Raw genomic sequence first — 55,214 nt, 5'->3', positions numbered from 1 at the left:
CCGGCCGCGGCGGCAGCAGCATCCGGGAAGCCGAGGCAGACCAGGGGCTTGGTCAGCCTCCCACAGCGGCCGGCCGAACCAGTCCCGCACCTTCTCCAAGTGGCCCACGTCGCCCTGGATGGTCCCGTCGGTCAGACCAGCGGACGCACGGGCCAGCACGAACCCCGCCAGAACATCGGTCTCGAAGGCATCCAGCTCGTCCGGGCCTGGTATGGCACGAGCCTGACGGAGATCCTGCACGACTGCCAGACTCAACCCGCGACTCCCCACTTCGACCTCGCCGAACGGCGACGCATGAGGATGAAACAGGTTCAGGAATTCTGAAGGGCCTTCATTGGGCGGTAAGTCACTCGATCGGGTGAGGAAGGTCCTGGCCAGCAGAGAGAAGACCGCTCATCAGACCGACACCTCAGCGGGGAACAACGGGCTTATTGCATAGCTTGCTCGTGCATCACGATCGCATGCACCGTCACCGTGTGGGCCTGGAACACTGATCCGTCGAGGGGGACTGTTCGGGCAATGTGAGGGCCGTGTGGGCTGGGCGCCCGGTTTCTGTCGGCAAGGCGCTGAGGCCGCGTAGTTTGTTGTTGCGTTGTTCAAGGGCTTCGGCGGTGGTGGGGAAGAGCGTTGCGCCGCCTTCACCGACCTGTGCCTGGTTCAATTTGACGAATCCGCGAATGTCGCGTTCGTAGGCGGTGAAGGCCGCGGTGTGGTCGCGATGGGCGGCCAGCGAGCCGGCGAGCAGGTAGGCGCCGACCAGGGCGAGGCTGGACCCTTGCCCGGTGAGGAACGACGGGGCGTAGGCGGCATCGCCGACGAGCGCAACCCGGCCGCTGGACCAGCACGGCATGTGGACTTGGCTCACGGTGTCGAAGAACGGATCGTTCGCGTGGCGCATGGCGGCGACCATGGTCGGGATTTCCCATCCGTCGTCGGCGAAGGTGGTGGCGACAAGGTCATGTTGTGCCTCGGGGGCGCGGATAACCTCGTACGGTGGTTCGGGGCGAGCGAAGTTGAGAAATGCGTGCAGTTCGTTGCTGTCTTTCACCGCGTAGAGTGCCGCGGCTCTTCCGGGAGTGTTCCAGATCAGCGCTTCATGGGAGAGCCCAAAGGTGTTGGGCATGGTGAATATGGCGAAGCAGTACCCCAGGTAGCGGTGGAATTGCTGCTCGGGGCCGAATAGGAGCTCCCGGGTACGTGAGTGCAGCCCGTCCGCACCCAAGACCAGGTCGAAGCTGCGCTGGACACCGCTGCGGAAGGTGACGTTGACACCCTGCTCGTTTTCCGTGAGCGCATCGATGGAATCGTCGAACACGAACTCCACCTCGTCACGGACGGCCCCGTACAGGACTTCTCCCAAAACCCCGCGAGGCACCTCGACATCCCGTCCCTCGACCCCGCCGACCACCGCCTGTGGATGAACCACCGCCGCCTCGCTGCCATCGGCATTGAGGAAGGTCAACCGACGCGACTCGATATGCGCTTCCTGGAGCTGCGGCAGGATTCCCATCCGGCGAGCTACCTCCACCGCGGTGCCACGCACGTCGATCGGGTATCCACCACCCCGGGGTCCGGTGGACTTCTCCACCACCGTCACCGCGAATCCATGCCGGTGCAGCCAGAACGCCACGGCGGGGCCCGCGATGCTCGCGCCGGAAACCAGGACCGTACCTTTCGTTGCAGTTCTTATACCCATTCGTCAATCCCTAAATTCGTCACGAGACATTCGGAAACCGAATCGGATGACCTTGTACGCCAGGAAACCGTCGGTTTCTGTCAACCTCTGCAGAGGTCCCTCACACCGCGTCGTGCTGGAGGTCGAGCGACGGCGAGTTGCGGCTGAGGCGTGTGCTTCGCACGAGCCTGACGGCCAGCACCGCGGCGATCGCGAACGCGCCGGAAGCGATCGCGATATAGCTGAACACGCCCGTGGCCGAGTTCGTTGTTTCACCGTCGACGATCACGGCGGTGGACTTGAGTACGGCCGCGCCCACGAAGTCCAGCACCACAGCGCCGATCGAGACCATGACCATGACCAGGCTGGATACGATGCCCTGCCGTTCGGGGGACGCCAAGCCGGCCGCCATGTTGAAGCCGGATGTCCCGAGCGCTCCTACCGTGATACCCAGCAGGAATCCGCAGCAGAGCGCGACGGGAAGCTGGGAAGCCCCGAGGAACATCCCGAGGGTCACCACGGTTCCGAGCACGATCGCCCCGGCCAGCGTCGAGGCCGGTCCGATGCGTGCGGCAAGCCATCCGGCCGCCGGGCCTCCGATCGTGACGCCGACTCCCGGCGCCGCGAGCAACAGTGCCACTGATCCCTGGTCGGCCAGTCCGTACCCGAGTTGCTGATCCGCCGAGACGTCACCGATGAGAGAGACGAGCTGAAGCATGCTCTGGTACGAACCGGCTGCCAGGAAGACGACGAGGAGCGTGAGCACCAATGGCCTACTGATGTCCCTGACGTTGATGAGAGGGTCGGGCTTTCGGCCCGACGCCAGGAACCACCTGGCCAATGCGGCGACGCCACCGACGAGGAGAGCCAGCGGGCCGACGGCGAGCCAGCCGAGGTCCGAACCCAGGCTGACATAGCTGAGCACCCCGGCGAGACCTCCGCCGAGGAGCAGGGCACCGCCGACGTCGATCTTGCCTGGTGTTGTGATCGGGGATTCGGGAACGACCTTGCGCACACATATCGCCATCGCCCCCGCGACGAAGGCCGCTCCGAGGAACAAGAGCTGGAAGCCGAACTCCCTGGCCAGTCTCTCGATGAGGAAACGGGACGCGATGTTGAGCACCGCGGAGCCTGAGGTCACGATGCCCACGATGATCATCGCGATGCGGGGTGCGCAGACACCTCGAACGATCGCGATGGAGAGGAAGACGGTGGCCAGAGCCGCTCCCTGCAGCATGCGCCCTGGCACGAATATCCAGATGCTGGGGGCCACGGCGCATAAGAGAGCGCCCGCGCAGCTGAGGAGCAACGTCAGCACAAGCACCCTGCGCTTGCCGTAGATGTCGGCACTCTTTCCGAGCAGGGGTGCCCACAGCACACCGGCCAGCATCGCGGTGGCGTTGAGCCACGCCGCCTGGTCGGTACCGAAATGGTCGAGCATCTCCGGGAGGACGACCAGCGGCGCGGTGACGGCCGAGTCAACCACGAAGTTCACCAGGGCCAGGACAGCCACCAGGCCGATGAGTTGCCTGTTCCATCCCGTGTGCGGCCCGGCGTCTGTACTTCCGGTCCTGCTCTGCTGCATGAAGGACTCCTTGCTTCGGGCTCGCGCCGGTGCAGGCACTCCCCTGGGGTGTCGCTGCGGCACTCACTCATTTAAGATACGTACTAGTTTCTTATCTAGGAGAGTAGAGTGCGGCGATAAGAAACGTCAACGTTTCTAAGGAGTACTGTGGGACGACGGCGCGGCGAAGCGCTTGAGGCGGCGATCCTCGAAGCGGCCTGGGACGAGTTGCGCGAGCGGGGGTATGCGAACCTGACCTTCGACTCCGTCGCCCGGCGAGCCGGCACCAGCAAACCGGTGCTCTATCGGCGCTGGGCGGACAAACAGAAGCTGATCGAGGCGGCAGTCGTACGCCGCAATGTCACCCAACTGACTCCCCCGGCCGACACCGGGTCCCTGCGTGGGGACCTGATCGCCACCCTCACCGAGTTGAGCGAGAAACGGGGGCCGTTCCTCGCCCAACTCAGCCTGCTCCTCGCCGGCTACTTCGCCGAGACCGAAACCAGCTTCGCCGAGCTGCACGAGATGATCCTCGCCGGTCGCCGCTCTGGACGCGACGAGATCATGGAGCGCGCCATCGAGCGCGGCGAGCTCGACCCGGCCAAGCTCACGCCACGGATTACCTCACTCCCCTTCGACCTGGTTCGAGGCGAGACGATGATGACGCTACGGCCGGTCGCACCCGAGGTGATCGAGGAGATCGTCGACACGATCTTCCTCCCGCTGGTCCGCTAAGGGCTGTCCCGTAACTGCTGGTCACGGATGAGATGATCTTGCCGTCTCTGGTGTGATCACGGCGTCGGAGCCCTCCTGGATAGCCCCGTTCACCGGTCTGAGCCCGCGCCAGTTCGGCAAGCTGATCACCGCTCTTCGGCGTGAAGGTGCGGACCCGGTGCGCAAGGGCCGGCCCTGGAGCCTGCCGCTGGAGGACCGTGTGCTCCTGGTCGCCGCCTACTGGCGGACGAACCTGATCCTGCGCCAACTGGCCCCGCTGTTCGGGGTGTCCAAGTCAGCCGCCGACCGCATCATCGACCACCTCGGGCCCGCGCCCGCGCTCCAGCAGCGCAAGCGGTTCCGCAAGGACACGGTGCAGGGTTCCGGCGGCGCATCGTCCGGTATGGCGTACGGGCGATCGAATGGCGTGGTCCCGGCCTCGATGTGTGGAGCTGAGGCCGCGTGACCTGGGTGGTCCCCGGTTCGTTGGGGTGGGTGTTCACGTGCAGCAAGAAGCCCCGGACCGTGACGGAACCGGGGCTTTGCGCTGCTGCCAGACAGCCGGTGTGGGGCGAGCGGCTTTAGCCCGAGTCCCTTGGGGGCGGTGTCCTTCCACTTCTCTCCGTCGTCGACGCAGTCCCAGAACACCGAGCTCTTGGGGGACCAGCCGCCCTGCTTGCGCAGCTTGAATCGCGCGGCGTGCCCTTCTCCCCGGAAGCGTATTCATTCATGTATCCGCGGGCGCATACTCGAAGGTATGGCAGACACGACGGTAAAGGTTGATTCCGAAACCCGGGACCGGTTCGCCGCTCTCGCCGCGGCCCGCGGCCAGAGCGTGCGCGCTTACCTGGCGCAGCTGGCGATAGAGGAAGAGAACCAGCTGAAGCTGAACAAGGCGACGCAGGTGTTCCGTGAGGTCACCTCGAAGCCCGGCATCGCCGAAGCGTTCGATGCGGCCTTCCCCGACGATGCCCCCGCCCGCCGGACCAGGACCGGGCGGGCGGCCTGACGTTGGAGCTCCACATCGACATCCGGTGGCTCCTCGACCGCCAGGAGGAACTGCTCGGCAAGGACCTCGGCGTGCGCGACTACTCGGTCCTGGTGGCCGCCGTCGCCCGCCACAGAGTGAACACCCCCCAGCTTGACGTGGGGGAGCCCGACGCCTACTGGCGCGCCGCCGCGCTGCTGGAACAGCTCGTACTGCTGCGCCCGCTGCCGGCCCGAAACGCCTACTACGCCTACGGCGTCGCCGTCGCATACATCCGGGCCTCCGGAGACAGCGTCAACGATCACTTCGAGCCGTGGCGGGACCTCATAGAGGACATCCGCGCCTTGCGGCTGACGGTGTACGACATCGCCGACCGGCTACGGTCCCTGCGCCCAGCCAACTAACCGTGTCTTCGGTGGGCGCGGCCTGGGCGGCGGGCTGCTCCAGCGGACCGTGGAGGGCCCGGAACGGGGCACCTGCGGCGAGTGCGGGGTGTGGATCTTCATGATCGGCCGCGCCCTGGACGACAGCCTGTGCAAGCCCTGCCGTGAGGAACTCCATCTCGACAGCACCTCCGCGCCCCGGGCCGTCGCGGTCATTTCTGCGCCCGCTCAGCCTCACACCGCAACGCCGACACCGGTCGAGGAGACCACACCGAGGGCCTGCCAGGGCCGGGAGGGCGATGCGCCGTGCACGCGCGAAGCCCTGCCGCTGCGCAAGTTCTGCCGACGGCACATGGTCCAGCAGATTGCCGGGGTGGTGGCCTGATGACCGGCACCCCACAGCCTTCCGGCGTCGACCTCGCCCGCCAGGCGTTCCTGGCTGCCCGCGAGGCGGCGAGGAGGAACGGCGCCGCCCGGCAGGACAAGCCCCCGCACCGGACCCGGATCGTGCCGTGCGACGGCCGCGACTCGCTGGGCCTGGGCGCGGCGATCAGCCTGATGATGACCGAGCGCGGCCTGGTCACCCCGGCCACCGGCGGCAGCGTCCTGGCCCAGTGGGAGACCATCCTCGCCGCAGCCGCGCCCGAGCTCGTCGGTCACGTCTGAGCCGTCGCGTACGACGAGGAGTCCGGTCGCCTGGACGTCGTCCCCGACGCCCCCGCGTACGCCACGAAGATAAGTGCGGGGCACCACTATCCCACGCTCGGAGAGGCCGCCCGAGCCCTCGGCGCCACACAACCCGTCCTGACAGTCCAATCGCTCGCCTCGAACGCGACCTCGGAAAGCACCTCCTCGAATGCGCCGAACGTGGCCGCAGCATGCAGGCAACTCAGTTCGGTGTACGAGTTGCCACAGCAGCGCAGCAGCTGCGGAACTTTAGTTCTTGACTTCAAGGTCAAGAACGATGCTAGTGTTCTGATCGTGGGAAGACCCAAGCAGTTCGATCCGGATGCCGCTGTTGAACACGCCATGGACGTGTTCTGGCGGAAGGGGTATGCCGGGACCACACCGCAGGACCTCGTCGACGCGATCGGCATTGGCAAGGGCAGCCTCTACAACACCTTCGGCAGTAAACACGCCTTGTTCGAGCAGGCCCTTCGCCGCTATCGCGACAGCCAGGCCGTTGCTCTCATCGAGATGTTGGAGGGGTCCGGTCCGGTCAAGGTGCGTCTGCGCAAGACACTGGGGTTCCTTGCCGAAATGGACCTTGCCGACCCGGACCGTCGGGGTTGCATGGCCGTGAACACGGCGGCAGAACTCGCCGGCACGGACCAAGTGGCAATCGAACTCGTCCAGCGCATATTCGCCCGAACCGAGGACGCCTTCCGGATGCTGATCGAAGAAGGGCAACGCTCGGGAGAGATCGCACCGGAACGTGATCCCGCGGCTCTGGGAAGCCTGCTGCTGAGCACAGTCGTGGGCCTGCGGCTCATGGCCCGCGTTGCCGAAAGTCCTGATCGGCTTGTCCGAGTGATCGACGCGACGGTCGACTCTCTCTAACTCGAAACCGCAGCACTCGCTCCACATGGAGTGACTGTTGCCCATATTTTGTACTTCAAGTTCAAAAACTGGAGTGTCATGCACCTCAATCTCACCGCCAAGACGGCTGTCGTCACCGGGGCCAGCCGGGGCATCGGGCTCGCCACCGTCCGGACTCTCACAGCCGAAGGCGCCCGCGTCGTCGGTGCCGCCCGCACCATTACGCCCGAGTTGAAGGAAACCGGCGCCTGCACGGTGTCGGCCGACCTGAGCACCGCCGAAGGCGTTGCCACTCTCATGGACAGTGCCCTCACCGAGCTGGGCGGCATCGACTTGCTGGTGAACAACGTCGGAGCCGGGGACGATGTGGAGCCCGCAGGCTTCCTCGACACCGACGACTCCCAGTGGATCCGCGTTGTCGACCTCAATCTGCTCAGTGCTGTCCGTGCCGCCCGCGCGGCCTTGCCGAGCCTGATCGAGCGCCGTGGGGCGATCGTCAACGTCTCGTCCATCAACTCCCGGCTGCCCGCCGCTGGTCCGGTCGCCTACAGTGCGGCCAAGGCGGCCCTGGCCGCACTTGGCAAATCCCTGGCTGAGGAGTTCGGGCCCCAGGGGGTGCGCGTTAACACCGTCTCTCCCGGAGTGGTTCGTACTGCGATATGGGAGGACCCCGAAGGCTTCGGTGGCAAGGTGGCGGCTGGGGCCGGGGCGGAGCACGCCGCATTCCTCCAGCAGATCCCGGCAGCCTTCAACATCACCACCGGCCGCATCACTGAACCCGAGGAAGTGGCGGCCTTGATCGCGTTCCTTCTCTCCGACGTCGCCGGCAACATCACCGGCGCCGACCACATCATCGACGGCGGCACCGTCAAGACGCTCTGAACCACGGAGCCCTACAGGGGCGGGGCTGATTTGCACGGCTGCGGAACGAGAGGCGGGCCCGTCCCGCAGCCATAAGAAATGCCACGACTGTGAGACAGGGTCCTCCGGCCAAGCCGTGGAGCTGTCCGCCGCCCGCGCCGAGGGGCCCGCGTCGTAGACGGAGCCGGCTGCCGGGCCTCGCCGCGCGCCCGTTGGGCGGCGACGCCACCGGGGCGGTGATCGCGTGAGCACCGAGCTGAGCGGGGTCGACCTCGCGCGCCAGGCCCTGGTCGCGGCTCGGGAGGCGGCGAAGAAGAACGGCGCCGCCCAGACGAATAAGCCGAAGCGGCGCACCGGCGCGGCTCTGCGCCGTGACGGCCGTGAGCTGCTCGGGCTCGGTACGGCGATCGGCATGATGATGACCGGCGCGGCATGGTCGTCCCGGCCGCTGGCGGCAGCATCCTCGCCCGGTTCGACGACATTCTCACCGCGGCCGCGGCCGCGGCCGCGGCCGAGCTCGCCGGTCACGTCCAGGCCGTGGCCTTCGACGCGGACACCGGCCGCCTGGACGTTGCCCCCGATGCTCCCCCGTACGGCACGAAGCTGCGCTGGAGCGCACCGAAGCTGATCGCGCCGGCCAACGAGCGGGTGCAGGGTGTGAACGTCCGCACCGTTCACGTCCTGGCGCCCACGCCCGCGAAGACCGGCCCCGCCACGACGGCCGCCGCCCTAGCCCTCAGCCCACCTCGGCTTGCTGGTGGTGCGGAGCTTCAGCGCGCCCTTGGTGCCCTGGGTCATGTGCAGACCGTTCCACATCCGGCCTGTGGACGGCGGCCCAAGGGGCCACGCGGTGTTGACGCGGGGAGGGGGTGTCAGTGGCCGGTCGTACCGTGCAACACATGCACCCGCAAGGCGAGTTGGCGTATGCCACGAAGGTCATGAGTCCGGAGTTCGTACAGCGGGTGCTGTACGCCAAGAAACTCATAGACGGTGTTCAAGTGGCTGCGTGCCGTCGCGCGGTTCGGTGTCCTCGGTATGTGACGGCGAAGGTGCCAGCGTGCCACCGTCATCTGACGCCAGAGGAGCGGGAAGCCGCCGTGCTGCTGCGCCGGGGTGCCCAGCGTGTGGTCGACCGGTGGCTGGAGCGGCTGCCGCCGATGTGCAAAGGCCGTGGGTTCGAGTTTTCCGAAGGGGACTCATAGCCGAACCCGCGGGTGGTGCGCCCAGAACGGTACCGGAGCGGGCTCGGGTTCGTCCTGGCCTGCCGAACCGGGGGCCAGACCTCTACCTCGTAATCACCGGACCCTTTGGCCCGGCAAGTGACCGCGGCGTGACACTGACCGTGGCCAGGTCCGCGGCAGGAGAGGAGGAGGACCTTGCTGGCCGGGGCCCACAGGTGGCGGCCGTTGTGACCTGAGGGTGGAAGAGTCGTTGTCCGGTAATTGGGCGATCCACCAGGGAGAATTATGACCGTTTCATGCACTACCCGCCGGCTGGCCACGGTCACGGGCATCGCCTCGGTTGGCATCGCAGCGTCGGCCGCATCTGCCGTAGCGAGCGAGAACATCGTCGGTATCGGCAACGCGGCCTTTAACAACACAATGATCAATGCAAATAAGCAAGTCGCGGCCGTAGGCCACACCACACAACCAGCGGGGTGCTGAGTAATCACAGCCAACTCCCCCTCGACTTTCCCCACAACGGAGGAGGCGGCGGGGCCATCAGCGCCACCTCCATCCTCTAAGTAGGTGCTTTTCTTCCTCAACGCCGCAGGCCAGGGCCAACGTGGTACCCGTGGGGCATAAGTGGACGTTCCGCCAGGGCGTTGCGGTAACGGCGAAGCCGAACGACGTTACGTCCGTGAACGGGTGGCTATGCCGGAAGGGCGGATGATCACAAGCGCCCCTGTCTTGGCCCAGGCGCCACCAGCTGCCAGTACAGCCGACCGACGTGAGCCCCGGCAAGAGGCCCGTGATCGTCACAACAGAAGTTGAAAACACCCAGTAAGGGCTTGGACGTGTCGGTCAAGCAGCTATCCCCAGCCGAGATGCAAGGTGCCCCTCAAGGATGCCTGGGACGCGCACGGGGGCCGAGAGGCAGCAGTGCCGCCATCTTGTTCGGGGGCCGGCTGTGGCAACCGGCCTGGCGTGTTCTTCGCGCAGCCTCGATGCCTTCCAGCCACAACTATCCCGCCCTCTCATGCCAGCCAGCGCGAAGGGCACCCCATATTCCACAGCCCTACTGCACGTAGGCGCCGTCCCAAAGCAGCTACGAGAACGAAGGGAACCCTGATGGCTCTGCAGACGAAGACCGGGCAAGAGGAACTCCTGGTTCGGGAACCGGACAACAAATGGGTCGATGAGACACTGTGGTCGTACGGCGTCGACCCCGCCAAAGTCCAAGAACTGGACGAGATGGACCCCAAGGACGTCCCCTCGGACGGCTGGACATTCGGTGAGGGAGCACGCTGGTCCGGGGGTGTACTGGGGCGTCCGCGCAGGATGACCTATTACTACGGCCCGGGAAAGGCCCTGGGTAACGCGGTCAAGAACGACACACCCAAGACCATCAAACGCCATGTGGGAGGCAAGAAGACAGTCGGGGCCGAGACCACCATCGGAATCCAGGCGTCCCTCGAAGCGGAGTTCTACGGAGTCGTCAAGACCTCCGTGTCCACATCCTTCTCCCAAACCTGGAAGCAGGAGGAGGAGTTCGAGGACTACCTCGACGTCGACATCGACCCCGGCCACATGTCGTGGCTGGAACTCCAGCCCGTCATACGTGAAATCGAAGGCGACTTCATCTTTCTGTGCTGGTGGAACTTCGCCCACCAACTCGTTAAGGCTGCCCGGTTCTCCGGCACGGTGACGGCCCCTGGCCTGGAGGGAGACCTCCACAACGTGTTGACCGTCCGTGACACGCCGGTCTCGCAGGAGGAGGGGGAGGCTCTGCGAGGAGCAGCGTCCCAGCCGCCCACCTCGTCGCCGTTCGTCTACAGCGACGGCGCCGTCATCCTGCCCGCCTGGCTCGCTGACGCGCAGTGGGGCAAGGACGCATCCCGGGCCTCTGCCGACCGGTAGACCGCCCGTTGCCCACGACGCCTCCTCGCCCGCCGCAGGACGAGAGGAGTGGCCGGCCAACGTGTCGTCGTCTCCCGGTTCCACGTCCACTCGAACCCCCTGCGCTCGCTGGGTCCTGACCCCGACGCCACTGAAGCGGCCCCCGACAGGGATTGTCAGGGGGCCGCTTCGCTCACTTCGCCGCCCGGGTCTACGGCGTCGCCGCCCATTCCAGCCCGAGTGCTGCCAACTGTCCCCAACCGATGCAGGGCACCACTGCGCGCAGAACCACGCCCGGCTCGTGCGTGCCCTCTACGAGTGGTTGGACCGCCTCACAGAGCCCCTCCCGGCCGCCACGTAGCCCACAGGGGCAGCGGCCCGAGATCCCAGGGCCTACGCGCACTCCAGTGCGATGCCGCCAGCCCGTGACAGCAGAAGGCCCCCGGGCCGCATAGCGTGCCCGGGGGCCTGCCCACCGGCCTTGCGTCGGCGCCGCTTTCAGTGTGAGGACGGCGGCGCGACCCCTCCCTGCGGGTCGGCCCGCGTGAGCACCACCTCGGCATCGACTTCACCGGGCACGGCCCGTTCCTGCCGGTAAGGACGGTCGAGCACTACCCGACCCCCATGGACGATGAAGGCAACGCCCCTCAGTGGTGGGATCGGTCCGCAGAACCGTCAGCGAACGTCGTTCTGCACACCACCATGACGGACGACCCGGTCCTGCGCCGCAAGATGCTGGCGCGTTTCGCCGCGCCGGATTCCGGCTGGACGGGATTCTTCCCGCAGGGTACAGAGCTCGACCAGCTCTGGTGGGAGTTGCGTGATTCGCACGGCCACGCCGCTGAGTAGCCGGCCACCCTCTGCTCCGCCTGGGCGCGGCTGATGCCGAAACGGGTCGTCATCAGCCCGCGAGGGTTCGCAATGATCAGCCCCGGTTGGGACCGTTAGACCCAACGGGCCCAACCGGGAGTCCGTATGTTCAGCACAGGATGTGCCGCCGGTTCTTCGCCAGTAGCGGGTCCAGCGGACGGCGGCACACCTCGCACCGCAGACCACCCGCCGGCACCGGTGGCACAGGCGCAGGAGCCGCTGCCGTGACTGCTCGTTCCTGAGACTCGCGGACCGCCCGTGCATATCGGGCCTCGCTGTCCTTCCGCCGCTTCGCCTCCTCCCGCGACTCCCGCTGGGAGTCGAGCAACCGCTTTTGCAGGTCCTCCGGCAGCACCGCTCCGCCCGGCCCCAGGCCCAGCGCGCCGAGCGGCATCGTCACGCGCTCCAGCTCATCCAGCGCGCACGGCGGGTGATGCAGTCCGAACACCGCCAGGTCCGGCGCCTGCCACCACTGGTGCACACGCGCGTGTGGCCGCCCCAGCGACGTCGCCGCCTCCCGCTTGGAGACGGAGTAGAACCACACCGGCAGGCCCTCGTCGAGCACGATGTGCGGAAAGTGCACCCGCGGCCGCCAGAACCAGACGTCGACGACGCCTTGGCGTGCGTAGTCCCGGTGACGGGCCCGCCATCCGTCATCAGTCATGAGCTTGCGCTGCGCCTCCAGCGCGATCTTTGTGCCGTCCTGCAGCAGCACCTCGACATCGGCCCGCCGGTCTTGATCTTCCGTCCACTGTTCCAGCCGCACCCGTTCCGCCCCGGGCCGGGACCAGGCCCAAGCCGCCAAGAGGTGCTTGGACGTGATGTGCCAGACCGTTTCCGGTCCGTGGCCACCAGCCGGTGCCTGCCCGGGCGGGTGCGCGAAGTGTCGGCGGACCTTCCCACCTAACCGCCCCCGCGTCACCAGCGGCACCTGGGTGCCCGCCGGGGCCTCGAACCCGTGGAAGCAGTAGAAGCACACCAGCTGGCCCGTCCCGCCGTATCCGAGTCGCTTCCAGTGATCCGGCGGCCGCTCCGAGACGTGCACCTCCCGCCGGGTCTCCAGGTCGAACCCGACCACCAGTAAGTCGTCCTGCACGCCCGCCCCTCCCCTTTTCGGCTTCACTCCGGTTGCTGCCGTTGTCGCAGGCCGGGTAAACGCGCCGCCCCACAAGACGTGCCGCCTGCCGCCGCGCCCCGCCAACGCCCTGCGCCGCAAGGTCCTCCTCCCGCTCCTCCACGCGGAAGTGGACACGTTCCGCGCGCAGGCGTGGATCCGCGAACACAGGTGGGCGCAGGTCCGCGAGCAGCAGGCCGCCGCCAAGGCCCGCGCTGAAGCCGCGGCCGCGCAGCCGGTCGACGGCGACGTCCCGGCCGTTCCGATTCCACGTGCTGTTCCTCTATCTCGCCACCCTGCTCATCGCCGCCCCTTCGCCCTTATCGCAGCGAAGCCCCGGGAAGTCACGGTCCCGGGGCTTCGCTGCGATGAGGAGCGGAGTTCGCGAGGCGAAGCAGAGCTGGCACAGGGTGCGGGCGCGATATCGTGGAGTCCTGTTATCTGCGGTTTTTGTGATCTGGCAGGAGTGCCCGCGTGCCCGAGGACCCCATCGCCCACAGTGAGCTCGCTGCTCTGACCCGGCGTTTCGAAGAGGTCGCGGAGAAGCACGACCGCGAGTTCGGGATCATCAAGTCCGACCTCACCGCGGTACGCCTCCAGGTCGGCAACCTGGACCAGAAGGTCGAGGCACTCAGCAGCAAGATCGACCAGAACCAGGCTCAGATCATCGAGCTGCTCACCCAGCTCGTGGGCCAGCGTCCCGCCGACTGAATCTCCCGGACTCCGCTTCCGGGCCCTCGCTTGAATACGCCCTGGTCAGATGCCTGATCAGGGCCGCTGCCTGTCCAGGGGCAGCACCTGTGAACGACCTCGAAGCGCGTGCCCGGCGTGTCGGCGGCGCCCGCACCGGCTACCCGGCGATTGGTGGGTGGGCCTACTTCCAGGACGGCGGCCGCCGCGCCGGCTCCCTGGAGGAGGTCCGCTTCACGGACATCGAGCACCTCGAGTTCGACCTGTAGCAGCCGCTCCCCGAACAGTCCGGGAGCCCCGGCCCAATGCAGACCCGGGGCTCGCTCGCGTATAAGCGCGGGGCCGGATGTTCATGCATGCGATGCCATGTCCAACGACGCCGCCGGGTGTCGGTCACCCCGTGGCGGCCACACCGGTGCGGGGCCGCCTACGCGGTGTATGTAACGAACAGTCTCCGGGCGGGGCATCCTGAGCGGCATGGATTGCCTCGGAGGCGTTCCAGCAGTCACTGACCGCGGAGGAGATCGGGAAGGTCTGCCGACGGGCCTTCGGCGGCGACGCCACGCCCGTGTCCGCTGTCGAGCTGGGTACGGGGATGTACAACAACGTCTACCGCGTCACCCTGGCCGACCAGGCCCAGCCGGTGATCCTGCGGGTCGCGCCGGAAGAGGGCCGCCAATTCCGCAGTGAGCGCCACCTGATGCGCAACGAGTTCGCGAGCCTGCCGTGGCTGGCGGTGATCGCGCCGTTGATGCCGCAGATGCTTGCCGCGGACTGGTCGCATGCGGTGGTCGGCCGGGACTGGATGATCCAGACCCACCTGGACGGCATCCCGGCCCCGGAGCATTTGGGAGCGTATCCGCGGACCGCGTGGCCGGTGTTCTTCCGGCAGATGGGAGCCGTCACCCGCTCCGTGCACGACGTGCGGGGCCCGCACTTCGGGCCCGTCGGCGGCCCGGGGTACGGGACGTGGAGCGAGACGGTGATCGCGTCGTTGGAGGAGATCGCCGCCGACCTGGACAGTGCCGGCCTGGACGCAGCCGACGTACGGAAGGTCGCCGCAGTGGCCGCGCACGACCGTGCCCTGCTCGACGAGGTCACCGAACCGAGGCTGCTGACCGGAGACCTGTGGACCGTTCACTAGGCAAGTCGGTTGTCGAGAAACCTGTTGTCGGGTACCTCCAGGTGTTCATCCGCAGCCAAGTGAAGGGCCTGGATCTGACTGGGGTTACGTCCGATCTTCCTGGAGTTTGAGCATCTCAAAGAAGATCGAGGTGGCTCCCTGGTTGACGAGTTCGTCGAAGGTGCCCATCTCGGCGATGCGCCCTCGGTCGAGGACGATGATGCGGTCGGCGAGGCGGGTGTTGGCCAGCCGATGGGTGACGAACACGGTCGCCCGTCCCTCGGCGAGTGCCCTGAGCCGAGTGTAAATCCGGTGCTCGGCACGGGCGTCGAGCGCGGCGGTCGGCTCGTCCATCACGAGGACGGGAGCATCGCGATGGAACGCGCGAGCGACCGCGACGCGCTGCCACTGCCCGCCCGAGAGGTCGTGTCCTCCCCACCAGGATCGGGCCAGCGAGGTGTCCAGCCCGTGGGGCAGCGCGGCGATGACGCTGTCGGCGCCGGCCGCCTCGGCAGCGGCGTGCACGGCAGCGTCGCCGTCGGGGCGGGGCTGGCCGAGGGTGATGTTCTCACGGGCAGCCAACGGCCAGCGGGTGTAGTCCTGCGGCACGAGCGCAACCTTGGACAGCACCCCGGCCGGGTCGGCGTCCGCCAGGTCCACCCCGTCCCACCGCACCGAACCGCTGGTGGGCAGGAAGAGGCCGGTCAAGATGCGGGCGAGGGTGCTCTTGCCGGCGCCGTTCTCGCCGACCAGGGCTATGACCTCACCGCGCTTGAGGTCCAGGTTGATGCCGTCGAGCGCGGGGGTGTCGGCGCCAGGGTAGGTGAAGCAGACGCCCCGGGTGGTGATCAGCTGCGGTCCGGCCTCGGCGACCGGGGCCGAGCCACGGCGGGTCGTCCACGGCTTGGCCACGGCGAGGAACCGGGCCCAGTCGTCCAGGGACAGCGAGGTGCGGAACAGCCGGGCCCCGGCCCGCACCGTCGTCGCAAGAGCCGCCATAGAGGTCCGTACCGCCAAGGCTGCCGTCCCCGCGACCGCAAGCTCCATCTGGCCACTCGCCACCAGGAACACGAGCACGCCCCAGGTCGCAGCGGTGCCAACCACGGTGAGTGCGTCACCGATCCCCTGCACGACCAGGGCCTGCCGGGTGGCCTTGAGTTGTTCGGCCTCCAGGCGGCCGGAGACGATGCGGTACTGCCGAATAAGAAAGGCGGCCATGGTGCCCGCGCGGACCTCGTCGGCGGTGTTGCGCTCAGTGGTGTAGGAACGGAAGACGTTGCGGAGCCGGGAGTCGGCGAGGTTGCGGTGGTGTGCGGCGTGCTCGATCCGAGCGCCGCGTACGGTGGCCCACGCGCAGGGGACGACGGAGAGGACCAGCAAGGGGAGCATCAGCGGGTGCAGCACGGTGACGACCGTCGCTGCGGCGGCCATCTGCGCCGCCGCGGACGTGAGGAGCTGGGCGTCGAGGATGAGGTCGCCAGTCTTCTCCGCTCCGTCGGAGGCGGCGGCGTGGGCGTCCTCGAAGTCCGGGTCCTCGTACGCCACCAGCTCGGCGGCGGTCGCCGCGGTGATGACCGCAAGGTCCGCTTCGCGTACGGCCTTCGGCGCGAGCCGGGCGGCGGCTGCGCGGGCCGCGGCGTCCAGCAGGTAGCGGCCGGACGCGGCGAGGGTAAGAACCACCACGGCGGTCAGGTTGCCCCGGAGCCCGCTGGCGATGTCGCCTCCGGTGAAGACGGCGGCCAGCACGCGGGTGGTGGCTGCGAGTGCGGTCGCGGTAAGGGCGGCGGCGCCGATCTGGCAGCCGAGCAGGGCCAGGACGGCGGGGCGGTCGGTGCGCCAGCTGAGCCGGGCCGCCTCGGCGAGGGTGTGGGGCAGTCGGCGCGCTATCGCGGCGGTGGACAGGTTGACGCTCGCCTCGAAGTGCCGGTCGGAGGCCAGGCGCATGACCGGCGGCTGGCCCGCGGTGGCGACGGGCGGCGAGGATACAGAAGAACTCACGAGCGCTATCAGGGAGCTGAACGAGGCGGCCGGGCAACCGGATTGTTCCGGCAACTCCGCGTCGCCGCTGGTCGAGAGGCCCTTACCGTCAGTCATTCCGCCCGGTTTTCATCCGATCGAGTGAAGCCGTGGTCCGGGGCGGGGAGGCTCGGGCCAGCCCCGGGCCACGGCGGCCCAAGGCCCCTCTACGGCACGGTGAGGACTGGCATCCAGGGCCGGTCGACGGCGTCGCCGATGTCCCGGCCGACCGCGCCCTCGGGGACCTCCGCCCAGGCGTGTGCGGCGTGGGGCATGAAGCGGGCGCCGTGTACCCAGCGGGCCTGGCAGCCGGTCAGCGCGGTCGCGATAACGGTGGCGAGACTGATCTCGGCGCACGCGATCCGGCCCGGCCACCACGAGGGAATCACCGCTTGCACCGCGAGGTGGAGGGCTTCGAGCCGGGCCAGGCGCGCGTACGGCAGGCCGCGCAGCCGTCGCACGGCGGCGACCTTCCAGCGCAACGGCAACGGGCTCACGGCCAGGGAGAGGGCGAGCGCGACGGAGGCCACCAACCGGTCGCGCCGTGGAACGGTGGGCCGGGCGGTGGGGACCATGACCGTCATCGCCGCCACCACCTTTGCCGTACTCGACGGGGCCGGTCGGTGTCGACGAGCACGCCGGCGGCCACGAGCTCCTCGACGAACGCGGCGATCTGGCCGCCAACCTGCTGGGGGTCCTGGCCGGGGGGGATGGTGATCTCGTCGGCGAGCCCGGCGGTGCTGCCGCGGACGGTGATGGCATGCCAGATCCGGGAGGCGTCCTGATCAAGCATCAGCCATGTCTCCCGCCGAACGTCGATCACCGCTGTGCCGTCCGGGCCGGTGTTGTGGTGAATGTGGCGGGCGGGGATCAGCACGCTGCCACCTCCCTCCTGGTCGTCTGGCCGGTGAGCCACCAGCACGTCACGATCAACTGGTGCAGGTCGGCGATCACCGTGGCACTCTGCCCCCGGGCTGCCTGAGCCAGCGAGGTACGGACGGCCGCGGGGTCGATCAGCCCGCCGGCCGCGAGCGGACTGGAAGCGGTCAGCTCGTCGAGCCGGCCTTGATGCCGGGCGAATCCGGCGATGTGCTGGGCGGTGAACGAGCCCTTGGACCGGCGGGAGGTCAGCCAGTCCGGGAGCTGGGGCAGCGCGGCCCTTAGCAGCGGCTTGTAGGCCACCAGCCCGCGCCGGGCAAGGGCCGGGACGGCGAAGGCGGCGCGGACGACCTGGTTGTCCAGGTACGGATACACCGGCCGGATGCCGAGCGCCTGACCGTACGGGGCCCAGCCGCGGGCCGAGGCGCCCACCGACCGCAGGGCGGCCCACTGGTCGAACTCGTCCGTGTCTTCCGGCTGCTGGTCGCGGGCGGCCTGCCGCAGCAGGGCGGCGACCTGGTGGCGGCCGTAGCCGGTCAGCCACGACGCACCGGCCCCCAGCCGGCACCACGACCAGCCGGCCACAGCGGCCTGCGGGGTGATGGGCCCGCGCTCCAGGGCCTTGGCCGCGCGTTCCAGGGCACCGGCCCGGCCGAGGACGGCGGCCTCTTTCAGGGCCTTCCAGTACGGGCCCGGTGCGGTGTTGCGGAGCCGGGCGAACGCCACGACCTGGCGATGAGCCTGGCGGCGTCGGCCGTCCTGGAGAAGCCGCACCCAGCACGCTGAAGAGGAGTCGAGCACGATGTCCCCGCCGTGTCCGGTCAGGTGCAGCGGCAGCCCGCGCACCGGGTGCAGATACGAGGCGTCCATGGCGAACATCGCCGCCTCCAGCACCGGCTCCACCCCCGTCGGCTGCCCGGCCGGGAAGGAGAACGGCAACTGCTCGTCGGCGCCCATGTCGACCGTGTGCGCGATCCCGGTGTGCTCGGCCACGCGGGAGGCGAACGCCATGTCCTCGCCGCTGGTGTACCCGTCCGTGTACGCCACCGCGTGCACGGTCCCGGCGTCGGCGGCCGCACGACGGCCGCCGAGGAGTCCAGCCCGCCGGACAAGTCCGCCCCCACTACCCCACCGGCGGCGCGGACCCGGTGCTGGACAGCCTCAGTGAGCACCTGACCGAACCGGTCGGCGCCCTCGCGGAGCTCGTCCACCGGTGTGATGCCGGAGACGTCGATGAGCTGCGGCGGCGCTCCCGGCGCGAGCAGCAGCCCGAAACCGCCGGGCACCAGGCGGATGTCCTCGTACGGGCTGCGGTGCGGCCAGTGGTGCTCACCCGCTGTCAGCCGGGCCGCCAGCCACGGCAGATCCGGCACGAGCGGACGCCCCAGGAGGCGGGCCTCGGTCGCCCACGCCGTCCCTTCGTCGCCTCGCAAGGTGTAGTAGACGGCCCGGATACCGGCCAGGTCGCCGCACACGAACCGCTGCCGCCCGTCACTCGCGACCACCCAGTACGAGCCCGGCCACCGGGTCAGTTCGCCCCACTGCCCCGCCCGTACGGCCGCAAGCGCGGCGTGCAGCTCTTGCTCGGGGACCGGGCAGTCGCCCACCACAGCGAGGGCGACCGGCCCTTCGGCGACCGCCTGTACCCACGTTCCCGCAGCCCGGCGCACGTCGCCGAGCCCGTCGATCGTCAATCCGTCCACGGCGGCCATGCCGCCGGTCATCCACTCCCGTTCCATCCGTTCGCCTCCCCTTTCGATCAGCCCTGTGACGCGCCCGGGGGCCAGCCGTCGTACGGCCGGCCCCGGGGTGCTCGGTCAGGTCCTGCGGGCCTTTCAGCCCTCGAAGTAGTTCGACTTGTCCGAGTCGTTGAACATCTGGCGGCCCAGGGTGAGGGTCGCCACCGGGTGGGTGCTGATCTGCGGCGCGAAGCCGCCGGTGCTCGGCGCCGCGGCGGGCTTGTCCTCGACGGCGGGCTGGGTGGTGACGATGGTCTGCTCGGCCATGACCGGCCTCCCTTGTCATCGGTGGATGTGAGGTGGTGCTGCCTCTATGTCACCACGACCGAAGATCTGTTCCCAGAGACGGAGATGGGGACTTGCTGGGAGCGGATCTGGGAGAAAACTGGGACGTGCCTGGGACATCAGCCCCCAAGGAGATCGAGCACGGCCCGGTGGTAGACGGCGTACACCGTGGGGAGCTCGGCGAGGTGGGCGCGTTCGTCGATGCCGTGCAGCCCCTCGTACGGCACCCCGAATCCGGCCGTGGCCCGGATTTCCTCCCCGGCGAGCAGGTTGCCGATGTTCGACGGCCCCGCGGTCTTCGCCCTCACCATCAGCCCGGTCTCGGCGGCGGCGTTCAGCAGGGCGGCGGCGGGCTGCTCGCGCTCGGCCAGGCGGAACGGCGGCCACGTGGCGATGGGGGTGACCTCGGTCGGCTTCGGGGCGGGCAGCTCCGCATCCAGCTCGGCGACGGCCTTGCGGACGAGCGTCTCGGCGCCGTGGGCGTCGAAGGTCGGGGTGGTGCGGATGTCGACGTTGAGGTCGCACCGGTCGGGGGTGACCGAGAAGCCCTGGCCGCCGTGGAAGGACGTTACCGACAGCTTCGGCGGCAGCGGGAACGCCGAGGTCCCGTCGACGCCGGGCAGGTCGGCGGCGTCCAGCAGCCGCACGAGGTGGGCGGCGCGGGAGATGGCGCCGACCACGCTCTTGCTGGACCCGGAGTGCCCGGAGGGGGCGTGCACGGCAAGGGAGGCCCTCCACAGGCCACGGCCGCCGACCACGACCTCGTCCAGCCCCGGGTAGCCGATCAGCACCCCGGCAGGGCGGGCCGCAGTGGGGTCGGCGAGGTAGGCACGGGCGCCGCCGAAGCCGCCGGTGTGCTCGTCGACGTCCAACAGCACGGCGAGCCCGCCGTGCAGGTCAGCGGCGCGGGGCAGCAGGTCGGCGGCGATGTGGCAGAACATCGCGGCGGCGAGCTTGGAGTCGGACGAGCCACGGCCGAGCAGCCATCCGTCCACGATGTCGCCGGAAGCCGGCGGGAAGGACCAGGCGGTCTCGTCGCCGTATGGGGCGGTGTCCACGCACGCGTCGAGCGTCCACCAGGGCCCTGGGTGCCCGCCGGGGATCTCCACGAGCAGCCCCACCAGGGCGCCCCCGTCGTCGTGGAGACGTCGGTGCGGCAGATCACGGGCGGCGAGCCAGTCCTCCAGCACGGTAAGGACGGGCCCGTAGTCGTCGATCCCGGCCCGGCTCGGGCACCGGACCAGCTCCTGGGCCAGCTGGATCACAGACGCCGTACGGGCCTCGGCCGCCTGCTGAAGGTTATCGCTCACGTCTCTCCCCACCACGTCAGTTGTGCCGTACCGGCAGCGCACGGACGGCTTCGATCGTCTCCACCGGCCGTGCGGACGCGCACGCCTCCCGCCCATGGTGAACCAGACCCACCGCCGCCTCGCGACCGAGTAAGACACCGCAGTCGAACCCCTCCGCCCCGTGGAACGACGGCAGCGGCACCACCGCCGCGGTCTCCGAGGCGACGAAGAAGCGTTCCAGCGCCTCGGTGGGCTCCACCATCCCGATGTGCAGCGTCTTGACGCCGTTGCGGCGCGCGGACGGATCGCGTAGCTCCAGCAGCCGCAGAAGGTGGTCGGCCAGCACGCGGTGCCGCGGCGGCCCGTACAACACCCGGTAGTGGACCAGGTCCGGGCGCTGGGCCACGGCCGTCTCGATCGCCCCCAGATACGCCTTTTCTCGGCTGCGGGAGCCGGTGACGACCAGGTGCTCGCGCGCTCCGGCGGCGACGTCGACCATCGCCTCGACCAGGTCGGTCCAGCGGGTGAGCACGTTGACCACCACTGCGGTGCCGGAGGACTCCAGCACACTGGTGGCCGCCCCGTCCTGGTGGGCGAACAGCACCTCCGGGCGTTCGCGGTAGAGCTGACACAGCCCAGCCCGGTTCCGCTTGCCGGTCCGGCGCCGGCCGGACTCCCACGCGCTCAACAGGCTCGCGTCCGAGGCGCCTCCGGTGATCGCGTTCAGGGTGTCGGCTGCCTCCTCCAGCGTCATGTTCCGCGCCACCCTGGCCCGCTTGAGCGCCGAGTCCGTACTGCCGACCGCGGCCACGGACACCGCCCCCTCCCCATCCGCCGGCGTGTGTCCGCAGTCTTCCCCGCGCAGCGGCCATTCAGTGTCGGGCGTCAGGCTGCGGCTGTCAGAATGGCGGCCATTGACTCGTAGCTGTGCCGTACGCCTTCCCGGTTGCCGAGGCGGTGGCGCTCCAGACGGACGGCGCCGAGGTGCCGGGCTTCGTAGATCTTTGAGCGCCAGGTCGCGGCGTCGGACTGGTCCTGGGGGCCGTACGTCTCCCAGAACGCCTCTCGCTCGTCGGGCTTGGCCTTTGCCATGCGGATGGTCCAGTCAGCTGCTGGATCGCCCCACAGGGTGCGGTCGAAGTCGATCACTCCGCTGAGTGCGGGCACGGGGGCCGACGCATCCATAAGGCAGTTGATTGTCCAGAAATCGCCCGATAGGAGACGGGGCTCGGTGATCTCGTCGAAGGTGGCTCGGTGCTGGTCGACCAGGTCTGCGACCTTGCGCAGGTCAGTAACGTCCAGTCCGGCGGCGTCGAGGTCGGTGGCGATGTCGGTGAAGGAGGCGGCCAGCGCCTCGCTCCAAGTGGTGCAGCCGGGGCCGGCGACGGGGCCGAAGTTCGGGCCGCGTACCGCGTGCACGGTGCGTGCGACCTCACCGAGCTGTCGGAAGAAGCCCGGCCAGCTGGATCGTGGGTAGGTACCGAGCTGATCGGCGGCTGGAACGCCGTCCAGGAGCGTTTGGACCATGACGTCCCGCCCGATGACCTCGTGGGTGAAGTCGGCGGCGATGAGCCGGGGCATCAGCGGGGCGATCGGCGCGAGGTAGGGAAGGGTCGCGAACTCGTTGCGCATCAGGGCGCGTTCGCTGCGGAACTGCTTGTGCGGCTGTGGTGCGACGCGGAGGATGACCGGCCGGTCCTCACCGCTGACGTGCACACGCAGGGTCGTGTTGTACATGCCGCCGCCGAGCTCGACGGCGGCGGTGACCTGGGTGCCGCTGCCGAAGGTGCGGCGACAGATGGCCGCGATCTCCTCCGGCGCCACCGGCTGCTGGAAGGCGTCGGGCGTGCGCGGGATCGGCTGGTAGTCCATGAACGGATGCTCCTCGACGGGAGGGCCTGCCGGAGCACCGTACCGCGGGCGGCCGAGGTTCACCGGCGTCTGCGAGGGCGCGGCCGCGAAGTGCGCGGGGCAGGCAACTGCGACACCTGCTGCGCGGAGGCGAGCTCGGCGCGGGCCTGTTCCAGTTCGAGTGACAGTTCGGTCGCGATACGGACCAGGGCCGCGTTGCGTTCGCGTTCGGCGGCCAGTGACTCCTTCGCGGCGGCCAGCTCCTCTTTCAGGGCGGCGTTCTGCTCGGTGACCTTCTGCATGGCCTCTGGCGTGGAGGACTGGGCCTTGACCTGGGCCTGGAACTCTTCCACCAGGTGCCGGTGGTCGCCGGTCCGTGCGTGCCTTGTCGACGAGAGCGGCAGTGATCACGGGAATCTGGCGGCGGGCCCGCGCCTTGCCCACCTCGGCACGCAGTACATCGCCCACGACGGTGCGGCTCTCGCGCTGCACCTCGGGGCTGCGCTTGAGGTAGTAGTCGTTCATCGTGCGCCGGGTCTGCGCGACCGGCCGGCGGTTGTGCTCGATGCCGGTCTGCCGGATCCTCCGTGCCTCCACTGGCGGCGGCCCGCCCGGCGGCGCCTCCCCGGTGGGGAAGCCGTGCCGGACCGCCCACTTGCCGATGTACGACGCCCGCACGCCCTGCGGCCACGGAGGCTTCGAGCTGGTGGGCCGCGGGGTGAAACCGCTCAGCGCCAGGGTGTGACCGCCATGGCGTCGTGGGACGTCGGTCAGCTCCAGCAGGAGCTGGTAGACCCGGGTCGGCGAGCGGAACAGGGGAAGGTCGTCCGTCGACTGCAGGAGGTCGCTCAAACCAGGTGGCAGATCTTCCAGAGCTGTGACCATGTGCTCGCGGTCCGGGCCGCGCCGTGGCTTGACCGCCTCTACCAGCGCGACGCCGCCATCGGCGAACCCTCCGTCGGGCCGGTAGTGCACGGCGGGCCAGGCCGCCACCGTGCCGAAGTTCTCCGTTGTCAGAGCGGTCAGCAGCAAGGCGAATGCTGTCATCTCGGGCACGGTCAGACACAAGCGCGGGCCGATGCCTGTCGCCCCACCGCAGCGCGACGCGGCAAACGTCACCCTGCCGCTGGGGTAGCGCGGCAGATCTCCGATCCGATCAAAGTGATCCAGCAGTTCTCCGAGTTCGAAGTCACTGCTGTCCTCGGGGATTTCACCTGCACGGAAGCGCTCCAGCAGCGCCCGTCCTGCGCGGACCCGGTCCCGGGCACGGCGCACATCGCCGCGAACCCGGGTCATGATCGCCTGCATCTCCTCGTCCGTGTAGGCCAGCGTCGCCTGCCGGTCGTCGTACTCCGGGAGCTTTTGCGCGAAGAGCTCGGCGCGCGACGCTTCGGGCAGCTCTTGATCGTCACGTAGCAGCGCCCGCAGCGCTTCCAGGTACGTCCGCTGGGACCGGACCCGGCCGCAGAACTCCCACAGCCCCCGCATGTGCACCGGGGTGACCTCACCGGGATTCACGGGCGCGGGATCAAGGGTCGTGAAGTACCGGGCGATCAGCGTCGCCGCCGTGTATACGGCACTGGCTCCCGAGAGCCGGGTGACACCGGACCGTGGAGACGTCCGACGGGTGAAGGCCCTGGCCAGCCACTGCTGGATCCCGAGTGCGATCTCGACCAGGTCCCCGTTCTTGTCCTGGATATTGCCGAAGTCGAAGATCCGCTCGGTGTCCCCGGACTGTGCCAGGAACCGCACCACGGTGCCATCCCCCTCCGACAGCAGCCGCTCCGGGGGCTGCCACCCTGCGGGCGGCTGGGACGCCTTCCGGCCTCCCCGCGATCGTGTGCTCACGCCTGTCCCGCCTCTCCGCGAGCGCCCGCCGCGGCGCCGACCGGAAGCAGGGTCCGGCCTCCGGCGTGTGCGACCGTGCAGATGAGCGCGTCGACGGCCGGCTGCTCGTCCTCGTCCAGGAGCGCCATCAGATAGTCGACCTGCAGCGCGGTGAACGGCTCCAGGTAGATGTCCTTGGTGACCTCCGGGTCGTCGTGCCCTAGCAAAGTGGACAGTGCGTACCAGATGCCGCCGAACTGCTCGCGCAGGTCAGCCAACTCCTCGGCCGTGAACCCCTCCACGGACGGCTGCCACACCAGCGACAGCACCGAGAACCACTTCAGGGCGAAGGAGTGCCGGCACATATGGGGCCGGGCCCACAGCGGGCACTGCTCCTTACGGCGCTCCCGCTCCTCGCCCTGCAGGTGCGGCGCGGTCCACTGCACCCACCTCTCGGCGATCCGCGCGTTCGCCGCCTGGAAGGTGTCCTCCCAGCCGTCCGGCTTCTTCGGCATCCCGGACGGTGCGAGCCACAGCGCCAGCGGCTCCAGCCCGTGCTCCGTACGGCGGAACAGTAGCCGCCGCTCGTCAGGCGCGATCACGTCCAGCGACAGCAGGCTCTCCGGATCTCCCTCGGCTCCCTCGATACGCAGCGTGCGGGTACGGGCGTTGTAGCCGGTCACCACCCGCACGTACGGCAGCCGCTCGTACCGGCCGGTGCGCTGGGCCCGCCGGCTCGCCTCCGTCCGCGAGCCCTCCAGCGGGTCGCAGTAGCCCTCGATGTCCTTCAACACCCGGCGCGGGACCCGGTACGTCCGCCCCTCCTTCTTCGCCCCCTTGATGCACGCCGCCGCCAGCCACGCCTTCGGGAAGCGGCCCACCGCCCGCAGGGGCATCTCCACGTCCAAGATGCTCGCCCACTCCTGCAATCTGAGCCCTGTGCCGTATAGCCCGTCGACGAAGACCGCGTCGCGGTCCTCGTTCACCCCGCGCCAGCCCGGAATCCGCAGCCCGTCGAAGCCGTAGCCGCGCAGCCCGATGTCCCGCCACTGCTCGAAGGCCGCCCGCAGCATCCACTTGATCTGCCGCCGCCGCGCTCCCGTGGGCCGAAGCCCGTCGCGTGAGCGACGGCCGCCGTCCGGGCCGATCACCTCGTCCTGGCGCTCGTCCTCCTCGGCGGTCGGGACGCTCGGGACGGGGTTCGCCAACGCGTATGCGCCGGAGGCCCAGGTGTAGAAGGTGTTCAGCGCGGCGCGGTCGGTGTCGAAGCTCCCCGGCTTCACACGCTCGGCGTTCCGTACGTCCGTCAGGCGCCAGTCCTTGAATGCCTCCACGTCCCGCGGTGTTGCCACGGCCCAGTGGCGACCGATGGCGTCGAGGAAGTTGAGCCACACCACGAGGGCCATGGCGTAACGTCGCCAGGTCCTCGGCTTCCGTCCCATCATGGGACTGACGCGGAAGAACAGGTTCAGGCGAGGGTCAGGCAGCACCCCGGTCGGCGGGATGAGGATCGGCGTACCGTGCCGAGCCCCATTCCGGGCGGCCCGCTCATGAAGGTCACCGAAGGCCGCGAGTTCCTCGTCAGCCAGAGCCGGTGGAGGCTTGAGGAAGTCGTAGAACTCGACTCTCCACCCATCCTCGTACTTTTCCTCCAAGTCCCCTTCAAAGCCGTCGAATCCGACAACTCCAGGGAGCCTAGTGAAGGACCGTCAACGCTCTGATGGACCCGGCAGCCCCGGAGCCGGTGATCACTGGGGTGCTGGACTTCGACCGCACCTGGTTCGGTGACCCCGCCGCTGACTGGACCATCCGCATGGCGAGAGCCAAGGACGACGAACGGACCGCGTTCTGGGAGTCCTACGGAGTGCTGGACCGCTCGCCCGCCGCGGTGTGGCGGGCGCGGGTCTACGAGGCCAGACACCTGGGCGCGATCCGCCTTGAGCGCCACCGGCTGGCCAAGGCGGACGCGGTCCGTGAGAGCTACAGCGCGATGGCCGAAGTGCTCGCCGGCCTGACCTGACCGGTGTTCTCCGGAGCTGGTTCCACGTGGATACGGACCCGCCGCAGGAGAGCATCGGCCCGCTCCTCGACCTCGACGGCATCAAGGCCGGTGACCACGAACGACCCCAGCCGATGACCGTTGGCGCCCGGCTCGCGGACGAGGCCGCCGATTGCCGCCCGCCAGCGGACGAACGGCACGCCCGGCCCCCTCCTGGGGAAGCCGTAGAGCGACGTCAGCCGCCCGGTGTGCGGACTGGTCACGAACCGCACGGCCGCATATCCGCGGGCGGAAGGGGCGAGAGCGGCAGGCCGGCCGAGGGCGACATCGAGCAGCGCCGCCCAGACGTCGATGCCCAGGGCGTGCTGGATCAGGAACCCGATTTGCCCCGCGGCGAGGCGGGCGCCGATCTCAATGACCATGCACCGCCCATCCCCACTGACGATGACCTCCGTGTGCGAGGCCCCGTGCCTGATCCCAGCCGCGCAGATGGCCACCTCCACCTCCCCAGGGCGGGCGACCGCCGAAGCACGGCAAGGAGTTCCGCTTCGCCAAGCCGGAGACATGGGGCGAGCCGGATGCGGCAACGGTCCAGGTCACCGACCGGTACGGCGTCGCCCACGCAATGGCCTGAGACCGCCTCCACCCGAGGCTGACCACCCGCTCTGCGTGGATCGACCACACGGGCGAACTCCCCATCATCGAAGGCACGCTGATCCGCCTCCAGGTCGACCACCTGCCCGGCGGCGCAGACCCTCTGCCCCTCTGGCTGTGGTCGTCGGCCACCGGTCTGAGCGGCGAGTGTGTCGACGTCCGCTGGCAGGCGTTCCTGCGAAGGTTCGACATCGAGCACACCTTCCGGCTGATGAAGCAGACCCTCGGCTGGACCCGACCGAAACTCCGCACGCCCGAAGCCGGAGACCGCTGGACGTGGCTCGTGATCGCCGCCCACACCCAACTCCGGCTCACCCGTGATGCCGCGGCCGACCTCCGCCGCCCCTGGGAAAGGCCGGCCGAGCCTGCACGGATCACCCCGGCCCTTGTCCGCCGCGGGTTTCGGAACCTTCGCCCGCACCTGGCATGTCCGGCCCGTGCACCGAAACCCTCAACGCCCGGACCAGGAAAGCCCCGTGGGTCCAGGATCGTCGTCCCACGACCCGCTATGACGTCGGGAAGACGACCAGACGCCCCGAGACGATCATCGAGCGGGACGGCCTCAGAACCGGAATCTGAAGCCTTGCACGCGCAGGTGGATACGCTCTTGACATGAGTGATCAGGGCCTGGCAGACGAACGGATACAGACCGACCGCCTCTTACTGCAACGTCCGGCCGAGGCCGACATCGACACGATCCTCTCGGTCCACCGCGACCCGGAAACCTGCCGATACAACCCCTCCGATGCCCTCACCCGGCTCGATGAGGCAGCGGCGCTCTATCAACGCTGGGACGCTCAGTGGCAGCACCACGGATACGGCTACTGGGTCGTCCGCCGTCACAACTCTCCCCAGCAACTGGGATTTTGCGGAATCAAACCGATGGACCTGCACGGCACGAAGACACTCAATCTCTTCTACCGGTTCACCCCTGCAGCGTGGGGCCACGGCTTCGCCACCGAGGCAGCAACCGCGGTCTCTGCCTGGGCCGCCCAGAACGCTTCCCACCTACCGCTGATCGCCCGCATCCGACCGGCCAACATCGCATCCCAACGCGTGGCCATCAGAGTCGGCCTGACCCGTGCATCCCATCTCGACACGACTGGATACGACGGCCTCGACTGGATCTATGCAGCGAATCTGGCGGTCTAATCAGACCTCAGTACAGAGCCGAACCTGACCAGACGCCGACCCCATGTCATGCCAGCATCAGAAGCAAACACCCAGAGGTTAAAGAGCAAGCTGAACGCGGCCGAAGCGGCCCGAAGGCCCTCGGCAGGCGCCCGGTCTGATCGCCCACGATAGCGATCAGGTGCCTCTATGTGCCGTCGTCGCCGTCAATGCTGGCGTCACCCCCTGAACGGCGGCCTCCTAACAGCGGCTTCATGACCGCCATTGCCCCTCCTTCGACGTGCCCGCCGAGCTGCTCTCGGGCCGCTGCCTGCCGCGCTCTACGCCGCGCTGGCCCGTGCATGGCCCATGGCGACAGGGATGCCCACCAGATCAGCGGGCGCGAGAGGGGCGACCGCCCTGCGCAGCTCACCCAGCCTGCCGCCTGCGGGGCACCCGTGGCGAGACGCTTCGACACCTCATGCAGATGCGTGGAACGCTGCCCGGCTATCAGGTGGTTGCCCTGGTTCACCCGACCGTGGGTTGGTCCAGACCAGGGGGTAGAGTCCCATGCCTGGTGCCGGACATAAGTTCGACATCAGGACAACCGAACAGGAAAACAGCACAGTGAAGTACCGGGTATCGGGCGCCTTCACCATGAGGCGCACCTCCCTAGCCATGACCATAGCCATAGCAACGCTCCTCGGTACCGGAGCAGAGACGGCGATCGCCCTCGACACCGTCAGCGCGACCGCAGCCGACGAGAAGCCGTCGGCGACACCGCCCCACGTGTTCGGCGCTCCCGGCGCAACAGGGCGGGCCGCAAACGGGATACCGAACACCCCCAAGGGACCGCAGGTCGGGCCGCCGTTCACGCAGACCTCCGGCGTGTGGCAGACCAACACTGAAACGCCCACCCTGCGTAACACGGTCATCGACCCGGACGGCGACACCGCGACCTCCACGTTCGAAGTCTGGACCGCAGACGCCGCGTGGAAGCCGGTCTCCAAGGTCAACCTGAGCGACACCAACCAGTACGGCGTCCTCGTTTCCGAATACGTGGCATCCGGCAAGCCCACCTCGGTCAACGTCCCCAAGGGCAAGCTGAAGAACGGCGTCTCCTACCTCGTCCGCTCCTCCGCCTACGACGGCAAGGCGTACGAGTCCGACTGGTCACCGTGGTCCAAGTTCGAGGTCGCGGTGCCGGTCGTGGAGAAGCCGGCCAAGCCGACCAGTGTCGCCAACAACGGTAAACCGGGCGAGTTCACCGTCAACCTGCCCGCCGGCCACAAGGCGAAGTGGGTGGAATGGCAGCTCGACGGTGCGGCGTGGAAGCGCGTTGACGCCGTCGGCAAGACGTCGGTGACGTTCGACACCGGCCTGCGTTCCGCCGACACCGGCCTGCGTTCCGCGGTCGCCCGCGCCTCGCACACACTGAACGTCCGCACCGCCAACGATGGCGGAGCATCCGACGCCGTCAGCGTGGCGTTCCGCGGAAACGGCACCAACACCGGTGACGATTACTCCGTCGACCTCAAGCTCCCCGATCCGGATACGAACAGCCCGAACCCGGACCAGTCGGCACAGGTCCCCACCGGCCTGATCACCCGGCCCCTCGGAGCCCCCGTCTCCTACAGCCCGACGGCGAGGAAGACCCCGCTCAAGGAGCAGTGCGGCCCGGTCGACAAGAACGGCGCCCAGGCATGCTTCGGCCCGTCCCTCACGTTCGACGAACTGCCCCCCGAGGTCCAGCAGAAGCTGAAGGCACAGCAGAAGCGGGTCAAGGAGAAGGTCGCACGCGCGCCGGGGACCCGAGCCGCCAACGGCATGACCGACTGGTGCGCCACCAACCCATCGGGTGAGAGCAGGGCCGCCTTCGCGACCCGCACTGTCGAGTGCGAGAGCAAGACGTTCCCCGCCTACTACAAGATGGACGGCAAGCCGTACGCCACCGCGTACTTCAGCATGACGCGCGAAATCTCGCTGGACGGCACCACCACCTGGACGCAGCGCGTCAACATCAAGCCCGTCCTCATCTCGCCGCTGTTCCGGGCCATCGAGATGGTCATGAAGGACCAGTTCTGCACCGGCCATACGCAGTGCAAGGACCCCGGCAAGGCGCCGTACGAGGACTGGGACGGCAAGCCGTTGTGGACGTCGGCCGCCGACACCCACGAAGCCAACCTCAAGACCACGTTCACCTGGGACGACACGGAGAAGGAGCGGACCTTCGACTTCCGCACCGACTTCCGCATCGACGGAATCCTCCAGGCCGGTAACATGCCCGGCCTCCAGGACGTCGGCTACCAGTGGGGCATGGACGACCCGTCCGACCTCGAAATGATCCGCTGCGACACGAAGAAGACCTTCGGCAAGAGCGGCTGCATCTTCGTCAATGTCGCCCCCACGTACACGTTCAACGCGGCCAAGTTCCCGCAGGCCGCAGCACACGCCTGGCTGCTGCAGGAGAAGCTGCCGAACACCATGGGCGTCAAGACCCGTAACACGCCGCTCTACTACCTGCCAGGTGGCCGCAACGGCAAGAACCGTGCCGTGGTCTGCGACGAAGACGGCTGGGCCAACAAGTACGGCGACCCGGGCGCGATGCAGGATGCGACCGACAAGCCCAACTGTGACGAGTTCGCGTTCAACGCCTCGTACAACAGCGCCGGCCAGCCCAAGAGCGAGGACGGCCTCAACCCGGTGGCTTCCGGCTCCGAGTGCGTGCAGACCTTTGCGAAGAAGCAGACCGACGGCGTGCACCTGCTCAACATCGACGGGATGAAGCCGACCTGGAAGGAGGTCTGCGGACGCTCGGCGATCTCCGGAAAGCACAACTCCGGGTCCATGTCCGCGTTCTCCGCGGGCTTCGCGAAGAAGCTCCGTCTCGACGACCGCGACCCGTACTGGCTCGAGACCGGCATGAGCGGTGACTGCGAGGACAAGAACGGCGTCTTCAAGTGCACCATGAAGACGAGCTGACCCTGTAACAGCACAAGGGAGGGGCGGCACACCAGCCAGGCGTGCCGCCCCTCCCCATCTTTGCGTCCTGGTCGCGTCTACACGGGCTGCGGCAGTACCACCGCGGGCAGCTGTCCCTGTTCGACGTCGTCCCGGTCGATCCGGATGCCGAACAGGCAGCCGACGGCCCGATACACGGCCGGCGCCCAGTCCGACAGGCCCATCTCCGACCACGGACGGGCCGGAGAAGCGAGCCGGGCATGGACGGCACCGTAAGCAGCGAGCCTGTCGTCAAGAAGGGACAGGCGGGCCGCGGTGTCTTCGGGAAGCGCGGAGTATCCGTCCAGGAAGGCCGTGCCGAAATCAGCCGACCATGCCATCCGGTCATCGGCCGGAGAGGAGTAGAGGATCATGGCAGGCGCATCGTGGCGGTTGAGCGTCACACACACCATCTCCTCTCCTTCACGGGACAGAACGTCATCGTTGTCGAACTGGGACAGGAACACTGTGGCCGCGTCCCCGTCCTCCAGGACAAAGGACCAGTCGCCACTGGTTCCGACCATGGCGAGCGACCCTTCGACATCGTCCGGGACGGTGTAGTGCCGGTACGCGACCGGCGTACCGGTCGTGACAGCGCCCAGGCGCTCGAGCCACGCGGACGTGTCAATGCCGCGTATCGCGGTCAACGAGATCCCGTCACGCATACCTGATGTATCGCGAGAAGGCGTGTCGGCGTAGGCGTGCTCGCCGATCCAGGAGAGGTCGTGGTGGTCGTTGTGCATACCCCCACGGTATCCGTCGGTCCGGGTCAGAAAATCAGCTCGCGGACAGGAAGGCCGCAGGCGAAGCCTGGAAGGGCAGCGGCCACGGCCTGGTCTTCACCACCAAGAAACGGCACGCCCATCGAGCCGCACAACCTGAAGCGCTCCTTCGAGGTGTTGTGCGTCCGGGCCGGCGTCCTGGCCATCTACGGCACCCTCCTCGACCAGCTCCGTCCGCTGAGCCTGGCCTACCTCTCCGTCCTGCACAAGGAACCCACCGGAGAACTGGTCCAGGAACTGCGCCGGCGCTTCGGCGGCAAGCTGATCGCCAACAACGGCTTCACCACCATCCCCACCCGCGCGGAAGCCGTCCAGCTGATCGAAGCCGCACACGCCGACGCCGTGGCCGCGGGCCGCCCGCTCATCGCCAACCCCGACCTGGTCGAGGAAGCCTTCCAGGCGGCCAAGAACGAGTGCGGCCTGGACCAGTACGAGGTCCCCGGGGCGGTACAGACAGATGCCGCCCCTCTCCCTGCGGTAGCGGAGGCCGGGCACGCCGATAATCCAGTCCTGGGGGCTCGAGAATTCGTCGTGGTCGGTCAGCCGGGGGAGCGGGCCCCCACGGCCCGGGCCGGAGGAACTCGACGCGCGGCGTGGCTTCCAAGATTCCCGACAGACTCAGCTACTCAGGGCAGTGACCCGGGGTCGACGAACTCGCCGTGTTCAGAATGGCCAGGGCGTGGGTGGCGCTCTGCCCTCGGGCCTTGGCGGTGTGCCAGGGCGAGTGTCGGTGGCGGGTTCGGCCGCGTCGCTGGGGTGGTGATCGTGTAGCAGTACTGGGCGAAGGGCACGTGGCTGCCCGCCGTGTGCCGGACGGCGCTCGGAGAGTTCGAGTGGTGCTGTAAGAAGTCGCAACGGCCGTACATAGACCAGGTGGAGGGGATGTGAAAACAGTTAGCGATGAGCAGCGCTTCACCCAGCTGTACGTGCGACATCACTCGGATGTTGATGCCTTCGTACGGCGGCGTATCCATCCCGACGAGGTGCGCGATGTCGTGTCTGAGGTCTTCCTCGTAGCGTGGCGTAGGTTCAGCGACGTACCCGACGGGCGCGAACTGCCGTGGCTGTATGGAGTGGCCAGGCGGACACTGGCTAACGCGTACCGGACCGATCAGAGGCGGCTGGGCCTCGCACAGCTGCTGGCGGCGCAGCCGCACGCTGATGTGGACGATCATTCCGAGTCCGTTGCCGACAAGTTGGATCTGGTCGCAGCCTTCGACGCACTTGGCACCAGCGATCAAGAAGTATTGCGGCTGTCTTTGTGGGAAGCGCTGCCAGCAAGGGATGCAGCACAGGTCCTTGGCTGCACAACCGCTACCTATCAAGTCCGGTTGCACCGAGCGCGAAAACGGCTGCGAGGTCAGATGGCCAGAGTGGTCACGCGGCCTCCGGCGTTTGAAGGCGCTTCTCGTCGATGGGCACAGCAAACAACGTGGGGTGATTCTGATGCGTGACATCAACGAGGCTTTCCGGTCTCTCGACCCTGCCCGCGGATCCTCGGGCACGATCACGGAGGAGGAGCGGAAAGCGGCTTTGGAGCGTGTGCTGATGATGCCCAGTCAGCCTGCGGCAGTCAGGATGAAGTGGCTTCGGTCGCGGAGAGGGGTGCTTGGTGGCATGGCGCTCGTGACTGCCTCTGCGGTGGCCGTGGTCGGCCACCAGATGTTGGGCTCTTCGACGCAGCTTGCATATGCAGCCACTCCGCCACCGTTGCAGTACCACGAATCGGACAAACCTGCCGCTGAAATCCTGGAAGCACTCGCTCATCGAATTGAGAAGCTCCCGGATGAAGCACCACCGACTGGCGCCGAGCATTACGTGCAGGAGACCTGGTCCCTTTCGACAAGGGTCAATGGCATGACGGTCTCTTCTGCCGTAATCCCTGAGCGTACAGAGACGTGGAAGCGGCCTGACGGTTCCGAGCAATGGATCACTCGTTCCCGGAAGCCACTGCTCCAGACAGGAGAACAGCGAGAAGCGTGGAAAGATGCCGGCTCCCCCGGGGCCGAGCCTAAGGAGACTAAAGGGTCCGCCCCGCCCCCGGACAAGTCTGACCCCCGAAACCAGACGCCTCCCAGCGAAGCCCAAGGAATGAGGCACTGGCTTACCGTGGGGTATGGATCAGAGGGGCCAGGGGCGACCTTCGACTCAGTATCGGAGAAGCACCTGGATCACAAGTTCTCCCCCGACCAGCGGGCAGCTCTCCTGCGAACGCTGAAGTCCGTCAAGGGTATTGAGTACCGAGGAAGGGTGACGGACCGAAGTGGAAGAGAGGGCTTGGCATTTTCCGTATCGACTACGTATGGCGGGCTCCCGAAGGACCAGACTCTCGTATTCAGTCAGTCCAGCGGAAAATTGCTCGCCTATGAGGAAGAACTCACCGAAGACCCTGGGGGGCTGAAAGTCGAGATTCCCGCAGTGGTAACCTACGTTACATACATTAAGTGAATGCGGGCCCTTCTCCGGGCGGGAGGGGAGATCCGAAAACCCGCCCGGGAAGCCGCCGGAAACTAGCTGGTATAGAAGCAGTCTGCTCTATTGTCCAGGCTGGAGGGCAAAGACAGGCTACGGGTGTGATCGTCTTCCTTCCAGAGGTGCCTGTTGCAGGAAGTGTCATCTCCCGCCCGCGACCTCCCCCAGACGTAGATGCTCTTCCCTCCTCTGTTCGACCAAGAGGACGTCCGGTTCCCGAAATCGTAGTACGAGAAGTAGACTTTATCCCTGTGTGCCGCATTCCAAGAGAGTCGACGACCCTTCAGGTTCTTGTACTGGTAGAAGCAGTACCAGTCATTACCAAACGTCTCTGTCGGGCAGGTGTCGACCACAGTGGCATCTGCAGTCGGCTCTACCTCCCCGTTGGGCAATGACTCATCGACTGCTTCGCCTTCCGGGTCGGCATCCGTTGCGTTGACAGCTGCAGAAGGTCCTCTGTCTCCCCTGTCTTCGGCTTTCTCCGCTTCCTTTAGGGAAATTCCGGCCTGTTTCGCTTGGAGCCGCCTTGCGGCAGGACTGCTGGGCGGCGCCTGCGTCTCACCAGTCAGTGGAAATGCCAGGATGGCCGCGCCGCCGTCCCAAGCGATCTCATTCTTGCTGATCTGTACGCCACCCTCGGTCTTGGCAAGAACCTCATCGATCTGCTGCTGCAGAAGATCGGGCTCCGCTACGGCGCTTGGCTGCGTGAATGCTGCCGCGGCGACGACGACCGCTGCGCCAATCACCGAGGCACGAAGTTTCCGTTTGGACATGACAACCTCCGAGAATGTTGCATGACTGGATGACAGAGAAGGAGAACATCTGTGCTTGTATCCATGGCCCGCGGAGGTATGGACCGCCTTCGACGCTTATCCGGGCGGTACGCCAAGAGCTGCGCTTTCTGCGGCGGTTACCGCTCCGATGGCCTTCACCAGTTGGCAGGTGGGCGCCGGACGAAGATCTGTGCGGGATGTCTTCGGGAATGCCGATCTCTACTGGCTGAATCAGATGACCAGCGCTTCCCGACGCCCTCGCGGCGGACGATCTGGCTGGCTCAGATGTACTGCTCCTTCTGCGGGCGCGGCCCTACCAGGAGCCGGCGCTTCGTAGCTGGTCCGCGAGTGTGGATCTGTTCCGTGTGCGCCGAGGCATACGGCGCGAGCCTTTCAGCACTTGAGCCCTGAACGCGCCTCAGCGCGCCGAGACCAGTGCAGGGGACACCGGTACGAGGGCCTCGATGCCGCCGTGGGCCTTGACGTTGCCGCTGTACACCCAGCCGACGGTCCCGGCGAAGTTCACCTTGTACCAGAGGTTTTCGTATTTGTTGATGCAGTAAGAGCCTGCGATATTCGCCCGATCGTTGGGATCCATCCAGGCCAGTACCGCTTCGGTGGCAGACCAGCCGCGACGGACCGGGGTGTCCTTCTGAGCGATCACATAGCCACTCGCGTTACCGCAGACGAGGTCGCTCGCGGGTCCTGCGTCTTCTGCCATCACGACCGGCGCCGGGGCTGAAGGACCACCTGCCGCCGATGCCGCCTGGGTGCCTGCCAGGAGCAAGGCAGCTCCCATAGCAAAGATCGACAGCGCCCGCATGATTCGTCTCAACACTCTGTCTCCTCTTGTCACTTCACGGCTTCACGTGAACTGTCATGGGAGGAGGGGCTCAGAGAGCGCTCTTGGGGACAGTGGCTGCGCCCATGATGGCCTCGGCGCGGCCTTGCCCCCGACATCCCCTACCCCTATCCCCGGTCAGAACATGTGCCGCTGGTCCATGCGATTGGCGTAGACCAAACGCGGCGTGCTGAATCTACGTGTGCTCGCAGGGGCAAGGAACCGGATGTTCCCGGGGTGTCCTGAAACGATGAGGTTCCGGAACCGATGCCGAGGTTACGCGGCCCCTCTGTGCGGCATCGGTCAAGGGGAAGCGGAAGCTGGGTCGGCTATCCAAAATAAACTGGACTGGCCTATTCCTTTCTGGGTGGCACAGGCTCGGCCGCTACCCCGACACCTCAATGTCCGTCGTCATCGGCACCCCGGTCGACTGCACCGACGCCACCCGCCTCGGCATCGACGTTGAAGTCATCCAACGCGCCCCGGGCAGCAAAGGCTTCAAGGTCATCCCGCGACGCTGGGTCGTCGAACGGACCTTCGGCTGGCTGATGCATCACCGTCGTTTGGCCCGCGACTACGAAACTCACCCCCACCGTTCCGAAGCCATAATCCACGTCGCGATGATCGACCTCATAAGCCGCAGACTCACCCGCGAATCCACCCCGAACTGGCGCGACACCTGAACCCCGAACCAAACAACCTCGCCGGGACAAAACAGGTGGTGATGCGGACCTCGGCTTTGGCCGCGTCCAACAGATGGTCGGTGCGCAGTCCGGGCAGGGCGCGGCGCAGCTGGTCCTCATCGCGTTCCACGAGCGCCGCCAGGCGGCCGAGGGCCTCGGGGCTGAGCTGGGTCTCCTGGAGGTTCAGGCGGAGGGCCACCGGGCAGGCGGCCCTGGTGGAGCGCCTTGAGAGCAGGCCGACCGGCGCAACAAGATTGAAGGGCTGGGCAGGACGCTCGATGGCAGGTTCACCAACTACCGCCGCTGGCCCCCCGCGCGGCTTCTGTCGCTCTCTCTTCCCTACGCTCCATCGCGGCGGAGCTCTCCTCGTCAGGGGCTGAAGTCTGCCGATCCACGGCAGGCGCTGCTGCGGATTCAGCGGCAGGCTCAGCGCCTGGGGGAGCTCGTCGGGTCTTTGGAAAGTGCCGGTGGCGGCTCTCAGGATCCTCGGGGTCTTGGTGACGATGTCCGCCGTGCGCTCGACACTCTGGTACCCGTGCTCCAGTCCGTCCTCGAACAGGAGAAGGGGGCAGCGGCGCAGGAGCGATCACACGATCTTGTGTACTGGCTCGACTCCTACCCTCGCCAACTCCCTGATCCTGAGCCGGGTTGTGCGGCCAAGAATCATGCGGAGCCTCTTGCCCCCGTTGTACGCGTTGCGTACAGTCAAAGACATCAGACGTACGCAACGCGTACACCGGATACGGGAGGGCCCGCAGTGACCATCACCGTCACCAAGACCGCCGGGAACAAGGCGGAAATCACCTGGGACCCGAAGACCGACGACCCGCGCGGCTGGCTCGCCAAGATCATCGAGAACGGGAACCTCGAGGACGCACTCACCGCGCTCGGGGACGATCGGGAGGCTGGCGATACCGGCTCCGAGCACAACACCCGCCGACTCGCACACGCCACCGGCACTCTGGCCCGGCTGCTCGAGCGCCGCGAGCAGCACCTCGCCGTCACGCTGAAGAACACCTACCGCCTGACCTGGTCCCAGCTCGCCTCAGTGCTCTTCGAAGACCCCAGCAAGCGCAGCTCCGCACAGCGCAAGTACGAGGCGGGCCTGCGTCAGATGGGCCTGCCGGTCAACGCGCCCACGCTCAACGACGCCGCCAGCGGCTCCGAAAACTGAACGGCCGGGGCGGCCATCCACGGCCAAGCGAGCGGCCGCCCCGCATCCACCCGACTCCGTCACCAGACAGGCGGACCTCGCCATGTTCGCAGCCGTTTTCGTCGCCCTCTGGGTCGCCCACACCATCGGGGACCACTGGGTGCAGTCCAGCGCCCAGAGCGCCGCCAAGGGAAAGCCAGGATGGAGCGGACGCCTCGCCGACACCCGCCACGTCCTCAGCCTCACCCTCACCAAGGGCGTGCTCCTGACCCTCACAGCGCTCGTACTGGACCTGCACCTCACCGTCCTTGGCCTCACCGTTGGCCTGGCCTTGGACGCGGCGTCACACTGGTGGGCCGACCGACGCTCCACCCTCGCCTGGCTCGCCAAAACCCTGCACCGCTCCGAGTTCTACAACCTCGGAAGCGCCGCTCACCCGGCACACCCGACCACCGCCGAGGGCAGGCCCGCCGCGCATCTGGGGACCGGCGCCTACGCGCTGGATCAGTCCTTCCACGTGCTGTTCCTCTTCTTCGCCGCCCTAATCATTGCCGCCCTCTGAGGGGCAGCGCCGCCCCTCCGCTCTTACCGCAGGGAAGCCCCGGGACCATGACTTCCGGGGCTTCCCTGCGCACGTGAGTGCCTGTGCCAGTGCGATCCCATGGCGTCCCGTCGCTCGTGTGGGCGAGGGCATTCACGGCTCGGCGGCGAGATCGCGGCCGTATGGGGCGCCTACGACGGGGGCCGTCTGTCCTGTCGGTGTTCCCCTTGCTGCGGCGCCAGCGGGCCGCTGCCCGTTACCCGCCGCAAGCCCGGCTCCGGCAAGGCCCTCGCCCCGCGCGACGTCTGCCCGACACCGGCCTGGCCCGCCTGGCATACGGTCAGCTGCGCGCCCTGCTGGACCGACACACCTGCATCGGCGGTTGAGGAGGGCACCGGCTGGGACGGAGGGGGCGACGGACCCACGCCCTGCCCACCGTCCTTGGCCCAGGCGGCGCGATCTCGGACCCGGATTTCCGGGCATCCGGTAAACCGCACGGTGGCCTGGCAGGAGTGCCCGCGTGCCCGAGGCCCCCATCGCCCACAGTGAGTTCGCTGCTCTGACCCGGCATGGCCGGTGCCGCTCCTCCGGGTCGCGCTCCGCGATGTCGCGGTACGCGGGCAGATGCACGTCGACGACGTCGTCGAGGTCCACGTGCAGGTCCGCCAGGACCTGTCCGGCGGCACGGACGTCCCGCTCGTCGTACGTCCAGCGCGCCTTGTGCTTGTAGCAGCGCACCGCTATGTCGCCGAAGAAGACATGGCCGTGCTGCCGCAGGCGCGGCATGTACAGAAGCACGTCCGGGTCCAGCGGCACCGTGGCGTTCTGCACCAGGTCCGCGAAGAGGGAGCGTGCGTACTCCCGGCTGATGGGCATGGCCGGATGGTGGCAGCCGCCACTGACAACGTCGCCCGAACTGCACGTCGTTGCCGGTCAATGCGGGTGAAGCCGTCCGGAGGCATCGTCGGCGCACCTACGATGCGGTGGTGCGGAACACGAAGGCGTTCAAGGAAGCCGTTGCCCAGACGCTTGCGGAGCTGGCCCGCCGGGGGGTGACCCTTGCGCCGGCGACCGTGGAGGACACGATCGAGAAGCACATCACCACCGTCTCCGAGCGGCTCGGGATCCAGGTGCGCTCCTCCTGGCGGTACTTCGACGCTTCCGTCACGGCCGACCGGCTCGCGCAGAGCGTGGCGTCGTACGAGGAGAGCAGCAGCGAGAAGGGCGTCGGGCAGGCCCCGATGCCGCCGCTCGACAACCCGGAGCTCGCCCTGGTCCTCGCCGGGGTGCCAGACTCACTCGCGCAGACCGGCGGCGACCTGTACGCGGTCATCATCAACGTCGCCGTCAACGCCTGGATGGCCGGCCACATCCACGGCGAGGACGGCTGCACCGGCTGTGACGGCAGCCGCGGACCGACCGGACACGACTGGGAAGCCCGGATGCGCACCATCACCGAGCTCCAGCCGAACATCACCAAGTGGTTCGACCGCGACGTGTGGACCGCCGCCGTCAACGACGCCGGATACACCGTCACCCGCCGCTGACCTGCTACTCAGGTCTCTTCGAAGCCACGAAGCCATTGAGGACGGGGTCGAGTTCGGCGGCCGCGCCGCACAGCGAGCACAGTCGTACGCCCGGCTGCTCGGCTGCATACAGCGCCCGGTCGAGCGGCAGCACCGGCGCTCCGAGGGCCGGCGCCTCTTCACAGTCGACGGCGTGCATTACTTCACCCTGGCCGGGGCCGCGGCCGCCGGCCTTCGCCAGCACCCAGCCGCCGCGGCCCCAGCGCCTGCCCCCGGTCTACGCCGCCCTCCTCTTCGAGGCCCAGGAGCAGAGTGCCAGCGAACAGGAACCAACGCGGGTGTACCTCGGTTGAATGAGCACATCGCTCGAGGCCGCCACTTGGGCGCCATGCCAGCACGGGAGACTGCAATGGACGACGTATTGAAGCTGCTGGAACGGTGGGAAGAACAGGACACCCGGGGGACCACCGGCGATGTCACCGGGCCTGTGGAGGAACTCGCCGACCGAGCGGAGGAGCCCAGGCATACTCTGGCTCTGGCCTGCTCCTCCGCCGCCTCCAGTGCCTCCCTGGGCAGGGCACTTGAGAACCGGTGGGCGCTCCACATCCCGCAGCACGCCGCGGTGGTTGCCGCTGGCATCCACGCGACGTTGCGGTCCTCGGTGGAGAACCTGCACCGCCTTCGCAGGACGGTGGAGATGGCCGCCGCCCGCGGCGACTTAAAACCGTCTGGATCGCCCACGCCCGATGCCGAAGGGTTCACCGATGCTCTGGACAGGCTGACTGCGGTCGCAGACGAAGTAAGTGTTCACCTGAAAGCGCTGGCACCGGCTGTCCACGCTCTCCACGCGACCCCTGCCACGTTCCAGGTACCTCGCACGGTGCACGAAACCATGACCGCGGTAGCTGCCATCCTCAAGGACACGGCCGAACTCCGTACCTGGGAAGACGGCCATCAGGAGGAGGCCACGGAAGACGGATGCGGATGCACCCTCTTCATCACCTTCCGAAATGAGCGCTACCTCGTGTCCTACGACGACTTCGAGGGGTGGTCCGTAATGCGTGAAAGTGTTGCTGCCGTCAGCCGTGACGGCAGCATGACGTGGACCAACCCTCCTTCCGCAGGCGTGAAGGACCCTCTCGCGCACCCGGGGCGGCTCGCCGAGGCGATCATGAAGATCATTCAGAACGGGACCTGATCCGGGGGCAACGCAGCGTTCCGCCCCTGCCGCGAGCAGCGAGACCTACGGCTGCTCACTGCCTGGTCTTCCGCTCAGGGCGGCCACACCGGTGCGGGGCCGCCTACGCGGTGTATGTGACGAACAGCCTCCGGGCGGGGCATCCTGAGCGGCATGGATTTCCAGCCGGTTGAGCGTGCCTCGGAGGCGTTCCAGCAGTCACTGACCGCGGAGGAGATCGGGAAGGTCTGCCGACGGGCCTTCGGCGGCGACGCCACGCCCGTATCCGCTGTCGAGCTGGGCACGGGGATGTACAACAGCGTCTACCGCGTCACCCTGGCCGACCAGGCCCAGCCGGTGATCCTGCGGGTCGCGCCGGAAGAGGGCCGCCAGTTCCGCAGTGAGCGCCACCTGATGCGCAACGAGTTCGCGAGCCTGCCGTGGCTGGCGGTGATCGCGCCGTTGATGCCGCAGATGCTTGCCGCGGACTGGTCGCATGCGGTGGTCGGCCGGGACTGGATGATCCAGACCCACCTGGACGGCATCCCGGCCCCGGAGCATTTGGGAGCGTATCCGCGGACCGCGTGGCCGGTGTTCTTCCGGCAGATGGGAGCCGTCACCCGCTCCGTGCACGACGTGCGGGCCCGCACTTCGGGCCCGTCGGCGGGCCGGGGTATGGGACGTGGAGCGAGGCCGTGATCACTTCGTTGGAGGAGATCGCCGCCGACCTGGACGGCGTCGGCCTGGACGCAGCCGACGTACGGAAGGTCATCGCGGTGGCCGCGCACGACCGTGCCGTGCTCGACGAGGTCACCGAACCGAGGCTGCTGACCGGAGACCTGTGGACCGTCTGATGGACCCGGCGGCCCCCGAGCCGCTGATGACCGGCGTCCTGGACTTCGACCGCACCTGGTTCGGTGACCCCGCCGCTGACTGGACCATCCGCATGGCGAGAGCCAAGGACGACGAACGGACCGCGTTCTGGGAGTCCTACGGAGTGCTGGACCGCTCGCCCGCCGCGGTGTGGCGGGCGCGGGTCTACGAGGCCAGACACCTGGGCGCGATCCGCCTTGAGCGCCACCGGCTGGCCAAGGCGGACGCGGTCCGTGAGAGCTACAGCGCGATGGCCGAAGTGCTCGCCGGCCTGACCTGACCGGTGTTCTCCGGAGCTGGTTCCACGTGGATACGGACCCGCCGCAGGAGAGCATCGGCCCGCTCCTCGACCTCGACGGCATCAAGGCCGGTGACCACGAACGACCCCAGCCGATGACCGTTGGCGCCCGGCTCGCGGACGAGGCCGCCGATTGCCGCCCGCCAGCGGACGAACGGCACGCCCGGCCCCCTCCTGGGGAAGCCGTAGAGCGACGTCAGCCGCCCGGTGTGCGGACTGGTCACGAACCGCACCGCCGCATATCCGCGGGCGGAAGGGGCGAGAGCGGCCGGCCGGCCCAGGGCAACATCGAGCAGCGCCGCCCACACGTCGATGCCCAGGGCGTGCTGGATCAGGAACCCGATCTGCCCCGCGGCGAGGCGGGCGCCGATCTCAATGACCATGCACCGCCCATCCCCACTGACGATGACCTCCGTGTGCGAGGCCCCGTGCCGGATACCGGCCGCGCGAATGGCCGCCTCCACCTCCCGGTACACGGCCGACGCCGCCTCCACGGCCGGGGGCAGGCAGACGGGCAGGCTGTGCCCCGTCTCGACCCTCTTCGCGCCGCCGGTCACCTGCTTGCGGGTCACGGCGAGGTGCGTGGTGGCGCCGTCCTGCGTGAAGGATTCGACGCTGTACTGCGTCCCGGCGGCGTACGCCTGGACCAGGACACGCGGGTAGGCGCCGCTTGCGTGCATGCCCACCGTCTTACGGGCGGCGTCGGCGGCCGCGGCCGCACCGGCCGGGCCACTCACCACCGTGACGCCGGCGGAGCCCGCCCCGGCAACCGGCTTGATGACGCACGGGAAGCCGACCCGCGGGTCCGCCAGCGCGGCCCGTAGCTCGGCGTCGTCACGGACGAGGACCGTATACGGGGCGCGCACCCCGGCTGCGGCGAACGCCTCGGCCATGGCCGCCTTGTCCCGGGCCGCGTGTGCCCGGCCCGGGTCGTTGCCGGGCACCCCCAGCTCGGTGCAGAGATGCGCAGCGAGCTCGGTCAGGTACTCGTTGACGGTCAGCACCGCGCCGATACCGCAGCGGCGGGCGTACGCGGTGATTTCGTCGAGAGCCTGGTCGGGCCGGGCGAAGTCGGTGACGAGGTGCCCGGCCAGCAGACCCTTCAGCTCCGGCCCGTAGCCCTCGTACGCCGCGGCTGTGGTCGCGGCGTGTACCTGGTGCCCGCGGGCGGTAGCCGCCGTGGCGAGCAGACCCGCCTCGAGACCGGCCGCGTCCAGCATCAGCACGCCCGGGAGGGTCACGACAGGTAGTCCTCGAAGCCGCCGGTGCGGAGGGTGTCCAGCGTGAAGCAGTGGAAGCCGCCGCCGAACAGGCGCCGATGCCGGTGCCGTACGGGCACCACGTCGAAGCCCTCGGCCTCCAGCAGCTTGACCAGGCCGGTGCACTCCTCGTTGACCAGCACCGTGTACTCGTCGACGGAGAGGACGTTGAGGTCGATGTACGGGCTGGTGAGGACCAGGTCCTCGTAGTCGTCGTACACCGGGAACGCGCCCTGGTCCGGCTGCGGCGGCACGAGGTAGCGCCACGAGCGGAGCGGCTCGGGCATCAGGTCCCGGATGCCGTCGTGGCGGGCCAGGAAGACTCCGGGCTTCAGGGCGAGCACCATGCTGTCGATGTGGTTGTCCGCCATCCGCCACACCCGGTGGACGCGGTACTCGTGGCCGAGGTGCCTCTGAAGCCACTCGGCGCCCCGGGTGTGGTTCTCCTGCGCGATGTTGATGACCAGGTCGCGGCCCAGCCGCAGCACCTGCGCGCCGTCCAGCATCATCTCCACACCGACGTCGTACGGGCTGGGCCGTGGGTCCTCGATGGCTTCCGTCGGCCCGCCCAGGGTGGTCGCGGTGTCCCGGGCATACGACAGGTCGAACGACATGTCGGTGAGGATGGGGCGGGGCATCGTCGTCCACCGCGCGCCGTTCTCCCAGTAGGCGTTGAAGACGGGGGCCAGGAGCCGGGTCTCCAGGTAGCGGGAGCGGATTGCGGGCGGAGTCTCGATGATCTGGTTGCCGAGGATCAGCGTGTTGTCCCGGATGTTCAACGCCGGGGTCGGGGCGGCCTCCCACCCCAGGCCCGCGATGTGGGCGGCGTCCGGGGGGAGGGGCAGCGGCCGGTGCACGGCGACCCCGAGACCGGCGAGGACGTCCGCCAGGGCCTCCACGTCCTCGTGCAGCTCCTCGGCATACCGCGCTTTGATGGCCCAGCTCTCCCGGTGGCCGGCCGCCGCCTTCGTCAGGCGCGGATAGGCCCAGTCCGACCGGAAGCCCTTCAGGTTCTCGTGGTGGAACAACTCGAAACTGACGTCGCGGTCGTGCCCCACGTAGTTGGCGGCGGACCCGACGATGACCTCCTTGAGCGGGGTGAAGTCGTCGTGACTGTTCAGGCGGGGCATGGGCGTTCCTCTCGGGAGTGCGGTGCGGGTCAGGGGGTGCGGGGCGCTGCGGTCACATGCCGGTCGGCAAGGGCGCGGCCGCGGCGGACCCGCAGGGTCAGGCCGGTGCCGTCGCTGTCCGGCTGGAGGGTGCGCTGCTCGCTCCAGCCGGAGAACCGGAACTCGGTGCCATCGGCCGGGACGAGGGCGAAGGTGCGCCCGGCGATCGTCAGAGCGAGGACGCCGTCGGCGCGGTCGATGCGGGCGGGAATCAGGGAGCCGTCCAGCGGGGCAGGTGCGTCGAAGTCAGCGAACCCGGACGGCAACAGCGCCTCGTACGGCAGCCCGCCGGGCCATGCGTGGGCCTCGGGCGGGCTCGTGTGGTTGAGCAGGATCTCGCCGTGGGTCAGCAGATCCTGCCAGGAGTCGGGGAACCAGGCCGCGAGGTCGGCGGTGAGTAGCGCGTCGATCACGACGTGGACCCGGGTCACCGTCTGGCTGGTGTTGCGCACCAGGTGTTCGCGGGAGAAGTCTCCGTACCAGCAGGTGCCCGGCTGCCAGCAGTGTTCGACACCGTCGAGGACGAGGACGGCGCCCGGGTCGGTGACCACGGGGATGTGCAGGCGCACGATGCCCCGGTCCAGACGGTACTTGGGGTCGCAGTGCGGGCTCGAGACGGCACCGGGGCCCAGCGCCATCAAGCGCACGGCGTTCAGCGGGGCGGGGACCAAGTCCAGGATCTCCGCGAGGTAAGGCAGGTGGTCGAGCCAGCGCGTCGCCTTGAACGGCTGCGGCCCGGGGCCGCCCGGGTCGGTGCGCTCCGGATCACCGCCGAGGCTGCGCAGGGGCAGGACCCGCCAGTCGATCACGGCCGCCTGGCCGGCCTGCCCGCCGAAGGTATGGGTGCGCTGCACGTTCCAGGTGTGGGCGGTGACGGCCGCGAGCTCGGCGGCCAGCCGGCCGGAGTCGAAGACGGGAAGGAGCTGGGCGGCCTCGGCGGGCGCCGCGAGCGAGGTGGTCATGGGTGCGCTCCCGGTCATGAGGAGAAGGACACGGCGCCGGTGCCGATGTGCTGGCTGGCGTCGTAGGTGCCGGCGGGCACACTCGCGAACCGCGCGTCGAGCCGGCCGAACGCGTCCGTGGAGCCCTCGGCGGGGTCGTAGGCGAGGCAGAACACGAACTGCACCGGCTCCCCGGGGCCCAGGGGAATGGCGGGCATCGACACGATCACCCCGGTCCGGGTGACCGGGTCGTACGCCAGGCCCAGCTCGTCGAGCGCGGCCAGGAAGGCGCTGAAGGAGGGCACCGCCCAGGTGGGCGGGACGTGGTACTCGACCACCTGCCGGGCCGGGGCGGCGGCGACGTCGACGATGCCGTGGGCGATCGACTGGTAGATGTGCAAGGACCCGGAGACCTGGGCGTTGACCTCCGTGAACACCACGCTCCCGTCGGGCAGGACCAGGGCGTCCGCGCTCAGGTGCCCGCGGTAGCCGAACGCCCGGTACGCGTCGGCCAGCCGCCGCCCTCCGTCCAGCAGTGCCGCCCGTACCGGCTCGGTGACGCCGTCCAGCGGCACGACCTGGTGGCTCAGGCGCCGCCCGACGTACAGCAGGCGGCCGGTCTCGGTGGCCCGGGTGCCTTCGTCGGAGGCGTAGTGCTCGGAGTACACCGCATCCGCGCCAGGGGCGAACTCCTCGATGACCACCGGCCACCGTCCTTCCCCGCTCGCCCACGGCCACCGCTCGGCCCAGTACACGGCGATGCCGTCGGAGCCCGGCGCCAGGTGGTGCAGGTGGCGGGCCCCGACGTGATCCACAGCCATCTCCTGCTCGGGCACGAGCAGTTGGTTGCCGACTCCGGCTCCGTTGTGCGCCTGCTTGACCACAACGGCCCCGGATGCGGAGCCCTTCAGCAGCGCTTCGGTCGCTTCGGTCGCTTCGGAAAGGCTGCGGCAGACCCTGCCCGGCAGGATCGGCACCCCAGCCGCCGCCGCCAGGGCCCGGAAGTTCGCTTTGCTGTTCCCCATCTCCCCGCCGCCCTGCCCGAAGAAGGCCGCCCCCGGGAAGCGATCGGCCACGCCCAAGGCGTCAGCGAACCGCGTCACAGACGCCGACGGCCACAGCGCGAACACCTCGCACACCGCACCGGCCCCGGCCGGGCCGAGGGCGGCCCGCACCTGTTCCACGAACGCGGGCACGGTCAGGGACGCGGGATCGAGCAGCCGGTTGCCCCTCGCTCCGGGCGGCGCGGCCAGTACGGTCAACTCCTCGCGCTTCACGCCCGCGTGGGCCAGGGCGTAGTCGACGAACGCCTCATCCGGCTCACAGCACAGGATGAGCAGGTCACCGGGGCGGGCGAACCACAACGCGCGCTGCGTCCAGGCCCGCATGTCGCCGCGCTCGCGGATGGATGGATCGATGTGGTTGCCGATGAGGATGCGCACAACGGACTCCTTCAAGACGTGAGCAGGCGAACGGCACAAGCGGCGCCGGGGCGGGGAGAAGGTCAGGGGAGGAGGGCGGCGGGAAGGGTGTCGAAGGCCCGCATGGTCGCCGTACGGCGCCGCACGCCCTCACCAGCAGCAACCAGGCGGGCAGGGTGGCCGTTCAGGGCAGCGACCAGGGCGCGCAGACCCGCTTGCGCGACGGCCGTCCCGATGCAGGAATGCGGACCCCAGCCGTAGCCGAGGTGACGGTTCGGGGCGCGGTCCAGCACCAGCTCGTCGGCCTGCGGGAAGGCAGCCGGGTCGCGGTTGGCCGCCGCGAACAGGGCGACGACCTTCTGCCCCGGCGTGATGTCGATGCCACCGATCCGGCAGGTGCGCACCGCCGTGCGCGTGGTGCCCTGCACCGGCCCGTCGAAGCGCACCAGCTCGTCCACCCCCGCGGCCAGCAGGGTTTCGTCCCGCATCCGGCCCAGGGCTCCGGGATGGGTGAGGAGGGTGTGGACCGCGTTGCCGGCGGCGGCCGCCAGCGTGCTGTAGCCGCCCTGGAACATCACCCGCGCCGTGTTCTTCACGTACAGCCGGGTCAGCGCGTCGGAGCCGGGGGCCGCAGCCTGCCGGACCCGGGCCAGCAGGCCGGGCCGGGGCGAGGCCGCGAACCAGGAGTCGACCAGGTCGCTCAGCTGCTGGCGGGCGACGCGGCCCGGTTCGACGAGCGACGGGTTGAGTCCGCCGTCCATGCTCCGCATGATCGCGTCCGACACCGCGGCGAACTCCCCGTACGGCGGGGGTTCGACACCCAGCAGGTCGGCCACGACCGCCACGGACAGCGGCACCGCGATCTCAGCCACCACATCGAAAGGGCCTCCGCCGGTCAGGTGATCGAGCCGCTCGCGCACCAGGCGGCGGGCGCGGTCTTCGATGCCGGTCAGGTCTTGGGCGCGCAGTGCGGTCATGAACAGGGAGCGGATCCGGTTCTGCTGCGGGGGATCGAGCGTCTGCACGCTCAAGGACGGCTCGGGCACGGCACCCCCGGTGCGCCGCGGGTCGCGTGCGAACGTCGCATGGTCGCGCAGCACGCGCACGCTGTCCGCGTACCGGGTCAGTGCCCACAAGTCCATGCCCTCGTGCCAGAACACCGGCTCGCGCTGCCTCAGTTCGGCCAGCGCCGGGTAGGGGTCGCGCAGGACCTCCGGGTCCAGGGGGTTGTAGCGGTCGGTCACAGAGGGCATCGCAGATCCTTCCAGAGCGGGGAGGGCGGGCCCGCCCCAGCGGACCCGCCCCGGATGCCGGGCTCAGTGGTCGTACGACATGGCAGTCCCCTTCCTCGGCGTTGGCGGCGGCGGGATGTCCAACACGGTGGCGAAGGCTCCGTTCGGCCCGCGCCAGCGGGCGTTGAGGTGCAGCCGGCGGGCGGGACAACGGCCGTAGAGAACGGGGTCGTCACCGTGGTTCCGCTCGGTCGCACGGGCGCCGGGCGGAACACGACGAGTACAGCCCCCGGCCCGCCTCCATGCCCAGACGCGCGCCCTATCCCCGCCCTATCCCCGGTCTGCCCGAACCGCTCCCCCTAGGGGCGGAGCGGGTGGTGCAATGGGCGGGTGGACGATGAAATCCGCCACCCCCTCGCGTACGCCAGGAACCAACGCCGATGGTCACAGGAGGAACTGGCCCGCCGTATCCGGGGGGCCGCCGAGCGCCGCGGCCTGCGCTCGGGCACCAAAGGATCCCGGATCTACAAGTGGGAGACCGGCCGGGCCACCCCCGACGAAGACGAATCCCAGCCCCTCATCGCCGAGGTCTTCGGCATCGACTTCGCGGCCGTCGCCCATCTCGGCTGGCCCCACTGGCTTCCCAGCCAGGACAGACCGCTGCCGCTGGGCCCGCACAACGCCGTCCCCTCCCTCCGAGAGGCCCTGATGTCCTCCTTGGACCGCCGCTCATTTCTCGCCTACACCAGCGGCTCCCTGGCAGCCCTCGCTCATCAGTGGGCCATCACCGAACCCGGCCGGTTCCCACGCCCCGCCGCACGCGGTGAAGTCGACGCCGAGATGGTCACCTGGCTGGAGAACAGCGGCGCTGAACTGATCCGCCTCGCAGGCGAACGCCGCCAGCACACCCACCGCCTGCTCGACGCGCACCTGACCGCCGTCACCGACCTCATCAGCGAGGGCCGCTATACCCGCCCCGTCGACCAACGGCTGCACACCCTGGCCGCCGCCCTCTGCCAAGCCACCGCCTGGCAGCATTTCGACGAACGCCGCCACGCCTCCGCCAGCCGTTTCTGGCACGCCGCACTCCACAACGCCCACGCCGCCGGCCAGCGCGACCTCGGCGCGGGCATCCTGTCCGACCTCGCCTACCAACTGCTGTGGCTCCAGGACGCGCGTACCGCAGCGGCCATCCTCGAATACGCCATCCCCCGCACCCGGCACCCCGCCGCCCGATCCCTCCTGCACCTGCGACAGGCCCGCGCCCTCGCCGCCCTCAACGAGGGCGGCCGGTGCCGCCGCGCTCTCACCGCCGCGGAGAAGGCCCTGGACACCCCGTCGTATGACCCTGCTCCCACCTGGTGCTCGTGGATGTCACACGCCGATCTCGCGGCCGACGGCGGGCGCTGTCTCGCGGATCTCGGCCAGCGGCGCCAGGCCCACCAGCTGATGGACGAGGGCATTGCCCTGCTGCCCGCCACCCGCTGCAAGACCCGGTCCGTGTTCCTGACCTACCAGGCCGAGACCTACCTCCGGGACGGCGAACCGGAGATCGCCGCAGCGACCGCTACCCGTTCCCTGGATCTGGCCAACCGGATCGACGCGCTCCGGTGCATAGCGATGGTGCGCGACCTCGAACCGGAGCTGTCCAAGTACGCGCACACAGCCGGTGTAGGCGAACTCCTCGAACGACTCCGAGCCGTCGGCTGAAGCTCTGCCAACGGCCGCCCGGGGGAGCAGGCCCGCGAGCAGCGCCGTGACCGAGGCTACGGCGCTGCGCCGGGCCCGGCTGGAGCGTTGGCGGTGTCACCGAATCTGCCTGTGGAGTTCTCCAACAAGGCGCTGAGTGACGGGAGTTGTCGCAGTAGCAAGTGATGCGTGTCACATCGGGCGCCGCTTCTGAACGCGGACGAAGCGGCTGGGGGCTCGCTCGGCGGCGTGGGGGGGTATCTGCGATCCCCGGGGTTGAGCGCGTTTGCACTGGCCAGAGCGCCACACGCAGAGTCACGACGAGTTACCTATCGTTTACTCCTGAAGGCAGAATCTGCCTCCCGGTTACTCTCCAGTCACTTTCTGTACAGAATTGGTCGCCTCTGGCATACGCGTTTGCCCCCATCGATCCGAAATCCTGCGCTTGAGGACATAGGCGTCCTCCGGCAGCCCGTACCTAGGTGCGGGGCGGGCTGTTGCCAGCAGGACAAAGGACAGGATTCAGTGACCTTCCCCCTCGACGATCTGCTCGCCGCTCTGGTGGTCATCACCGCAGTGCGAGTCTTCGCCCCCGACGCACGCCGCCTGACGCGCCGCCTGCTGCGCGCCGGGGTGCGCGTGGGCGCCTCCGAGCTGCTCAAGGGCCCCCGGCCTGCCGACTCTTCTCAGCTGGCCGCCCCCAGCGGCGAAGGGGCCCAGCCATGAGCGACCACACCGCATCCCTGCCCTCGGAAGACGCAGATGAGCCCACCGAAGCCCCCTCCACCGCAGCCGGCCACGGCGACCAGCCCTCCCTCACCGGTATGTCCGACGCATCGGCCCCCGAACTGCGAACTCTGAGGGCCGTCTCCTATCTCATGCCTCCGGGCCTGGAAGCGTTCTACGCGCTCTACGCCAAGCCCCATCTGCGCTACGCCTACTCGATGCTCGGCGACAAGCAGGCTGCGATCGCGGTCGTACGCCGCTGCTTCGATCACCTCGCCCTGAACTGGCGCAACGTACTGAAGGAGGAGAGCCCCGAGGCCTACGCCTGGAAGCTCCTCAAGCAGCGCGTGGAAACCCATTCACGGCTGTCCGGGCAGCCCGCCCCGTCACAGATGGTGCAGAGTGCCGCCTTCCAGCACACCGCGCGCGCCGCCCTGGAGGCGCTGCGCTGCCAGTTCGCGGTGATGGAATCCGCGCTCGGCCTCTACACCGCCATAGCGGGCCTGCCCGAGCGGCAGTACGACGTCATCGTCCTCCACTACGTCCTGGGCTATCCCTCCCAGCGCATCGCCCACATCATGGGCATCAAGGCCGACACCGTTCGCTCCCACCGGCGCCTGGCACGCCAGCGCATCGCCATAAAACTCGGGCTGTCGATCGATCCGTCTGCCGACGACAAGGAGTAGCACCATGCCCAGCCCCATCGACGACATCCTCCACCAGACCGCGGCAGACGACGTGTTCACCGACACCGACCTCGCCGACCTCAAGCAGGAAATCGTCCGCGACGTCACCCAGACCCTGATGTTCGGTGCCGTTCCCGGTCCGGCCGGACACATGCCGACCGTCCACGAACAGGCCGCGGCATGCCTGGACACGCTCTCCACCCAGGTCCTGCACCACCCCGACGCCGCCGGCCACGTCTCCCAGCTCGCCACCCACGGCCCGGACAACCCCGAAGGCGCCCTGTACTTCGCCTGCCTGCTCAGCCTGGCCGGATGCGCCGACGGCGCCCAGTTCTGGTGGCAGTTCTCCGCCGGCGCGGGCAACGCGGTGGCCGCCCAGTGCCTGAACTTCTACCACCTCAGCCGCGGCGAGGTACGCGACGCCAATTTCTGGGCCCAGCAAGCCATCACCCTGGCCGACCCGCCCACTCCAAGAGTTCTTCACCAGCGCCGCCCCACCGCACGAACGGAGGCCGGACTGCCCCGCCGCCTGCACGAAGCCGTGCGCCGCCTCAAAGTCGACACCGTCGAGGACTTCGGAATGGGCAAAGTCCCCTACCCCGACTCCCACTTCGCCGACCAGGTCGAAGAACTCACCGGTGCCCTGTAACGGCAACTCCCCAGTCAGGAGCCGCGTGCACGGGTGCGGTTCCTAACTGGGTAAGTCAATGACATCCATGTACGAAGACATGGTGGAGCAGCAGGCGGACATCACCCGCCTGCTGCTCCACCATGTCCACGCACCGGTCACCGGTACACACTTCATCCGGGGCGTCCTACCCGCACCTGCGTCATCTGCGGTCATCCGGGTTGTTATGGGTGAAGCGAGCGCTTACACGCCGGACGAGTTGATCGCCTACGAGATCCCTCTGCAATGGGACAAGGAACCAGCCACGGCGCAGGACATTACGGTGGTTCTGCGTACCCTCGTCACCGGTACTCGCATCTACTCGAGTGATCACATCACCCAGGTCATGGGCATGGTCCTCGTCCGCGTGGATCCCTCAGCCCTGGACCCATTGGGCCCGACCACGGATGACCGCGCCCTCGGCATCCTGCGCTGCTTCGCTCAGCCATACACGGAAGAGAAGCCCGGCCTTCTGCTGTGCGGATTCTGCTTCCTGGGCGAGGACCGACTACGTCTGTACCTCCACGCGGCAGAGACCCCCGAGGCCGTCGCCGTCGACGTACGCCCGTCAGACGCCACCACCGCCTTGCTCGCCTCCCTGCCGTCGTTGCTCGACGAGGAGCAGTACTGGACAGATGATGACTCCGATCCGCACTGCACCCACGTCGTGAACCTCACCGACTGGTAGCCCAGAAGGTATGCGTGCGGTCCGGGGAGGCCTGCGGTGTGGGGCGCTATTCTGCCGGGCCCTCGTCGGCGTGCCTCACTGCCTTCTTCACGGCCTGCTCGACCTCGTGGCGCGGCTGGCCGGTGGCTTTGGCGTGCGCGGTGACGGCGGCCTGGAAGGCGGCTGCCGCCTCATACCAGCTGTGCCACTGCGCCTGATACTCCTCGCCGACCAGACCTGCGAGCTTCGCTCGTGTTTCCTCGGCGGAGCGTTCCAGCTTGATCAGTTCATCGGAGATATCTGTCACGGTCACGGATCTTAGGCCGGGCCGCCCGCTTTCCTGTTCGATGTGCTGGTCGTGTCCGGCTCTGGTTTGGCCCGGTTCGCCGGTACGACCTTTGCGCTCGCCCGGGTGACACTCCACCCGAACCGTCCCCGGCGACCGGTGGGCGCCGGTATGACCAGGGTTGTGATGACCGCCTGTATGCGCGCGGCCCTGGCCGCAGCCCTTCTCGCCCTGCCCCTCACCACGATGTCCCCGGCTTCGGCCGCCGACGCCGACCTGGTCGCGCTCCCGATGACGCTGCAGCAGGCGGTCGCCGCCCTGCCGACGGCCGCGGAGTCACGGGAGGGATACCAGCGCTCCCGCTTCCAGCACTGGACCGACGAGGACCGCGACGGGTGCAACACCCGCGAGGAGGTACTCATCGCCGAATCCCGCACCGCCCCGACCATCGCAGCGGGCTGCAAGGTCACCGCAGGCCAATGGCACTCCTACTACGACGGCGAGACCGTCGCCCAGCCCCGCGGCCTGGACATCGACCACATGGTGGCGCTCGCCGAAGCCTGGGACTCCGGCGCCAGCACCTGGAGCGCGGAGCGCCGCAGGGCCTACGCCAACGACCTTGGCGACGAACGGTCCCTGGTGGCCGTGACCGCGCGCAGCAACCGCTCGAAGGCCGACCAGGACCCGGCCGAATGGCAGCCGCCGCTCGCCGATGCCCGCTGCACGTACACCACGCACTGGGTGGCGACCAAGCTCCGGTGGGGCCTGACCGTGGACAAGGCCGAACAGCAGGCTCTGCGGGAGCTGGCGGCTGGGTGCGGGCAGGAGACGGTGGAGTACGAGCCCGTCGGCTGAGCCTGGCCCCCGCCCCGGTGTCTGCCGGGCGGGGCGCCCGGCGTGATCACAGGCCGGTTCCGGCTCCGGCCTGGGCGCCGCAGTGAGCAGGCCGATTGAGACGTCAATTGCCGCTCGGGCACGGCGGACCTGAAGGTTCCCGGTCACTCTGTCGCCAGCGCAGGGTGCACAGGGTGCAACTGCCGTGTTGAGACAGGTGGTTGCCGCACGTTTCAGGCCACTTTGCCTCGACGGCGAGGAGAGGCTGATTCCCTCTCGTGTAGTACATGCGTTCGAGGGAATCGCGGCGTGTCCCACGACGGCTGTGTGCCAGGTTGTGGGCCTCTCGTGACCACTGGGGTCTGCGAGATGTGTCTTCCTGTGGGGGGAAGCCTTGACGCAACGCACCTTCGGTGCGCGTGTTTCGCGTGCCCGGAAAAGAACCAGCTACGCCACCGCCGCCGCTCTGGCGGCCGGCGCCCTGACGCTGTCCCTGCTGCCGGCCACAGGCACCGCCGCGGCCGACGAGCCGGGCTCGGCGTGGGGCAAGGACGCCCCGTCATTCACGATGCCCGACGTGAAGGTCGGCACCAACAAACCTGTCGCGCCGCAGGCCGAACGCAAGCCCTCCGACGAGGTCGCGGCCTGGCGCGCGCAGCAGAAGAAGCGCGCCAAGGGTGATGCGGCACGCTCGGTCCAGGAGATCCCGGCCCATGTGCCCGAGGGCCAGGGTGACGTGCCCTGGCACAAGATCAGCAACTTCGCGATCACCGACGCGCTGACGGCCCGGATCAACTTCTCCACCGGCAACCTGATGCTGACCGCCACCGACTTCTCCATCGCCGGCGTCGGCCAGCAGCTCACCCTGGCGCGCACCTACAACTCCCTCGAGGCGCCGTGGGGCAAGGTGTCCCAGCGCTGGTGGCAGCAGTACGAGCGCTACCTCCAGGTTCTGGATGACGAGGTGGTGCTGTACGACGCTTCCGGCGACACCCTGCGCTTCAAGAAGGCCGCGGACGGCACCTTCACCACCCCCAAGGGCTACTCCAAGGAGCTGAAGAAGAACACCGACGGCACCTACACCGTCACCAACTGGAAGTCACACTCCAAGGACACCTACAACGAGCACGGCACCCTGACCAAGGCCACCGACAAGAACAAGGGCACCATCACCGTCACCCAGCACGACAAGGGTGACGAGCACAAGGGCTTCAAGCTGACCGAGACCCGCTCCGGCCGCTGGATCGACCTGCTCAAGACCGACGCCTCGCAGTGGCAGGCCAAGGACA

At 68.5% G+C, this 55,214-nt stretch carries 58 protein-coding genes and 5 pseudogenes (1 of these 63 only partly in view); 38 read left to right on the top strand and 25 right to left on the bottom strand.

All coding sequences use genetic code 11. The features are described from left to right. Positions 1 to 99 precede the first annotated feature (99 nt). Entirely contained in the window at positions 100 to 324 is a 225-nt protein-coding gene (locus ACOBQB_RS10380) for a hypothetical protein (RefSeq protein ID WP_423590819.1), read from the top strand. A gap of 145 nt (positions 325 to 469) precedes the next feature. On the opposite strand, the gene ACOBQB_RS10375 is transcribed toward ACOBQB_RS10380, so the two are convergent. Both ACOBQB_RS10375 and ACOBQB_RS10370 read right to left on the bottom strand, forming a co-directional pair. Beyond that, on the bottom strand, positions 470 to 1,696 hold the full coding sequence (locus ACOBQB_RS10375; RefSeq protein WP_423590817.1) for an FAD-dependent monooxygenase: 1,227 nt from the start codon (positions 1,694 to 1,696) through the stop codon (positions 470 to 472). A 100-nt stretch (positions 1,697 to 1,796) separates the two neighbouring features. Continuing rightward, the gene (locus ACOBQB_RS10370) at positions 1,797 to 3,188 is read right to left on the bottom strand and encodes an MFS transporter (protein ID WP_423590815.1); all 1,392 of its coding nucleotides are present in this window, start codon (positions 3,186 to 3,188) and stop codon (positions 1,797 to 1,799) included. Between the two features lie 219 nt (positions 3,189 to 3,407). Between ACOBQB_RS10370 and ACOBQB_RS10365 the strand changes: the two genes are divergently transcribed. The 10 genes and pseudogenes from ACOBQB_RS10365 (at position 3,408) to ACOBQB_RS10320 (ending at position 11,632) form a co-directional block, all read left to right on the top strand. Then, positions 3,408 to 3,974 (top strand): TetR/AcrR family transcriptional regulator, encoded by a 567-nt coding sequence (locus ACOBQB_RS10365; protein ID WP_423590813.1) that lies wholly within the window; start codon positions 3,408 to 3,410, stop codon positions 3,972 to 3,974. 52 nt (positions 3,975 to 4,026) lie between these two features. Beyond that, a pseudogene (locus ACOBQB_RS10360) lies at positions 4,027 to 4,329 on the top strand (helix-turn-helix domain-containing protein); the annotation flags it as partial. A 381-nt stretch (positions 4,330 to 4,710) separates the two neighbouring features. Further along, entirely contained in the window at positions 4,711 to 4,962 is a 252-nt protein-coding gene (locus ACOBQB_RS10355) for an antitoxin MazE7 (RefSeq protein WP_423590811.1), read from the top strand. Between the two features lie 2 nt (positions 4,963 to 4,964). Further along, positions 4,965 to 5,345, top strand: a complete 381-nt coding sequence (locus ACOBQB_RS10350; RefSeq protein ID WP_423590809.1) for a toxin Doc — start codon at positions 4,965 to 4,967, stop codon at positions 5,343 to 5,345. Positions 5,346 to 5,445: 100 nt separating this feature from the next. Beyond that, positions 5,446 to 5,709, top strand: a complete 264-nt coding sequence (locus tag ACOBQB_RS10345) for a hypothetical protein (protein WP_423590807.1) — start codon at positions 5,446 to 5,448, stop codon at positions 5,707 to 5,709. Next, complete coding sequence (locus tag ACOBQB_RS10340) at positions 5,709 to 5,990, top strand: hypothetical protein (RefSeq protein WP_423590806.1); 282 nt, start codon at positions 5,709 to 5,711, stop codon at positions 5,988 to 5,990. Before ACOBQB_RS10345 ends, ACOBQB_RS10340 begins: the two co-directional genes overlap by 1 nt. A 315-nt stretch (positions 5,991 to 6,305) precedes the next feature. Beyond that, positions 6,306 to 6,884 carry a TetR/AcrR family transcriptional regulator gene (locus ACOBQB_RS10335; protein ID WP_423590884.1) on the top strand — a complete coding sequence of 193 codons (579 nt, stop codon included), beginning with the start codon at positions 6,306 to 6,308 and terminating at the stop codon, positions 6,882 to 6,884. A gap of 78 nt (positions 6,885 to 6,962) precedes the next feature. Then, complete coding sequence (locus ACOBQB_RS10330; RefSeq protein WP_423590805.1) at positions 6,963 to 7,745, top strand: oxidoreductase; 783 nt, start codon at positions 6,963 to 6,965, stop codon at positions 7,743 to 7,745. A gap of 2,270 nt (positions 7,746 to 10,015) precedes the next feature. Continuing rightward, entirely contained in the window at positions 10,016 to 10,804 is a 789-nt protein-coding gene (locus tag ACOBQB_RS10325; RefSeq protein ID WP_423590804.1) for a hypothetical protein, read from the top strand. A 603-nt stretch (positions 10,805 to 11,407) separates the two neighbouring features. Then, a complete protein-coding gene (locus ACOBQB_RS10320; RefSeq protein ID WP_423590802.1) occupies positions 11,408 to 11,632 on the top strand; it encodes a hypothetical protein in 225 nt (74 codons plus the stop codon). A gap of 130 nt (positions 11,633 to 11,762) precedes the next feature. Here ACOBQB_RS10320 and ACOBQB_RS10315 read toward each other — a convergent pair whose 3' ends face one another. Beyond that, complete coding sequence (locus tag ACOBQB_RS10315; RefSeq protein ID WP_423590800.1) at positions 11,763 to 12,749, bottom strand: competence protein CoiA family protein; 987 nt, start codon at positions 12,747 to 12,749, stop codon at positions 11,763 to 11,765. A 492-nt stretch (positions 12,750 to 13,241) separates the two neighbouring features. On the opposite strand from ACOBQB_RS10315, the gene ACOBQB_RS10310 reads away from it, so the two are divergent. From ACOBQB_RS10310 to ACOBQB_RS10300, 3 genes and pseudogenes are all read left to right on the top strand, one after another. After that, entirely contained in the window at positions 13,242 to 13,478 is a 237-nt protein-coding gene (locus ACOBQB_RS10310; protein WP_423590799.1) for a hypothetical protein, read from the top strand. Between the two features lie 164 nt (positions 13,479 to 13,642). Then, positions 13,643 to 13,726 (top strand): annotated as a pseudogene (locus ACOBQB_RS10305) (XRE family transcriptional regulator); the annotation flags it as partial. Positions 13,727 to 14,025: 299 nt separating this feature from the next. After that, positions 14,026 to 14,601: a phosphotransferase family protein gene (locus tag ACOBQB_RS10300; RefSeq protein WP_423590797.1), complete on the top strand. Its 576-nt coding sequence runs from the start codon at positions 14,026 to 14,028 to the stop codon at positions 14,599 to 14,601. An 84-nt stretch (positions 14,602 to 14,685) separates the two neighbouring features. On the opposite strand, the gene ACOBQB_RS10295 is transcribed toward ACOBQB_RS10300, so the two are convergent. The 9 genes from ACOBQB_RS10295 to ACOBQB_RS10255 form a co-directional block, all read right to left on the bottom strand. Continuing rightward, positions 14,686 to 16,578, bottom strand: coding sequence for an ABC transporter ATP-binding protein (locus tag ACOBQB_RS10295; RefSeq protein WP_423590796.1), 1,893 nt, complete (start codon positions 16,576 to 16,578; stop codon positions 14,686 to 14,688). A 185-nt stretch (positions 16,579 to 16,763) separates the two neighbouring features. Beyond that, positions 16,764 to 17,180 carry a lasso peptide biosynthesis B2 protein gene (locus tag ACOBQB_RS10290; RefSeq protein WP_423590794.1) on the bottom strand — a complete coding sequence of 139 codons (417 nt, stop codon included), beginning with the start codon at positions 17,178 to 17,180 and terminating at the stop codon, positions 16,764 to 16,766. Then, a complete protein-coding gene (locus ACOBQB_RS10285; protein ID WP_423590792.1) occupies positions 17,177 to 17,473 on the bottom strand; it encodes a PqqD family protein in 297 nt (98 codons plus the stop codon). Before ACOBQB_RS10285 ends, ACOBQB_RS10290 begins: the two co-directional genes overlap by 4 nt. Continuing rightward, positions 17,467 to 18,522: an asparagine synthase-related protein gene (locus ACOBQB_RS10280; RefSeq protein WP_423590791.1), complete on the bottom strand. Its 1,056-nt coding sequence runs from the start codon at positions 18,520 to 18,522 to the stop codon at positions 17,467 to 17,469. Before ACOBQB_RS10280 ends, ACOBQB_RS10285 begins: the two co-directional genes overlap by 7 nt. A gap of 788 nt (positions 18,523 to 19,310) precedes the next feature. Continuing rightward, complete coding sequence (locus tag ACOBQB_RS10275) at positions 19,311 to 19,481, bottom strand: hypothetical protein (protein WP_423590789.1); 171 nt, start codon at positions 19,479 to 19,481, stop codon at positions 19,311 to 19,313. Positions 19,482 to 19,618: 137 nt separating this feature from the next. Beyond that, the gene (locus ACOBQB_RS10270; RefSeq protein WP_423590787.1) at positions 19,619 to 20,809 is read right to left on the bottom strand and encodes a M20 family metallopeptidase; all 1,191 of its coding nucleotides are present in this window, start codon (positions 20,807 to 20,809) and stop codon (positions 19,619 to 19,621) included. A gap of 16 nt (positions 20,810 to 20,825) precedes the next feature. Continuing rightward, positions 20,826 to 21,605 carry an XRE family transcriptional regulator gene (locus ACOBQB_RS10265; protein ID WP_423590785.1) on the bottom strand — a complete coding sequence of 260 codons (780 nt, stop codon included), beginning with the start codon at positions 21,603 to 21,605 and terminating at the stop codon, positions 20,826 to 20,828. Between the two features lie 68 nt (positions 21,606 to 21,673). After that, entirely contained in the window at positions 21,674 to 24,127 is a 2,454-nt protein-coding gene (locus ACOBQB_RS10260; RefSeq protein ID WP_423590784.1) for a phosphotransferase, read from the bottom strand. Between the two features lie 356 nt (positions 24,128 to 24,483). Next, positions 24,484 to 25,911 carry an integrase gene (locus ACOBQB_RS10255; protein WP_423590782.1) on the bottom strand — a complete coding sequence of 476 codons (1,428 nt, stop codon included), beginning with the start codon at positions 25,909 to 25,911 and terminating at the stop codon, positions 24,484 to 24,486. Between the two features lie 75 nt (positions 25,912 to 25,986). Between ACOBQB_RS10255 and ACOBQB_RS10250 the strand changes: the two genes are divergently transcribed. Beyond that, entirely contained in the window at positions 25,987 to 26,187 is a 201-nt protein-coding gene (locus tag ACOBQB_RS10250) for a hypothetical protein (RefSeq protein WP_423590781.1), read from the top strand. Beyond that, entirely contained in the window at positions 26,187 to 26,486 is a 300-nt protein-coding gene (locus ACOBQB_RS10245) for a hypothetical protein (protein ID WP_423590779.1), read from the top strand. The genes ACOBQB_RS10250 and ACOBQB_RS10245 overlap by 1 nt, the downstream gene beginning before the upstream one ends. Here ACOBQB_RS10245 and ACOBQB_RS10240 read toward each other — a convergent pair. Then, complete coding sequence (locus tag ACOBQB_RS10240) at positions 26,447 to 26,887, bottom strand: hypothetical protein (RefSeq protein WP_423590778.1); 441 nt, start codon at positions 26,885 to 26,887, stop codon at positions 26,447 to 26,449. The genes ACOBQB_RS10245 and ACOBQB_RS10240 overlap by 40 nt on opposite strands. Positions 26,888 to 26,970: 83 nt before the next feature. Between ACOBQB_RS10240 and ACOBQB_RS10235 the strand changes: the two are divergent. From ACOBQB_RS10235 to ACOBQB_RS10225, 3 genes and pseudogenes are all read left to right on the top strand, one after another. Continuing rightward, a pseudogene (locus tag ACOBQB_RS10235) lies at positions 26,971 to 27,698 on the top strand (transposase); the annotation flags it as partial. Positions 27,699 to 27,731: 33 nt separating this feature from the next. Continuing rightward, complete coding sequence (locus ACOBQB_RS10230; protein ID WP_423590776.1) at positions 27,732 to 28,271, top strand: GNAT family N-acetyltransferase; 540 nt, start codon at positions 27,732 to 27,734, stop codon at positions 28,269 to 28,271. Between the two features lie 636 nt (positions 28,272 to 28,907). Next, the gene (locus ACOBQB_RS10225) at positions 28,908 to 31,211 is read left to right on the top strand and encodes a hypothetical protein (RefSeq protein WP_423590774.1); all 2,304 of its coding nucleotides are present in this window, start codon (positions 28,908 to 28,910) and stop codon (positions 31,209 to 31,211) included. Positions 31,212 to 31,288: 77 nt separating this feature from the next. On the opposite strand, the gene ACOBQB_RS10220 is transcribed toward ACOBQB_RS10225, so the two are convergent. Together ACOBQB_RS10220 and ACOBQB_RS10215 are read right to left on the bottom strand one after the other, a co-directional pair. After that, positions 31,289 to 31,972: a hypothetical protein gene (locus tag ACOBQB_RS10220; protein WP_423590772.1), complete on the bottom strand. Its 684-nt coding sequence runs from the start codon at positions 31,970 to 31,972 to the stop codon at positions 31,289 to 31,291. Positions 31,973 to 32,068: 96 nt separating this feature from the next. After that, entirely contained in the window at positions 32,069 to 32,506 is a 438-nt protein-coding gene (locus tag ACOBQB_RS10215) for a hypothetical protein (RefSeq protein WP_423590771.1), read from the bottom strand. 389 nt (positions 32,507 to 32,895) lie between these two features. Here ACOBQB_RS10215 and ACOBQB_RS10210 point away from each other — a divergent pair, with 389 nt between their 5' ends. Both ACOBQB_RS10210 and ACOBQB_RS10205 read left to right on the top strand, forming a co-directional pair. Continuing rightward, positions 32,896 to 33,465 (top strand): RNA polymerase sigma factor, encoded by a 570-nt coding sequence (locus ACOBQB_RS10210; protein ID WP_423590769.1) that lies wholly within the window; start codon positions 32,896 to 32,898, stop codon positions 33,463 to 33,465. After that, positions 33,458 to 34,459 carry a CU044_5270 family protein gene (locus ACOBQB_RS10205; protein WP_423590767.1) on the top strand — a complete coding sequence of 334 codons (1,002 nt, stop codon included), beginning with the start codon at positions 33,458 to 33,460 and terminating at the stop codon, positions 34,457 to 34,459. The genes ACOBQB_RS10210 and ACOBQB_RS10205 overlap by 8 nt, the downstream gene beginning before the upstream one ends. Positions 34,460 to 34,521: 62 nt before the next feature. Here the strand turns inward: ACOBQB_RS10205 and ACOBQB_RS10200 are convergent, their stop codons facing one another. Further along, a complete protein-coding gene (locus tag ACOBQB_RS10200) occupies positions 34,522 to 35,256 on the bottom strand; it encodes a hypothetical protein (protein WP_423590765.1) in 735 nt (244 codons plus the stop codon). 63 nt (positions 35,257 to 35,319) lie between these two features. Here ACOBQB_RS10200 and ACOBQB_RS10195 point away from each other — a divergent pair, with 63 nt between their 5' ends. Continuing rightward, complete coding sequence (locus ACOBQB_RS10195; protein WP_423590882.1) at positions 35,320 to 35,667, top strand: ClpX C4-type zinc finger protein; 348 nt, start codon at positions 35,320 to 35,322, stop codon at positions 35,665 to 35,667. A 7-nt stretch (positions 35,668 to 35,674) separates the two neighbouring features. Here ACOBQB_RS10195 and ACOBQB_RS10190 read toward each other — a convergent pair whose 3' ends face one another. Beyond that, positions 35,675 to 36,094 carry a hypothetical protein gene (locus ACOBQB_RS10190; RefSeq protein ID WP_423590764.1) on the bottom strand — a complete coding sequence of 140 codons (420 nt, stop codon included), beginning with the start codon at positions 36,092 to 36,094 and terminating at the stop codon, positions 35,675 to 35,677. 452 nt (positions 36,095 to 36,546) lie between these two features. Between ACOBQB_RS10190 and ACOBQB_RS10185 the strand changes: the two are divergent. The 4 genes and pseudogenes from ACOBQB_RS10185 to ACOBQB_RS10170 form a co-directional block, all read left to right on the top strand. Further along, positions 36,547 to 36,780: pseudogene (locus ACOBQB_RS10185) on the top strand (transposase); the annotation flags it as partial. A 73-nt stretch (positions 36,781 to 36,853) separates the two neighbouring features. Beyond that, positions 36,854 to 37,009 carry a hypothetical protein gene (locus ACOBQB_RS10180; protein WP_423590762.1) on the top strand — a complete coding sequence of 52 codons (156 nt, stop codon included), beginning with the start codon at positions 36,854 to 36,856 and terminating at the stop codon, positions 37,007 to 37,009. Positions 37,010 to 37,537: 528 nt separating this feature from the next. Next, entirely contained in the window at positions 37,538 to 37,954 is a 417-nt protein-coding gene (locus ACOBQB_RS10175) for a hypothetical protein (RefSeq protein WP_423590760.1), read from the top strand. An 82-nt stretch (positions 37,955 to 38,036) separates the two neighbouring features. Continuing rightward, positions 38,037 to 38,495, top strand: a complete 459-nt coding sequence (locus tag ACOBQB_RS10170) for a transcriptional regulator (protein ID WP_423590759.1) — start codon at positions 38,037 to 38,039, stop codon at positions 38,493 to 38,495. A gap of 132 nt (positions 38,496 to 38,627) precedes the next feature. Here ACOBQB_RS10170 and ACOBQB_RS10165 read toward each other — a convergent pair whose 3' ends face one another. Then, a complete protein-coding gene (locus tag ACOBQB_RS10165; RefSeq protein ID WP_423590757.1) occupies positions 38,628 to 39,350 on the bottom strand; it encodes a hypothetical protein in 723 nt (240 codons plus the stop codon). 110 nt (positions 39,351 to 39,460) lie between these two features. Here ACOBQB_RS10165 and ACOBQB_RS10160 point away from each other — a divergent pair, with 110 nt between their 5' ends. Then, positions 39,461 to 40,021 (top strand): hypothetical protein, encoded by a 561-nt coding sequence (locus ACOBQB_RS10160; RefSeq protein WP_423590755.1) that lies wholly within the window; start codon positions 39,461 to 39,463, stop codon positions 40,019 to 40,021. Positions 40,022 to 40,025: 4 nt separating this feature from the next. Here ACOBQB_RS10160 and ACOBQB_RS10155 read toward each other — a convergent pair. Beyond that, a pseudogene (locus ACOBQB_RS10155) lies at positions 40,026 to 40,250 on the bottom strand (DUF6233 domain-containing protein); the annotation flags it as partial. A gap of 159 nt (positions 40,251 to 40,409) precedes the next feature. Between ACOBQB_RS10155 and ACOBQB_RS10150 the strand changes: the two are divergent. The 4 genes from ACOBQB_RS10150 (at position 40,410) to ACOBQB_RS10135 (ending at position 42,330) form a co-directional block, all read left to right on the top strand. Beyond that, on the top strand, positions 40,410 to 41,198 hold the full coding sequence (locus ACOBQB_RS10150) for a hypothetical protein (protein WP_423590753.1): 789 nt from the start codon (positions 40,410 to 40,412) through the stop codon (positions 41,196 to 41,198). A gap of 153 nt (positions 41,199 to 41,351) precedes the next feature. Continuing rightward, on the top strand, positions 41,352 to 41,876 hold the full coding sequence (locus tag ACOBQB_RS10145; RefSeq protein ID WP_423590752.1) for a phosphotransferase family protein: 525 nt from the start codon (positions 41,352 to 41,354) through the stop codon (positions 41,874 to 41,876). Then, complete coding sequence (locus ACOBQB_RS10140) at positions 41,873 to 42,031, top strand: hypothetical protein (protein WP_423590750.1); 159 nt, start codon at positions 41,873 to 41,875, stop codon at positions 42,029 to 42,031. Before ACOBQB_RS10145 ends, ACOBQB_RS10140 begins: the two co-directional genes overlap by 4 nt. Next, on the top strand, positions 42,019 to 42,330 hold the full coding sequence (locus ACOBQB_RS10135) for a hypothetical protein (RefSeq protein ID WP_423590748.1): 312 nt from the start codon (positions 42,019 to 42,021) through the stop codon (positions 42,328 to 42,330). Before ACOBQB_RS10140 ends, ACOBQB_RS10135 begins: the two co-directional genes overlap by 13 nt. Here ACOBQB_RS10135 and ACOBQB_RS10130 read toward each other — a convergent pair. The 5 genes from ACOBQB_RS10130 to ACOBQB_RS10110 form a co-directional block, all read right to left on the bottom strand. Beyond that, positions 42,291 to 43,589 (bottom strand): ATP-grasp domain-containing protein, encoded by a 1,299-nt coding sequence (locus ACOBQB_RS10130; RefSeq protein WP_423590746.1) that lies wholly within the window; start codon positions 43,587 to 43,589, stop codon positions 42,291 to 42,293. The two genes, ACOBQB_RS10135 and ACOBQB_RS10130, sit on opposite strands and share 40 nt — an antisense overlap. Further along, positions 43,586 to 44,737, bottom strand: a complete 1,152-nt coding sequence (locus ACOBQB_RS10125) for a glycine amidinotransferase (RefSeq protein ID WP_423590744.1) — start codon at positions 44,735 to 44,737, stop codon at positions 43,586 to 43,588. Before ACOBQB_RS10125 ends, ACOBQB_RS10130 begins: the two co-directional genes overlap by 4 nt. A 29-nt stretch (positions 44,738 to 44,766) precedes the next feature. Beyond that, a complete protein-coding gene (locus ACOBQB_RS10120; RefSeq protein WP_423590742.1) occupies positions 44,767 to 45,738 on the bottom strand; it encodes an aspartyl/asparaginyl beta-hydroxylase domain-containing protein in 972 nt (323 codons plus the stop codon). A gap of 14 nt (positions 45,739 to 45,752) precedes the next feature. Then, a complete protein-coding gene (locus tag ACOBQB_RS10115) occupies positions 45,753 to 47,159 on the bottom strand; it encodes a peptide ligase PGM1-related protein (RefSeq protein ID WP_423590740.1) in 1,407 nt (468 codons plus the stop codon). A 62-nt stretch (positions 47,160 to 47,221) separates the two neighbouring features. Beyond that, positions 47,222 to 48,391, bottom strand: a complete 1,170-nt coding sequence (locus ACOBQB_RS10110) for a cytochrome P450 (RefSeq protein WP_423590738.1) — start codon at positions 48,389 to 48,391, stop codon at positions 47,222 to 47,224. A gap of 369 nt (positions 48,392 to 48,760) precedes the next feature. Between ACOBQB_RS10110 and ACOBQB_RS10105 the strand changes: the two genes are divergently transcribed. From ACOBQB_RS10105 to ACOBQB_RS10085, 5 genes are all read left to right on the top strand, one after another. Then, positions 48,761 to 50,080, top strand: coding sequence for a helix-turn-helix transcriptional regulator (locus tag ACOBQB_RS10105; RefSeq protein ID WP_423590737.1), 1,320 nt, complete (start codon positions 48,761 to 48,763; stop codon positions 50,078 to 50,080). Positions 50,081 to 50,584: 504 nt separating this feature from the next. Next, positions 50,585 to 50,785, top strand: a complete 201-nt coding sequence (locus ACOBQB_RS10100) for a hypothetical protein (protein ID WP_423590735.1) — start codon at positions 50,585 to 50,587, stop codon at positions 50,783 to 50,785. Beyond that, a complete protein-coding gene (locus ACOBQB_RS10095) occupies positions 50,782 to 51,471 on the top strand; it encodes a sigma-70 family RNA polymerase sigma factor (protein WP_423590733.1) in 690 nt (229 codons plus the stop codon). Before ACOBQB_RS10100 ends, ACOBQB_RS10095 begins: the two co-directional genes overlap by 4 nt. A 4-nt stretch (positions 51,472 to 51,475) precedes the next feature. After that, positions 51,476 to 52,120 carry a hypothetical protein gene (locus ACOBQB_RS10090; RefSeq protein WP_423590732.1) on the top strand — a complete coding sequence of 215 codons (645 nt, stop codon included), beginning with the start codon at positions 51,476 to 51,478 and terminating at the stop codon, positions 52,118 to 52,120. Between the two features lie 67 nt (positions 52,121 to 52,187). Continuing rightward, positions 52,188 to 52,826, top strand: a complete 639-nt coding sequence (locus ACOBQB_RS10085) for a hypothetical protein (RefSeq protein WP_423590731.1) — start codon at positions 52,188 to 52,190, stop codon at positions 52,824 to 52,826. Positions 52,827 to 52,872: 46 nt separating this feature from the next. Here ACOBQB_RS10085 and ACOBQB_RS10080 read toward each other — a convergent pair whose 3' ends face one another. Continuing rightward, a complete protein-coding gene (locus ACOBQB_RS10080) occupies positions 52,873 to 53,112 on the bottom strand; it encodes a hypothetical protein (protein WP_423590729.1) in 240 nt (79 codons plus the stop codon). 150 nt (positions 53,113 to 53,262) lie between these two features. On the opposite strand from ACOBQB_RS10080, the gene ACOBQB_RS10075 reads away from it, so the two are divergent. Further along, positions 53,263 to 53,946 carry an HNH endonuclease family protein gene (locus ACOBQB_RS10075; RefSeq protein ID WP_423590728.1) on the top strand — a complete coding sequence of 228 codons (684 nt, stop codon included), beginning with the start codon at positions 53,263 to 53,265 and terminating at the stop codon, positions 53,944 to 53,946. 547 nt (positions 53,947 to 54,493) lie between these two features. Next, positions 54,494 to 55,214 carry the beginning of an RHS repeat-associated core domain-containing protein gene (locus ACOBQB_RS10070; protein ID WP_423590880.1) on the top strand. The gene runs 2,399 nt beyond the window's last position, so 721 of the gene's 3,120 nt are visible here — the first part of the coding sequence; its start codon is at positions 54,494 to 54,496; its stop codon lies off the right edge, out of view.

Source organism: Streptomyces sp. G5(2025) (assembly GCF_049542075.1).
In the GTDB taxonomy this organism is placed as follows: domain Bacteria; phylum Actinomycetota; class Actinomycetes; order Streptomycetales; family Streptomycetaceae; genus Streptomyces.
Note: the sequence above shows the minus strand (reverse complement) of the source record. Positions and strands in the feature narration are given on the sequence as shown.

Coding starts and splice junctions, on each gene's coding strand:
- ACOBQB_RS10075 (WP_423590728.1), top strand. CDS start 53,263: ATGACCAGGGTTGTGATGACCGCCTGTATGCGCGCGGCCCTGGCCGCA.
- ACOBQB_RS10200 (WP_423590765.1), bottom strand. CDS start 35,256: ATGTCCAAACGGAAACTTCGTGCCTCGGTGATTGGCGCAGCGGTCGTC.
- ACOBQB_RS10225 (WP_423590774.1), top strand. CDS start 28,908: ATGACCATAGCCATAGCAACGCTCCTCGGTACCGGAGCAGAGACGGCG.
- ACOBQB_RS10195 (WP_423590882.1), top strand. CDS start 35,320: ATGGCCCGCGGAGGTATGGACCGCCTTCGACGCTTATCCGGGCGGTAC.
- ACOBQB_RS10165 (WP_423590757.1), bottom strand. CDS start 39,350: ATGCCCATCAGCCGGGAGTACGCACGCTCCCTCTTCGCGGACCTGGTG.
- ACOBQB_RS10205 (WP_423590767.1), top strand. CDS start 33,458: ATGCGTGACATCAACGAGGCTTTCCGGTCTCTCGACCCTGCCCGCGGA.
- ACOBQB_RS10325 (WP_423590804.1), top strand. CDS start 10,016: ATGGCTCTGCAGACGAAGACCGGGCAAGAGGAACTCCTGGTTCGGGAA.
- ACOBQB_RS10345 (WP_423590807.1), top strand. CDS start 5,446: ATGATCGGCCGCGCCCTGGACGACAGCCTGTGCAAGCCCTGCCGTGAG.
- ACOBQB_RS10170 (WP_423590759.1), top strand. CDS start 38,037: ATGTTCGCAGCCGTTTTCGTCGCCCTCTGGGTCGCCCACACCATCGGG.
- ACOBQB_RS10290 (WP_423590794.1), bottom strand. CDS start 17,180: ATGACGGTCATGGTCCCCACCGCCCGGCCCACCGTTCCACGGCGCGAC.
- ACOBQB_RS10240 (WP_423590778.1), bottom strand. CDS start 26,887: ATGGTCATTGAGATCGGCGCCCGCCTCGCCGCGGGGCAAATCGGGTTC.
- ACOBQB_RS10120 (WP_423590742.1), bottom strand. CDS start 45,738: ATGACCACCTCGCTCGCGGCGCCCGCCGAGGCCGCCCAGCTCCTTCCC.
- ACOBQB_RS10230 (WP_423590776.1), top strand. CDS start 27,732: ATGAGTGATCAGGGCCTGGCAGACGAACGGATACAGACCGACCGCCTC.
- ACOBQB_RS10255 (WP_423590782.1), bottom strand. CDS start 25,911: ATGATGGGACGGAAGCCGAGGACCTGGCGACGTTACGCCATGGCCCTC.
- ACOBQB_RS10330 (WP_423590805.1), top strand. CDS start 6,963: ATGCACCTCAATCTCACCGCCAAGACGGCTGTCGTCACCGGGGCCAGC.
- ACOBQB_RS10085 (WP_423590731.1), top strand. CDS start 52,188: ATGTACGAAGACATGGTGGAGCAGCAGGCGGACATCACCCGCCTGCTG.
- ACOBQB_RS10220 (WP_423590772.1), bottom strand. CDS start 31,972: ATGCACAACGACCACCACGACCTCTCCTGGATCGGCGAGCACGCCTAC.
- ACOBQB_RS10145 (WP_423590752.1), top strand. CDS start 41,352: ATGGATTTCCAGCCGGTTGAGCGTGCCTCGGAGGCGTTCCAGCAGTCA.
- ACOBQB_RS10245 (WP_423590779.1), top strand. CDS start 26,187: ATGGACCCGGCAGCCCCGGAGCCGGTGATCACTGGGGTGCTGGACTTC.
- ACOBQB_RS10320 (WP_423590802.1), top strand. CDS start 11,408: ATGGACGATGAAGGCAACGCCCCTCAGTGGTGGGATCGGTCCGCAGAA.
- ACOBQB_RS10110 (WP_423590738.1), bottom strand. CDS start 48,391: ATGCCCTCTGTGACCGACCGCTACAACCCCCTGGACCCGGAGGTCCTG.
- ACOBQB_RS10340 (WP_423590806.1), top strand. CDS start 5,709: ATGACCGGCACCCCACAGCCTTCCGGCGTCGACCTCGCCCGCCAGGCG.
- ACOBQB_RS10355 (WP_423590811.1), top strand. CDS start 4,711: ATGGCAGACACGACGGTAAAGGTTGATTCCGAAACCCGGGACCGGTTC.
- ACOBQB_RS10180 (WP_423590762.1), top strand. CDS start 36,854: ATGGTCGGTGCGCAGTCCGGGCAGGGCGCGGCGCAGCTGGTCCTCATC.
- ACOBQB_RS10375 (WP_423590817.1), bottom strand. CDS start 1,696: ATGGGTATAAGAACTGCAACGAAAGGTACGGTCCTGGTTTCCGGCGCG.
- ACOBQB_RS10090 (WP_423590732.1), top strand. CDS start 51,476: ATGCCCAGCCCCATCGACGACATCCTCCACCAGACCGCGGCAGACGAC.
- ACOBQB_RS10275 (WP_423590789.1), bottom strand. CDS start 19,481: ATGGCCGAGCAGACCATCGTCACCACCCAGCCCGCCGTCGAGGACAAG.
- ACOBQB_RS10095 (WP_423590733.1), top strand. CDS start 50,782: ATGAGCGACCACACCGCATCCCTGCCCTCGGAAGACGCAGATGAGCCC.
- ACOBQB_RS10150 (WP_423590753.1), top strand. CDS start 40,410: ATGGACGACGTATTGAAGCTGCTGGAACGGTGGGAAGAACAGGACACC.
- ACOBQB_RS10125 (WP_423590744.1), bottom strand. CDS start 44,737: ATGCCCCGCCTGAACAGTCACGACGACTTCACCCCGCTCAAGGAGGTC.
- ACOBQB_RS10260 (WP_423590784.1), bottom strand. CDS start 24,127: ATGCGGGGGCTGTGGGAGTTCTGCGGCCGGGTCCGGTCCCAGCGGACG.